The following is a 55558-nucleotide window of genomic DNA, read 5'->3' as shown; positions in this document are numbered from 1 at the left end:
CGCAACATAAGAAGGAACGCTCATAAACCGCCCGCGAGTCGGGATATTTGTCAGGGTGAGTCGGGGTATTTGTCAGCCGCTGCGCGCTCGCCCAGCACCCGGTGGCAGTGGTCGGCGAAGGCCCGCGCGCGGCGGGTGGGCGGCGCGGTGGACGGCCACGCCAGCACCACCTCCATCGGGTCGAGAGGATCCGCGATCGGCCGGCTGACCAGCGGCCGGCCCTCGTAGCTGACCTCCACGGCCGGCCGCTGGATGAGCATCGAGTAGCCGTGCCCCCTGGCCACCAGCGACCTGACCATCTCGAAGTTGACGGTGCGGTGCCGCACCCTCGGCGTCACCCCGGCGGCGGCCAGCAGCGAGGCGAAGTAGTGCTCGCTGGGCGGGAAGTTGAGCATGATCATGTCGTGGCCGGCGAGGTCGGCGAGCCGGATCTCGGTCAGCGCGGCGAGCGGGTGCGACGGCGCGAGCAGCACGTGCGGCGTGGTCGGGTAGACGGTCTCGCGGTGCACGGCGGGGCCGAGGTCCAGGTCGTAGAGCAGCGCCACCTCGCACTGCCCGTCCAGCAGCATCTCCTGGAGGTCGACCAGCGAGCCCTCCACGAAGTCCAGCTCGACGGCCGGGTGCGCGGCGCGGAAGCTGTCCAGCAGGGCCGGCATCACGAACGGCCCGATGGTCTGGAAACAGCCCACCACCAGCCGCCCGCGCAGCGCGCTGCCCAGCTCGCCGGCCCCGGCGCGCAACTCCTCGGCCAGCCGCAGCAGCGCCCGCGCCGGCCCGATCAGCTCGCGCCCCGCCGCCGTGAGGGTCAGCCCGTGCGCCCGCCGGCGCAGCACCAGCCGCACCCCGAGCTGGCGCTCCAGCTCGGACACCCCCAGCGACACCGCCGACTGCGACACGTGCAGCTCGGCACCCGCCGCGGTCATCGTGCCCGCCTCGGCCGCGGCGACGAAGTACGAAAGCTGGCGCAGGCTCAACTCCTCGATCACCGCACCATCCAAACCCCCGGCGCGTGCAACGGCAGGCCAGGTTCCGGGGTTCTCTCACACATGAACACGCACGAAACTCCGCTCGGAACCCTGACTCTGGCCGCCTCCGAGCACGGGCTCACCCGCTGCACGTTCCGCGCCGCCGGTGAGGCGGCCACCGACCCGATGCCCGAGGCCGCGCGCGGCTGGATGGACCTGGCCCGCCGCGAGCTGGACGAGTACTTCGCCGGCCGGCTCCGCGAGTTCACGGTCCCGGTGGACCTGGGCAAGGTGCCCGAGGCCCGGCGCCGGATCCTGGACGGACTGAGCGAGGTCGGCTACGGGGAGACGGTCACGTACGGCCGGCTCGCGTCCGCGCTCGGGCTGGTGGAGGACGGGCCCAGGCAGGTCGGCGCGGCGATGGCCGGCAACCCGGTGCTGATCGTGGTGCCGTGCCACCGGGTGGTGGGCGCCGGCGGCAAGCTGGTCGGCTACGCCGGCGGGCTGGACGCGAAGCGACGGCTGCTGGAGCTGGAGGCCCGCGACCGCGAGCCGACGCTGGAGCTGGCGTTCGGCTCGGCGTGACGTCCTAACCCGCTGGACGCCGTCGGCATGATCTATCCCATGCTCATCCGCCGCGAACACGCCACCGACCACCCCGCCGTGCACGCCGTGCACCTCGCCGCGTTCGCGGCCAGTCCCGGCTCGGACGGCGGTCGCGTCGAGGCCGGGCTGACCGAGCGGCTGCGCGACGGGCCGTGGTTCCTGCCCCGCCTCTCGCTGGTCGCCGTGATCGACGGCGCGGTGGTCGGCCACGTGATCGCGACTCGCGGCAGCGTCGAGCAGGCGCCCGCGCTCGGGCTCGGCCCGCTCGGCGTGCTGCCCGAGCACCAGAAGCGCGGGGTCGGCGGCGCGCTCATGCACGCCGTGATCGCCGCCGCCGAGGCCCTGGACGAGACGCTCATCGCGCTGCTCGGGCACCCCGAGTACTACCCCCGGTTCGGTTTCGTCCCGGCCGCCGAGCTCGGCGTGACCAGCCCCGACCCGGCATGGGGCGCCGCGTTCCAGGCCCGCCGGCTCTCCGAGGCCGCCCCGCGCGGCCGGTTCCGCTACGCCGAGCCGTTCGAGACCCTCGGCTGACCGAGCCGGAGCAGGCCGTTCCCGAACGACCAGGTCCGGCCGTCGACGCCCGCACCGCGCAGCCCGTCGGTGACCTCACGCCCGGCGAGCAGCGGCAGCTCCGGCACGCCGAGGCCGGCGAACCCAACGGTGCGGTCCGCGCGCCAACGCCCGGTGTCGAGCAACCTCGGGCCGACGCCCCGCCAGCCGTCCGAGCCGTCCGCGACCACCCACGCGTCCGGCGAGCCAGCCACCAGCCGCGACGCCGGCCGCAGCCAGGACGCGGCGGCGGCCGGCCAGCTCACCACGGACCCGATCTCGCCGCCGAGCCCGGTCCACGCCGCCGTGAAGGCCGCCGCCCGTGCCCGCGAGCCTGGATCACGGCCATGACCGACGTTGACCAGCCCGGCCAGCGCGGCGGTCAGTTCGAGCACGGCGGCCAGCTCGGCCCGGGACACCTCGTCGGCGAACGGATCGGTCACCTCGACCGAACACCCGCGAACGGGCCCGGGTTGCACGCGGTTGCTCCAGACGAGTGGTATCGGGCGCGCGGCGGTATCTGACGGTGGTCCCTCGGCTCCCTCACGCAGGCGGCGATGGATGAGGGGAGTGGGTGCGCGGTGAGCGAGTGGTCACAGAGCGCACCGCGGCGACGGGCCACCGCTTGGCCCGAGAGCACGCTGGAGCGGGTCGTGGCGGCCGAGAACGGCTACGGCCAGCTCGCTCCCTCGTCGGTCTACCGGTTCGTGACGGGCGTCGACGGCCGGCCGACGGTCATGCCTCCGTCCCAGCTCGACGGCCTCCGGGACCCCATGGGGCTGCTGCTTCGCCAGGGCATATTTCCCCTCACCGTGCACGACCTGCTCGCCGAGTTCGACAGGTCCGGGTCGCTGCCGTTGCAGCGTTCGTTTCTCGCCGGCGAAGCGGGCCAGATTCCATTGGAGGCGAGCGGTTCGCTGGAGCGCGACCTGCGTTTCGCGATCACCCGTGCCCAGGGCGGGAACGTCGACATTCTCATCAGCGCGAGCGCCATCGGCGATCCGGCTGCCACATTCCTGCAAGTCATGGGCTGGGACCCGACGGGCGAGCAGTTCAACTACTACATGCGTCTCGATCGTTCCTGGGTGTGGGCGGGCAACTCCTACAGCGCATTGGCGCCCGAGTCCCGGGGTCGGGGATGTTTCGACAGCCACGTCAACGGCAGCTTGGTCATGAAGGAGCTCAAGCAGCCGTGGCTGCATTGGCAGTCGATGAACGCCACGATCCAACTGGCCCCGGATGACCCGTTGCGGCGCAACCCGCTCTACCAGTCGCTGTCGGGCGCGGAGGACCTCGAACATACGGTCCGCGCGGGCGTGCGCCGGTGGACGGCGGCGCGGTTGAAGCGCGCGGTGGCGCCGGACGGACGAATCGCCGACCTGGATCGCCTGCTGCGACAGTTGTGCACGAACACCACCGTCAACCTGGCGACCAGCCCGACCGCCAGCGGTTCCGTCGCCGACAACCCGGCCGAGCCGCTCACCTTGCCGCTGGGATTCTGGCTCAACGCCGACTCCCTGCTCGACGATCTCGGGATTCCGGCCAGCTTCGCGCCTCCGAGCGCGCCGGGCCGGCTGTACCTCGACAGCCTCGCCCGCTACGAGTTCGCGCTGGTCGAAGCCGAGTTCCGTCAGCCCGGCGACACGTTCTTCGCCTTCATCGTGCCCGAAGCGGCGTTCGAGGACATCGAGGTCGTCAACCAACTGGTGCGCAGGAAGATGATCAGCGCACGGTTTGCCGCCAGCGTGCTGATGGTGGACTTCCCCAACCCCGTCTTCAGCGCCGCCCGCGCCAAGCTGTTGGACTACGTGCCGCCCGCCGCCACCCTCGACTCCGCCGGCGCGGGAGTGTCACGACAGATCGCCGAGGCGATAGTCCGGGCCGCCGACGGCCTGCCTCCCGACAGCCCCGAGGCGCGGTTCGCCGAGCACTGGGGCCTGGCGGACACCGAGTGGCGGGACGTGTTCGCCGGGCACATCCAGGACTACGTCGCCTCGGTCACCGCCCGGATCGGAACCGCCCAGGGATTCGACGACTATGTGCGACTGGCGGAGTCCCGCCGCCGGGAGTTCAGGAGCATGCGGCTCAACGAGTTCACGCTGACCATGCCGGTCACGAACATTCCACGAGATGCGCCGCTGCTCCGCATGAACCAGGACGGCACCGTCAGCGAAAAGCCGGCACTCTAGCCACGGAAAGGTGATCTCATGGTCATTCCCAATTTTGGCCCACCGGGCGGGCTGACCGACCTCGACGAAAAGGGCCTAAGACAGTGGAGCGAATTCATCTCCACCGCCGTCGACGCCGCCATCAAGGGACGCACGGACCACACCAATGACGCTCCGCGCGCCCAGTTCTACAACCTCACCAAGACCGACACGGCCGAGGACGCCATCACCCAGGAAGTCAGCTGGACAGCTTTCCCCCGTCAGGCCAAGGTCAACTCGGTCTCCGACCGCCAACGCTGGGCCAAGGCCGACTCCACCCGCGACGTCCAGGACGAGTACTGCGAGTGGAGCGTCACCCGAGGGGACGACGGCAAGATCACTCGTGTCACCTTCACGTGCGAGGGACCCGAGTACTGGGAACTGCTGGCCCAGACCCGGCCCGACACGGTGCTGGAGCTCTACCGGCGGCACGTCGACCCTGCCGTCCAGCACGGGGATCTTTTCGACGCCTCCGGCTCGTACATCCTCAAGAACAAGTGGAACAACGGCACCACCAACGGTGCGATGCACCTGATCCAGGCGTCGAACACGCTCGGCGCCGAGATCGAGCTCGCGGCCGCCGCCAGCATCGTTCGGATCATCGGCGGTCGGCCGCTGACCGGTGAGCAAGAGCTGATCAACTGCGGCCGGTACGGCGCCGCACAGCGAAACAGCGATCCGCACATCGGCGGTGTCATCAACGGCGTCGCACGGCTGAAGGCCGACATCGCGTTGAGCGACCCGGTAGGCCTGTACTTCGACGACCTGTCCACGGCCGGCTGGGAGACGCCCGACGGTTCGGATCCGAAGTCGTACTGGACCTACGTGCGCGGCATCGCCGGTCACTACGTACGCGCCGTCTACGAGGTCCCTCGGGGGCGCGGGTTCGTGGTCGGCGACGTCACGGTCGACGGCAACCCCATCGATTTCGGTGCCCAGATCGCCGACTTCATCGGCATCAAGGCGGTGGCCGTGGCCTGCCGTATCGGCCGGAGCACCGCCGTTCCCATGACCGCGTGTGTGGAGGACGTCGAAGGCCCCGCCGCCACCGTCGACGCCGGCCAGGCGAGGAGCCGGCTGGGCTGAAAGGAAGGCCGAACGCCGACCCCACGAACGTGGCGATCGGCGTTCTGGCCGTTCCGGTGGCGGTAGCGGTGGGATTTGAACCCACGGAGGCTTGCACCTCACGCGCTTTCGAGGCGCGCTCCTTCGGCCGCTCGGACACGCTACCGCCGGCAACTTTACCTCAGCTCCGGGAAGTCCTCCTCCCGGTACTCCCCCTCGGCGCCGGCCGGGCGCGGCTCGTGCTCCCGGCCCCGCAGCTCCACCCGGCGGATCTTGCCGGAGATCGTCTTGGGCAGGTCGGCGAACTCCAGGCGGCGGATCCTTTTGTACGGCGCGAGCTGCTCGCGGGCGTAGCGCAGGATGGACAGCGCGGTGTCGCGGTCGGCGGCGTGGCCGGCGGTGAGCACGACGTAGGCCTTGGGGACGGCCAGGCGGATCGGGTCGGGCGAGGGCACCACGGCCGCCTCGGCCACCGCCGGGTGCTCGATCAGCACGCTCTCCAGCTCGAACGGGCTGATCCGGTAGTCCGAGGCCTTGAACACGTCGTCCGCGCGGCCCACGTAGGTGACGTAGCCGTCGGCGTCGCGGCTGGCCACGTCCCCGGTGTGGTAGTAGCCGCCGGCCATGGCCTCGGAGTTGCGGTCGGCATCGTCGCGGTAGCCGACCATCAGCCCGAGCGGGCGGGCGGCCAGGTCTAGGCAGATCTCGCCCTCCTCGGCGGGCCGGCCGGAGGCCACGTCGATCAGCGCCACCTTGTAGCCCGGGATCGGGCGGCCCATGGAGCCGGGCTTGACCGGTTGGCCGGGCGGGTTGCCGATCTGCACGGTGGTCTCGGTCTGGCCGAAGCCGTCCCGGATGCGCACCCCCCAGGCCTTCTCGACCTGCTCGATGACCTCGGGGTTGAGCGGCTCGCCCGCGCCGACCACCTTGGCCGGCGGCGTGCGCAGGGCGGCCAGGTCGGCCTGGATGAGCATCCGCCACACGGTCGGCGGGGCGCAGAACGAGGTGACGCCGGTGCGGCCCATGACGTCGAGCAGCGCGGCGGCGTCGAACCGGGCGTAGTTGTAGATCAGCACGGTGGCGCCGGCGTTCCACGGCGCGTAGACGTTCGACCAGGCGTGCTTGGCCCAGCCCGGGGAGGAGATGTTCAGGTGGATGTCGCCGGGCTCCAGGCCGATCCAGTACATGGTGGACAGGTGCCCGACCGGGTAGGACGCCTGGGTGTGCTCGACCAGCTTGGGCTGGGCGGTCGTTCCCGAGGTGAAGTAGAGCAGCAGGGTGTCGGACGCGCGGGTTACGCCGTCCGGGGTGAACTCCGGGGACTCGTCCTCCGACCGGGCGTACGGCTCCCAGCCCTCGACCTCGTCGCCGACCGCGATCCGGGTGTACGAGCCGGGCACGGCGTCCCACTTGCCGGTCTCGGCGGCGGCCACCACGACGTGCTTGGCCTGGCCGCGCTCGATCCGGTCCCGCAGGTCGGCCTCGGCCAGCAGCGTGGTGGCCGGGATGACCACGGCCCCCAGCTTCATCGCGGCCAGGATGACCTCCCACAGCTCGACCTGGTTGCCGAGCATGAGCACCATCCGGTCGCCGCGCGCGACGCCGAGCGAGCGTAGCCAGTTGGCCACCCGGTTGGACCGGGCAGACATCTCGGCGAAGGTCCACTTCCGTTCCGAGCCGTCCTGTTCGACGATCCACAGGGCGGGCCGGTCGGCGCTCTCAGCGTCGGCGCCGAGGCGGTCGAACCACTCCAGCGCCCAGTTGAACTCCTCCAGCTCGGGCCAGCGGAAGCCCGCGTACGCGCCGTCGTAGTCCTCCCGGTGCTCCAGCAGGAACTCCCGCGCGGCCGTGAACCGGGCCAACCCCGTTGTCGACACTGTTGCTCCTCCCGTGCGCACACCGGCTGCGCAGCACCCTAACGCGGCGAGGCCGCCCGTGGTCAGGCTCGGACGGCGCGGTGGGCGTCCAGGACGGCGAGGTCGGCGGCCGCGCGCCCCGCCGTCCAGCCCGCGGAGTTCGACACGGTCACCCGCCTGGTGGTCAGGCGCGGGAACAGCTCGTCCACCAGCTCCTGGACGGCCTCCTCCTTCGCGGCCAGCACGGGCAGCAGGCGGCCGTCCCCGATCGACTCGGTGACCTCGGCCTCGGCCTGCTCCGCCGCCGATGCCAGCCGCTCGCCGATCCGCTGCGCGAACGAGACCAGGAACGACTGCCGGAACGACTTGGTGCGGGACTGGCCTCGGCGGTCGACCTGCCGCCCGGCGGCCAGCATCGCCCGGCCGGCCTGCACCAGCAGCGACGTGGTCAGCACCTCGACGATCTCCACGTCGGTCCGCTCGCCGAGCACGGTGACGAAGCCGAGCGCGGAGTCGAACACCGCCCGGCAGTGGTTCGCCGAGGCCACCGTGCCGACCAGCATCGACTTCGCGCTCAGGTACGGGTTGTCCAGCCAGATCCGCCGCCCGCCGGTCCGCACCCGCGACCCGCCGCCGGCGCCGTCGTCGCGCGCGTACAGCACGGCCCGCTCCAGGGAGTAGCGGCTCATCAGCTCCTGGGCCTTGGCGAAGAACGCATCGGCCTCGTCCGGGAAGTCGGTGGACTCCGCCTTGGCCAGCAGGGCGCGGACCTTGGCCAGCACCTTCGGGTCCACCTCCTCCGCATCACTCGCCGGCGGGGCGGACCCGTTGCTCCCGGGCGGCGGGACCAGCTCCGCCTGGGACGGCAACGCGTTCAGCAGGGTCAGCAGCTCGATCACGATCGCCAGGGTGGCCACCTGGTCGAGCCGCTCGCGGGCGGCGTACGCCTCGACGAAGCACTCCTCCGACCCCCACCAGGGCGTGGCACCGAGCTCGGCCAGCTGCGCCCGCCACCTCGGATCGGACGCCGCCTGGGCGTGGCGCGCGGACTCCTCGGTGATCGCGCCGATGACGAAGTCGGCGGCGCCGTCGTCCATCCGGCGGCGCACCACCTGCCAGACGTCCACCGGCTGCCAGCCGTTGCGCCAGGTGATCTCCAGGCCGACCATGAGCGCGGCGTTGGCCGCCAGCTCGAACGGTGCCCCGGGCGCCGAGGCCACCAGCCGGCCGGCGGCTCGGCGTCCCTGGCCGCTCCACCCGGGGAACGCCGTCGCGGCGTGAAGCACCTGGTCGACCAGTGCCGCCAGGTCGAACCGAGCCGCCCGGCGCTGCCGACGGTGCTTGTCGCGCTTGCTCATGGGGCCGAGTGTGACGGACCCGCCCGACAACTCTCAGTCCAGCCGGCGCTCGGCGAAGAACGAGCCGAGCAGCGCGGCGCACTCGTCGGCGAGCACCCCGCCGACCACCTCCGGCCGGTGCAGCACCCGCCGGTCGCGCAGCACGTCCCACAGCGAGCCGACGGCCCCGGTCCTCGGCTCCCAGGCGCCGAACACCACCCGCGACACCCTGGCCAGCCCGATCGCGCCGGCGCACATGGTGCAGGGCTCCACGGTCACCACCAGGGTGGCGCCGTCCAGCCGCCAGTGCCCGGCCTTGGCGGCGGCCGCCCGCAGCGCGAGCAGCTCGGCGTGCGCTGTCGGGTCGCCCGTCGCCTCCCTGGCGTTGCACGCGGCGGCCAGCTCGACGCCGCCCTCGTCGACCACGCAGGCGCCCACCGGCACGTCACCGCTGTCCAGCGCCCCGCGCGCGACCGTCAGCGCGCGCCGTACCAGCGCCTCGTCGGCTTCGCTGAACGCACTCAAGGGCTGGCCGGGCGCCCTCCCACGACCTGGGCCAACGCGTCGGCGAACCCGCAGCGCCGCCCGATCGCGGCCAGCTGCTCGTCCGGGTAGAGCTCCCACTCGCCGGCCAGCACCTCCAGCTCGTCGGCCGGCAGCCCGAGGTCGGCGACGATGGACATGTCGCCCTCCGGCCACGGCTCGTCGTCGGCGGCGTCCTCCAACGGCAGGTCGACGCGCAGCAGGTCGAGCACGTCGGCGGCCACGTCGTAGTCCAGGGCCGCGACCGCATCGGACAGCATCAGGTTGACCCCGCCCGGTATGGGTCGCAGCAGCACGAAGAAGCAGTCGTCCACCGCGAGCAACCCGAGCACGGCGCCGGTGGAGCGCAGCGAGCGCAACCCGGTGATCGCGGCATCCAGGTCGACCAACGCGTCGGGCTCCAACCGGACGCAGCGCCAACGCCCCTCTTCCCGGATCACCGCTACGGCGAACCCGGGCAGCGCCTGGTCCTTCGCCTCGGCCTTGGCGCCGGCTGAGTCACGGACAGACTGGACGGCCATGTCTCCACGGTAAGCCCATTTCGGCATGTGCTCCAAACCACAACGAGAACTTGACCCGTTGGTCCGATGCCGTTAATTCGACCGAACAGCCGAACGGTCTGTCCCATCGGCCGAGCGGCGGGTTCGCCCGTTCGGCTGCACCCTCGGAAACCGGTCCTGCCTGGCCGCGTCCGGGCGGCGCGGATGCCAAGATTTACGGCTATGCCGGATCACTCCGACCCCAGGCTCGCCGGGCTCACCGCGGCCGCCCACGCGGTGCAGCCGCGCACGGTCGCGCTGCGCAGGCGGCTGCACCGCAACCCCGAGCTGGGCCTGGAGTTGCCGATGACCCGGACGGCCGTGCTCGACGAGCTGGCCGACCTGCCGCTGAAGGTGCACACCGGGCGCAGCTGCAGCTCGGTGACCGCCGTCCTGGAGGGCGACAAGCCGGGGCCGACGGTGCTGCTGCGCGCGGACATGGACGCGCTGCCGCTGACCGAGCGCACCGGGCTGGCGTTCACCTCGGAGATCGACGGCGTGATGCACGCGTGCGGGCACGACACGCACGTCGCGATGCTCGCCTCGGCGGCCCGGCTGCTGGCGGACCGCCGCGAGCTGCTGGCCGGGCGGGTGCTGCTGATGTTCCAGCCCGGCGAGGAAGGCGACCACGGCGCCCGCCACATGATCGAGGAGGGCCTGCTGGAGCCGTCCGGGCCGGCCGGCACCCCGGACTCCGCGTACGCGCTGCACATCAGCGCCACCATGCCGACCGGGACCGTCCAGACCCGGCCGGGCCCGATCATGGCCTCGGCGGACGTGCTGCGGGTGACGGTGCGCGGGCGCGGCGGGCACGCCTCGGCGCCGCACGACGCGCTGGACCCGGTGCCCTCGGCGGCGGCGATGGTCGGCGCCCTGCAGACCATGCTCACCCGGCGGGTGACGGCGCTGGAGCCGGCGGTGCTCACGGTGGCCCAGATCCGGGCCGGCACCACGTCGAACGTGATCCCGGACACGGCCTACCTGGAGGCCACCCTGCGGACCCTGACCGAGCCCACCCGGACCTTCCTGCACGAGCAGGTGCGGCAGGTCTGCCAGCACACGGCGGCCGCCTACGGCTGCACGGCCAGCGTGTTCCTCGAACCCGGGTACCCGATCACCGTCAACGACGCCGCCGCCTCGGCGCGGGTGGACGAGCTGGCCGCCACCGTGCTCGGGCCGAACCGGGTGAGCCCGATGACCAGCCCGATCCTGGGTTCGGAGGACTTCTCCTACGTGCTCAACCGGGTGCCGGGAGCGCTGGCGTTCCTGGGCGGCTGCCCGCCGCACCTGGACCCCGACCACGCCGCGCCCAACCACTCCAACCGGGTGCAGTTCGACGAGGCCGCGATGGTCGACGGGGTGGCGATGTACGCGGCGCTCGCGCTGGATGCGCTGCGCTGACTAGTTCCCGAGCCGGCGACAGACCCTGCCGTGCGGCATGAAGCCCAGGTCGCCCCGCCGCTGGGCGGCCGATGCCTCGCGCGGCGAGAGCACCTGGACGATCTTGCACTGGTCACCGTTGATGATCAGCTCACCGCCGGGCACGGCGACCGGATGAACCGGCACCAGCCGTCCCTCTGCGTCCCGACATCCGATCACCTGCTCGCCACATCGGTGGCATCGCCCGTGTACCGGCATCGACGGCGCGGCTGAGCGGAGCGCCGCGGTAGCACTCATCTTCGCCCTCTCGGATCTTGGCAAGTCACCTGTCACCGCCGGCGCCCGGCCGGTCGGTACAACTCGCTGACTCAAGCTACCTAGGCGCGATCGCGAGAACCTCGCGCGTTAGTAGCTCGCCGATTACCGTGCGTCCAGGTGCGCCGAATGGTCGATTACGCACGAGTAGCGGTATCCCGAACGTGTCTGTTATTGCACTGAGACCTCCCCGTGACATCCGAGGCGGTGCGCGGGAGGCCCTGCCGGTGGGGTTAGGCTGCCCGGCCGTGACGACTCGGCCGATCTGCGTCATCGGGCTCGGACTCATCGGCGGCTCGCTGGCGCGGGCCGCCGTGACGGCCGGGCGCACGGTGTGGGCATCCACAGCTTCTGAGACCACCGCGGCGGCGGCGCGCGCGGACGGCTACGACGTCGCGGCGAGCACCGAGCAGGCGCTGGAGCGGGCCAAGGCCGAGGACGCGCTGGTGGTGCTCGCGGTGCCGCTGACCGCGGTGCCGGACGTGCTGCGCCAGGTCCGCGCGGTGGCCCCGGAGTGCCGGCTGACCGACGTGGTCAGCGTGCAGGCCGCGATGCGCGACGCGGTGCGCGCACACGCCCCGGAGGCCCGGTACGTGGGCGGGCACCCGATGGCCGGCACCGAGGAGTCCGGCTGGGCGGCCGGCTCCGCCGGGCTGTTCCAGGGCGCGAACTGGGTGGTGGCCGCCGACGACGGGCTGGACCCCGAGGTGTGGGCGGACGTGGCCGAGCTGGCCTGGGACTGCGGCGGGCGGGTTGTGCCGGCCGGCGCGGAGGACCACGACGCCGCCGTGGCCCGCATCTCCCACCTGCCGCACCTGCTGGCCGCCGTGCTCGCCACCGTCGCGGCGGAGGACGGCGGGGAGCTCGCACTGACCCTGGCCGCCGGCTCGTTCGCGGACGCCACCCGGGTGATGGACACCCGCCCCGAGCTGGTCCTGGCCATGTGCGAAGGCAACCGTTCTGGGTTGTTGCCGGCGGTGGACGACGCGCTAGGCCGCCTCGGCGCGGCCCGTGGCTCGCTGGCCTCCACCGGCGGCCTGGCCGCCACCATCAACGCCGGCCACCGAGCCCGCGAACTCTGGCACCAGGCAAAGTCCGCGCCCGAAACCACCGTCCCCCGCCACACCCCCCTCGCCGACCTCCGCGCCCTAGCCCACACCGGCCACGTCCTCACCGGCTGGACCCCGTCCTAACCCCCGCGAGTCGGGCGCCTGAGCACACCGAGTCGGGCGTCTCAGCACACCCGAGAATGTGCCGAAACACGCGACTCACTGTGCTGAGACGCCCGACTCGCGGACGGGGGGTACGGGCGGACGGGGGTACGGGCGGTGGGCTAGATGCGGGTGGCGATGCCGGGGTAGTCGAGGACTAGGGCGTCGGAGTCGACGGTGATGTCGGCTACGAACGTGCCGGCGCTGAAGTTGACTACCGAGCGGCCGTCGGCGTCCAGGGTGGAGACCGTGCGGTAGCGCTGCTCGGTCACCTCCACCTCCAGGGTGGGCAGCGACACGAACACCATCGGCAGCTCGTGGTCGAGGCTCTCCCGGTGCAGGCCGAGGCGGCGGATCGGCAGCGTGTTGTAGAGCGGGCTGTACTGCAGGTCCACGTCCAGGGCGCCGTCGAACTCCGCCCGCGAGCCGCCGGAGCCGGTGTCCAGCAGCCAGTAGCCGTCCTCGGTGTGGTTCAGCGTCAGGTTGCGCTCCCGCTCGGCCGTCGCGCTGGTCACCGACAGCCGGGCGAGCACGCCGTCCTCGTCCACGAACAACCGGTAGGAGGCGGTGAACGCCGGGGCGTCCAGCGGCGCCCTGACCATCCGGCCCAGGGCACGGATCCCACCACCACCGAGCAGCACCCGGGCGCTCTCCAGGGCTCTGCCGCCGTCGCCCTGCCAGCTCAACATCGCGGTCACCCGCGTCACGGTAGCCGGAGCGCGCCCGACCTACTCGGCAGGTCCGTTAGGGCGACTCAGCGCGACTCCGGCGGGGGCGGCTGCTGGGGCGGGGGCGGCTGTTGCTGCTGTTGTTGCTGCCCGCCGCTGAAGTCGTAGTCCTTGCCCGCCTGGGTCACCTTGTCGATCTGCTCGTCGTGACCCTGGAACTTCTTCTTGGCCGCGTCGCCGGCCTTGTCGATCGCCTTGTCGACCTTGTCGTCGTGCTTGCCGAGCAGGTCTTTCGCCTTGCTCACCAGGGACTGGAAGTCCACAGCGCCCTCCCTTGATCGTGCGGTCGGCAGCCATAGTGGTCGCGACTGCTCCACAACGCACTGCCTCAAACCGGCACGAGAGGTGAACGGCTCACACAATAGGGTGAAATCGGCTCAGGTTCGGGTGACGGTACCCGGATCTACGTCCGGCCGGAGCCCGCGCAGCACCGGATGGCGCAGCCGGTGCCCCTCGGTCCAGCCGGTGTGGCTGACCTCGACCACCAGCCTCGGTTCGCACCAGCGGGCGCCCGCCGCGTCCAACCGGGGCAGCTCCTCGGCGAACGGCGGTTGCTCCAGCGCGAGGCCCTCCAGCTGCTCGCGCAGCGCACGCTGGGTCGCGTCGCCGCCCACCCCGGAGCCGACCCTGCCGGCGAAGAGCAGCGATCCGTCGGCGTCGGGAACCCCGAGCAGCAGGCCGCCGATCCGGGACGGGTGGGTGCGCTCCGGGCGCCAGCCGCCGACCAGGCAGTCCTGGGTGCGCCGGTGCGCGACCTTGATCCAGGAACGGCTGCGCTGGCCGTCCCGGTACACCGAGTCGCGTCGCTTGGCCACCACGCCCTCAAGGCCCTGCTCGACGGTGGCGGTGAGCAGCGCGGCGCCGTCGTCGTACACCGGGGACAGCCGGACCCTGGCCAGCTCCGCCAGCTCCAGGCGCTCCAGGGTGGCCCGCCGCTCCTCCAGCGGGCGGTCCAGCAGCGACACCCCGTAGAGCCGCAGCAGGTCGAAGGCCATGTACACGGCGGGGCGGGCGGCCACCTCGGCGGCGGTGGGCACCCGGTGGAACCTGTCGGCCAGCGCGGTGAACGACGGCGCCCCGCCGGTGAGGAGCACCACCTCGCCGTCCAGCAGCGCGTCGGGGGCCACGGTGGCCAGCTCGGCCAGCTCGGGGAAGTGCGCGGTCATGTCCCGGCCGGTGCGGCTGGTCAGGCGCAGCCGGTCGGCCGTCACGTCGGCGAGCAGCCGCATGCCGTCCCACTTCACCTCGTAGCACCACTCCGGACCGATCGGAAGCGGTCCGGGGGTGGCGAGCATGGGGTCCACACCATCATGCTGTCACCAGAGACCGCTGAAGCGGCTGTCCAGGGGGAGGAGCCCGGCATGCGCGCGATGTGGAGCGGCGCCGTGTCGTTCGGCCTGGTGAGCGTTCCGGTCAAGCTGTACTCGGCAACGGCCAGCCACGACATCCGGTTCCATCAGGTACACGGGGTGGACGGGGGTCGGATCCGGTACAAGCGGTTCTGCACCGTCTGCGGCAACGAGGTCGACTACGCGGACATCGTGAAGGGGTACGAGACGGAGGACGGCCAGCTGATCACGCTGGACGAGGGCGACCTGGAGTCGCTGCCGGCCTCGGGCAGCCGCGAGATCGAGGTCGTGGAGTTCGTGCCGGCCGACCAGGTGGACCCGCTGCTGTTCGAGAAGAGCTACTACCTGGAGCCGGAGACCAAGGCGGTCAAGCCGTACGCGCTGTTGCGCGAGGCGCTGCGGCAGACCGACCGGATGGCGGTGGTCAAGGTGTCGCTGCGGCAGCGGGAGACGCTGGCGCTGCTGCGGGTGCGGGACAACGTGATCGTGCTGCAGACCATGCTCTGGCCCGACGAGGTGCGCGAGCCGGAGTTCGAGATCCTGGACGCCGAGGTGGAACTGCGCACCCAGGAGATGCAGATGGCGGCCTCGCTGGTGGACAGCCTGGGTGCGGAGTTCGACCCGACGCGGTTCTCCGACGACTACCTGACGGCCGTGGAGGAGCTGATCGAGCGCAAGCGTGCCGAGGGGGACGCGCGGCCGGCACCCGCACCGGCGGCGGCCGGTGGGGACGGCGCGGACAGCATGACCGACTTGCTCACCGCGCTGCAGCAGAGCGTGGAGGCCGCCAAGGAGGCGTCCGGCACGCCGCCGGTGCCGAGCCAGCGCGGCTCGTCCGGCAAGTCGTCGAAGTCCTCGAAGTCGAAGTCTTCCAAGAAGTCGGACTCCGAGGCGGACACCGGCAAGCCCCGCCGAGGGCGCCGCGCGGGCTGACCGAATCCGCGACTCACCCTGACAAAATCCCCGACTCGCGGGCTAGCCGAGGGCGGACTTGGGGACGGACTGGTCCTGGGCCAGCGCGTTGAAGAGGGCTTTGGCGCGGGTGGTGTCCCAGCGGACCACGGAGGTGCCGTTGACCTGGCCCAGGCCGGCTATGGGGGCGGTGGTGGTGATGCCGCCGCCTCCGGAGAGCTCGCGCATGGCGAGGGCCAGGCCGGCGAGGTGCCAGACGTGGTCTTCGGCGCCTACGGTGACCGCGCCGGGCATGGCTTGGGTCAGGCCGAACACGCGGAACGGGTTGAGCAGGGTCAGCGGGTTGACCACCTGTTTCATCAGCGCGGACAGGAACTGGCGCTGGTGCTCGATGCGGTCCAGGTCGGCGCGGGGGGTGGCTCGGCTGCGGACGTAGCCGAGTGCGGTCTGGCCGTCCAGCTTCTGGCAGCCGGCCTTGACGTTCAGGCCGGCCAGCGGGTCCTTCATGGCCTCGGGGATGCACATGTCGACACCGCCCACCGCGTCGACCACCTTGACGAAGCCTTCGAAGCCGATCTCGGCGTAGTGGTCGATGCGCAGCCCGGTGGCCTGCTCCACGGTCTGGGTGAGCAGCTTGGGGCCGCCGAAGGCGAACGCGGCGTTGAGCTTGTTCTTGCCCTTGCCGGGGATCGAGACCAGCGAGTCGCGCGGCAAGCTGATCAAAGTGGTGCCCGAGCTGCCGGTGTGCAGCAACATGATCGTGTCGGTGCGCGCGCCGGACGCGTTGCCGGTGGCCAGCGCCTGTTCCTGCTGCTCGGTGAGGTCGGCGCGGCTGTCCGAGCCCACGATCAGCCAGTTGGTGCCCTTGCTCACCGGGCGGCCGGAGTAGCCGGTCAGCGCGGCGGTGCGGGTCAGCCTGGTGTCCAGGTAGCCGCCGACGCCGATCAGCACCAGCACGAGCGCCAGCAGGAAGGTGAGCAGCCGCCGGCCCCACCGCGCTCGGCGGACCGGTCGGACCGGGCGCTGCGGCGGCGTCCGGGGCGGACCCTGCTGCCCCGGCGGGATGACGCCCCCGCGCTGCCAGCCCTGCTGCGCGGGCGGCGGGCGCCTCGGCGGGCCGGGGGGCTGCCGAGGGGCGTACGGGTACCGGGGCGGCGGAGGCGGCGGTGGACGACCCGGCGGCGGCGGAGGCCGGCCCCAAGGCCTGGGCCCGCCATCGCCACGGTTCATCGCCGACACCCCTCACACGTTGACGCGCCCTCGAAGGTAAAGACGTACGCCGTCGGCGTCAGGTTGCGATGGTGCCCAAACTGTGACTGGTACGTCAGGCGCGCGGGCCGGTCACAGCGGCGCGATCTCGCCGGCGGCCAGCGCGTCGGACACCGCGCGCGCCACCGAGCCGCGCAACGGCAGCCGGGGCAGCAGGGTGGCCTGCACGGCGTGGTAGGCGTCCGACTTGCCCGGCCAGACCGTCGCGGCCGGGCGGTTGTGGCCGTCCAGCTCGTGGTGCCAGGAGCCGCACTCGCGGTCGACCAGGTACGTCTCGGCGTAGTCCCACCAGGCCTGGTAGCGCCGCCGGTACTCCTCGTCCCCGCTCACCGCGTACAGGGTGGCCGCCGTGCACACCGCCTCGGCCAGCACCCAGTGCATCCGCTGGCGCACCACCGGCTTGCCGTCCCAGTCCACCGTGTAGACGAAACCGTCCGCGCCGTCCACCGCCCAGCCGTCCCGCACCGCCGTGTCGAACAGCCCGCGCGCGTCCTCGACCAGCCAGTCCGGTGCGCTCGCGCCGAGCGCGGCGTGCAGGTGCAGGCACAGCCGGGACCACTCCAGGCCGTGCCCGACCGTCGAGCCGTACGGGCGGAACGGGTGGTCCGGGTGGTCGATGTTGTAGTCCGGCAGCGGGTGCCAGCGTTCGTCGTAGTGCTCGGGGATGCGCCATCCGTGCGGTGCGGCGAACCCGGTGACCACCCGCTCGGTCATCCGCAGCGCGCGCCGCCGCCACAGCTCGCCACCGGCGGCGTCCCCACCGGCGTCCAGCGCGTCCGCGGCGGCCAGGAAGGCCTCCACGCCGTGCATGGTGGCGTTCACGCCCCGGTACGGCTCGGCGGTGGTGAAGCCCCGGTCCCAGGTCTCGATCACCATGCCCTCGGCCTCGGACCAGAACCGCTCGTCGACCAGTGCCAGCGCGGAGTCCAGCAGCTCGCGGGCGTGCGGCAGCCCGGCCAGCGTGCCACTCGCGGCGGCCAGCAGGACGAACGCGTGTTGGTAGAACGGCTTGTCGGTGTTGGCGGGGCCGCCCCAGGCCACCTCCGGGTACCAGCCGCCGTGCTCCTCGTCGCGCATCAGCCCGTGCAGCGCCGCCAGCCCGTGCTCGGCCAACTCCGCGCTGCCGGGGTAACCGAGCAGCTCGCCGAGCGCGTAGACGTGCGTCATCCGGCCGGTCAGCCAGAGCTCGACGGGCGCGGTGATCACCCGCTTGCCGCAGTCGTCCTGGCGCCCGAACCCGCCGAGCGGGTGCCAGGACCCCTCCGCGAACTCGAGCAGCCGCTCCGTCTCGGCGGCCAACCAGTGCGCCTGCCCCGGCCGGTCACCGGGCGCCGCACCGAGCCGCGCTCCGGGCACATCCACCTCCGATTACCGAACTGTCGAACAGTAGCGCTAGCGCCGGGCTTCCTGGGCGTCCTGGGCCGCGAGCTGGGCGAGCATCCTGTTGTACGCGGCCAGCTCCGGGTCCTCGTCGTCGTCCTCCGGCGCGGCGGCCGGCGTGGCGAGGGCGGGGGCGGCGGGCGGCTCCTCCTCGGTCGGCGTGGGCTCGGCGGCCTCGGCCTCCTCCTCGTCCAGCCGGCGGGACTCCAGGCGCATCATCCGCCACCACATCACCGCGAAGAACACCGCGAACAACGGCCACTGCAGCGCGTACGCCAGGTTCTGCATCGAACCGGTGACCTGCGAGCGCACCCACTGCCAGTCGCCCAGCCACACACAGCTCACCACCGCGACCACCATCAGCACATGCCAGGCGATCCAACGGGGGGTGAACGCGAACCGGCGCACCAGCCCAGGGTAACCCCCTCGAACAACGCTCCAGGTAGCGTGCCTCGGCGTGACGGGCGAGGCGGGCGGCTGGGTGCGCCGCTGGTTGGCACCGGCCCGGCCGTTCGAACCGCCCGAGCTGCCGCACCGGGAACGACGGCTGATGCGCGCCGAGCTGTGGGTGGTCTTCTCCATCACGCTCGCGCTGTCCGGGCTGCGCAGCGGGCTGTCGCTGGTCCAGTCGCTGCTGCGGCCCGAGCCGCTGTCCAAGCAGCACGTCGCACTCAACGCCCCGGCCGCGCTCAACCAGTACGTCGACCTCGCGCTGCAGCTGTCCTCGGTGATCCAGCTGGTCGGCTGGGGGGCGCTCGGGGTGTACCTGCTGGTCCGGGCCGGGATGACGGTCGCGGACATCGGCCTCGACCGCGAACAGCCGGGGCGGGACGCGGCGCGGGCGGTCGGGCTGGCGCTGCTGATCGGCGTGCCGGGGCTCGGGCTGTACCTGGCCAGCCGGGCGGCCGGGGTCAACCTCACGGTGCAGCCGAGCACGCTGACCGAGACCTGGTGGCGGCTGCCGGTGCTGATCGCCTCGGCGGTCGGCAACGCGTGGGCCGAGGAGGTGCTGCTCACCGGGTACCTGCTGAGCCGGCTGCGGCGGCTGGGGTGGTCGGAGAACCGCTCGGCCGCGCTGTCGGCGTTCGTGCGCGGCTGCTACCACCTCTACCAGGGGGCCGGCGGCGCGGTGGGGAACCTGGTGATGGGCGCGGTGTTCGGCCGGTTCTGGCAGCGCACCGGGCGGCTGTGGCCGCTGGTGGGCGCGCACGCCCTGCTCGACATCGTCGCGTTCGTGGGCTACGCCCTGCTCGCCGGCCGGCTGTCCTGGCTGCCCTGAGCCCCTGACCGGCCGGCGTCCACAACCGACACCTATGGTGGCCGGCTGGCCGAGATGCAGTCGATCCCGTGAGGGGCCCGGTCGGATGGGTATGTCACCGACGTATGGCGTGGTCGTCGAGGAAGAGGGGACCGCCGTGCGGCCCGCCTGGCGCGAGCTGGTCGACCAGAACCCGGGCGTCGCCCTGTCGAAGATGCCGGAGTGGGTCGACTGCGTGTGCGGTTGCGACAGGTTCACCGACGCCAGCCTGCTGTTGCGGGGTGACGACGGCCGGCGGTTCGTGCTGCCGAGGGTGGCGGCGCCGGTGCCGGGCATGTTCGCCTCGCCGCCGAACAACTGGAACCTGGGCGCGGACGCCAGCGGCTTTCTGGCCGAGGGCGGCGAGCCGGACGGCGAGGAGCTGCGGGCGCTGGTGCGCGAGGTGCACCGGCGCTCGGGGGTGCGCGCCCGGATCGTGGTGGGCCGCGATGACGCCAGGGCGTGGCGGGAGGCGGTGCCCGGCGGGGTGTACGCCGACCCGCGCACCTCGCAGGTGCTCGACCTCGACGGCGGGTTCGACAAGGTGTGGTCGGCGGCGTTCAGCGGCAAGGTCCGGTCCAACGCGCGCAAGGCCGAGCGGCGCGGGGTGAGCGTCGAGTCGGACAGCACCGGCCGGCTGATCCCCACCTTCTACGAGCTGTTCGGCAAATCTGTGGACAGGTGGGCACGCGACAGGGGCCTTCCCGCGCCGCTGATGCGGATGCGGTTCGCCCGCTCCCACCCCCGGCGGATGTTCGACACGGTCCCCCGGGTGCTGGACCAGCACTGCACGGTGTGGCTGGCCCGCCGGGACGGACAGCCGATCGCCGCGATCATGGTCCTGAGCGCGGGCGATCGGGTCACCTACTGGCGGGGCGCGATGGACAAGCGGCTCTGCCGGGGCACCGGCGCGAACGAGCTGCTGCACCGGCACGCCATCGAGGCGGCCTGCGCGCAGGGGCGGCGCAGCTACGACTTCGGGCTGTCGAACTCCGAGGACCTGCGCCGGTTCAAGGCGACCTTCGGCGCGCACGAGGAGCCGGTCACCACCTACACGTTCGAACCGATAGTGCCCACCATGGCCGCGCAGCAGCGCTGCCGCGCGCTCGCCAAGCGGGCGGTGATCGGGGCGGTGGCGCGGCTGCCCCACCGGTGACGGGCGGCACCGCGCGCAACTCGGTGGTCCTGGCCGGCTGGACGCTGGTCAGCAGGGCGACCGGCCTGCTGCGCGTGGTGGTGATCGGCGCGGTGTTCGGACCCACCTGGTTCGCCAACTGCTTCCAGGCGGCCAACACCGTGCCGGGCCTGGTGTTCTCCCTGGTGGCGGGGCCGGTGCTGGCCATGGTGGTGGTGCCCGGCCTGGTCGGGGCACTCAGCGACGGCGGGCCGGCCAGGGCGCGGGAGGTGCTCGGCCGGGTGACGGGCTGGGTGGTCGCCGTCTCGGCGGCGATCAGCGCGCTGCTGGTGGTCGCCGCACCGGTGCTGGCCTGGACGCTGACCCGAGGCATCCCCGACCCGGGCGAGCGCTCCCTGGGCTGGTGGGTGAGCATGCTGCTGGTCGTCCTGGTGGCACCGCAGATACCGCTGAACTGCGTGGCCTACCTGGGGCTGTCCGCGCAGCGCGCCAGGGACCGGTTCGCGCTGTCGGCCGCCGCGCCGGCGGTGGAGAACGTGATCCTCATCGGGGCCGTGCTGCTGGCCGGCTGGCGCTACGGCACCGGCATGGAGATCGACCGGGTGCCGCTGGGCATGCTGCTCGTGCTCGGGGTGGGCAGCACCGTCGGCGTGGGGCTGCACGCGGCGCTGCAGCTGTTCGGCGCGGCGCGGGTGGGCCTGCTCGCCCGGCCCTCGGCCCGGTGGCGGCGGGACCCGGACGCGCTGGCGGTGACCCGCCGGCTGAGCGGCGCGGTCGGCGTCGCCACGCTGCCCTCGGTGGCGCTGTACGCGCTGCTGGCCATTGCCGCCTCGGTGCCCGGCGGGGTGTTCGTGGTGCAGATGTCCACCTCGGTGTTGTTCGCGCTGTCCTACCTCAGCGCCCGGGCGGTGTCGATGGCCTCGCTGCCCCGGCTGTCCGAGGCGGCGCACCGGCGGGACATGGGGATGTTCGGCGCGATGTGGCGCCAGGCGCTGGCCTACGCGCTGACCGCCGGCCTGCCGCCGCTGGTGATGCTGGCCATCCTCGCCGGGCCGACCGCCACCGTCCTGGCCAACGGCCGGCTCGAACACTCCGCGCTGGTCGGCCCGCTCGCCGCCTGCCTGGCCGTGGTGGCCGCCGCCCAGCTGGTGACCGGCCTGAGCGACCTGGGCAACCAGGCGCTCTACGCCCGCCTGGAGGACCGGGTGCCCCGCACGGCCAGCCGGGTGACGCTGGCGGTGACGCTGCTGCTCGGCGCCGCCGCGCTGTTGGTGCCCCCCGGCGCCGCGCGGCTGGTGTGGCTGGTGGCGGCCATCCTGGTCGGCGAGCTGGTGGCCGGCGCGATGGTGCTGACCCGGATCCGCCGGATCACCCGACCGGAGCGGTTCGTGGACGGCCACGCGCTGCGCGCCACCCTGCTGGCCGCCGCCGCGATGGCCCCGGTCGGCGCCGCGACCTGGTGGCTGCAGGAGACCTACGGCCACGGCAACCGGCTGGGGATCCTCGCCGTGCTCCTCGGCGGCGGGGCGCTCGCGGTGGGGGTGTACGGCCTGGTGCTTCGACGAGCATGGGGACCCAGGAGGGCCTGACCCGTTCTAGGCTCGACGGTATGAGCGGCTTTCGGCTGATCTGCGAGATCGAGCCTCCGACCAAGCCCGACCTGCGGCACGCACGCCATCAGATCGGCGTGCTGGCCCCGGTCGCCGACGCGTTCCTCATTCCGGACAACCACATCGGGCGGGCCACCGTCTCGTCCATCGCCGTCGCGCACGAGGTGCAGGCCATGGGCGGGCGCAGCATCGCCTGCGTCAACTCGCGGGACCGCAACCTGCTCGGGTTCCGCCGCGACCTGCTCACCGCCGCCGCGTACGGCGTGGACCAGTTCCTGTTCGTGCACGGCGACGCCCCGAGCGCGGGCGGACGGACCAGTCACCTGACCGTCCAGACCATGATCGAGGCGGCCAGGGGCGCCACCGAGGACCCGATGTTCGCCGGCACCGAGCCGTTCCAGATCGGCGTCGCCGCCGGGCTGCGCCGCCCGCTGCCGGACTGGAAGCGGTCGGCGGACTTCGTGTTCGCCCAGGTCAGCTATTCGATCCCGGCGCTGCTGCGGTGGCGGGAGGCGAACCCGACGGACGCGCCGGTGTACGTCGGGGTGATGGTGCTGGCCAGCGTGGGCATGGCCAAGCGGCTGGCGTCGGCGATCCCGGACATCGACATCCCGGACGAGCTGGTGCGCAGGGTGGACGCCGACCCGGCCGCCGGGGTGGAGGCGGCCTGCGAGCAGATCCTGGCGGTTCGGGAGACCGGCGCGTTCGCCGGCGTGCACCTGGTGCCGGTCAGCCGGTTCCGCCAGGTCGCGGCCAGGCTGGAGCGCGAGCTCTAGCGAGCGGATGAACGCCGCCGGCCCTGAGCTGGCGGCGCAATCGCAATCGCGGTAGATAGATCGTTCTAGCGCTCGATAGATCGTTCTATCGGAAGCGGGGGTTCGCCACGGTGTGGAGCAGGGTGAACACGGCGTGCGCGGCGGCGTCGCCGAGCTGGTCGAGCGCCTGGTCGTTGAGGTTGTCGATGGTGTCGCAGGCCTGGTGGTAGCAGCCGTCCAGCGCCCGGCCGGCCACGCCGCCGAACTGGGCGGCCTGCTCGGGCGTCTTGGCCTCCTCGGCACCGGAGAACACCCCGCCGACCGGGACGCCGACCTCCGCGAACGGCGCGTAATCGCTGCGGCCGTCGAACCCGATGAGCTGCACCGGCTGGCGCCTGGTGCCGAAGTACTCGGTGAACAGCCTGGTCACCGCGTCCGAGCCGGGCGGCGCCTGGCCGCCCTCCTCCGGCACCGAACGCGAGTAGACCAGCCGCGCGAAGTTCGGCGAACCGAGCATGTCGAAGTTCAGGTACGCCGCGATGTCCGCCCGCTGCTCCGGGCCGAGCTGGTCGACGTAGTGCTCCGAGCCCAGCAGCCCCAGCTCCTCGGCGCCCCAGAACGCGAACCTGACCCGGTTGCGCGGGACATCGCCGAGCCGGGCCAGCTGCTCGGCCATGGCCAGCAGGGTGGCCGTGCCGGAGCCGTCGTCGTTGATCCCCGGCCCCTCCGGCACCGAGTCCAGGTGCGCGCCGACCATCACCACCCGGTCGGTCCGCCCGCTCCGGCCTTCGGCGATCACGTTCTCGGTCTGCCGGTGCTCGGACACCGTGTGGGTCACCAGGTGCACCGGTGCATCGCCGGCCCCGGCCAGCTCGGCGCCGACCTGGTAGCTCACCGACAGCACGGGGATCGCCATCCCCGGGCGCTCCAGGGTGCCGCTGATCGGGTCGGTCCGCCCCGGCTGGCCCTCGTTCATGATCACGGCGGCGGCCGCGCCGGCGGCCTGGGCGTTGCGCGCCTTCTGGCCGAACGGGCAGGTGCCGCGCTGCATCAACGCCACCGAGCCGCGGGGCATCCCGGTGAAGTCGGCCGGTGCGCAGCCGCTGGCGGCGCTCGGGGCTGGCGAGGGCGGCAGCTTCAGGCCGACGCCGTGCACCGGGGCGGTGACGTCGCCGGAGCCGGAGAACTTCATGGTGCGGACCTCGGTGACGGCCGCGTAGGCCCGGCGAAGGGTCAGCTCGGGCATTGCCGTCTCGGCGAAGTACGGCACCTCGAACCGCTGGGTGCTGACCTGGTAGCCGGCGGCGGTCATCCGCCGGCGCACGTAGTCGACGGAGGCCGCGTAGCCGGGCGTGCCCATCGCCCTGGTGCCCCGGTTGGCCGCCGCGATCCGCTGCAGCTCGTCCAGGTGCTCGCGGATCCGGGGCACGGTGAGCGCGACCCGCAGCTCGGAGCTGTCGATCGACTCCGCCGGCGCCGACGCGGCCGTGACCAGCAGCGTGGCCGCCAGGACCGTCGCGCTCAGCCCGGCCGCGACAAGGATCCGTCCGAACATCCTCTTACTTCACCACGGAAAGCCCTGAAACGAACGAACCACGCGCCCCGTGCGCCGCACCGGATTCGGGGAGCCGGGGCGCTCGGGGCGCGTGGTTCGGCGCGCGCCGAAAGATCGGCCGGTCTTACGTGGGCGTGACGGCGATGTGCTTGCCCTCGAGGTGGGTCAGGCTGTCGCCCTGGGGGACCTTGCCGAGCTGCTTGCCCAGCGCGCCCGGGTCGGTCAGCTTGGCCGCCGGGTCACCGCCCTGCACCGCATCGCCGGTCTGGTCGTCGGCGTCGGGGAGCTCCGCCGAGATCGGCACCTCGAACGGGATGTCGTTGAGGTGCCCGCTGCCGCCGATGTGGTTGCCGCTGGTCTGGCACGGGTGCTGGAACTTCCCGTTCTTGCCGGGCAGCTTCTGCTCGCCGCCGGTGCCGTGGCAGAGGTTGTCCTCGTCCTCGTTGTCACCGGGGCTGGAGGCGTGCCTGACGTGCAGGCTCGACATGTCGTACGACGCAGGCTCGAGCTTCGGAATGTCGATGCTGACCAGCTTGCTGTCCTCCAGCAGGTTGCTGTTCAGGTTCGGCTTGGGGGTCGCCGCCTTGCTGTCGGCCGAGTCCTTCGCGCCCGACACCCCGTCGATCGGAGCCGCCGACGCGGTGCCGACGAACGAGGCGCACAACACGGCCATGCCCGCCACCGCGAGCGATGCCCGAAGGACTCGCCTGGTGCTCTTGCTCATGGGGAGTGCTCTCCCTTCCGAGGAGGGTCACATGATCAACGGTCTAGGCTTTGCCCTGACAACGAGGCGTCGATGGATGCGATGTGGGCCAAGTTGTGTATTCACTTGAGTTCACCCATATCGGTGGCGTAACGGTCCGGTTGCGACGCCGAGACCGGAGGCAAAAGCGCGTGCTGTTGTTATTCGTACTAATGGGGTTGTTGGGTGCCGGCTGGATCGCCGGTTGGTACTACTCAAGCATCTTGCTCCGGCCCGTGGGCGAGATTGAATATTCCGAGCACGTGGTGACCGCCGGCCTGCCCGACGACCCCGGCGGACTGGGGCTGGAGTGGCGCACAGTATGGGTCGCGACCCCGCTCGGCGACTGCCCGGCCTGGTTCGTCCCGGCGTCCGGGCCGGCGCCCGGCAAGACCTGGGTAATAGCCGTGCACGGCCGGGGCGTCGACCGCAGGGAGTGCCTGCGGATCCTGCCCACCCTGCACCGGCTGGGCTTCCCGGTGCTGGCCATCACCTATCGCAACGACCTCGGCGCGCCGGCCAGCCCGGACGGCCACTACCACCTTGGCGACACCGAGTGGCTGGACCTGGCCTCGGCGGCGGAGTACGCGCGCCGCAACGGCGCGTCCGGGCTGGTGCTCTACGGCTGGTCGATGGGGGCGGCGATCACCTCGACGTACCTGGACCGGGCGCACGACGCCTCCCCGACATGGGCCGAGGACGTGGCGTCGGTGCGGGCGGTGGTGTGGGACAGCCCGCTGCTGGACTGGCGCGCCACGCTGCACCTGCAGGCGGCCGCGCGCCGGCTGCCCTCGCCGCTGACCCTGCTGGCCACGCTGGTCACCAAGTGGCGGATCGGGATCGACTTCGACCAGTTCGACATGGTGCGCAAGCCGCCGTCGGTGCGCCCGCCCACCCTGATGTTCCACGGCGACGCCGACACCGCCGTCCCGGTGGGTCCGGCCCGCGCGCTGACCTCCATCGCCGACGGGCTGGACTGGCCGATGCGCTACCGCGAGGTGGCCGGCGCCGAGCACACCGCGGCCTGGAACGCCGACCCTCCAGGATACGAGGCCGAGGTGGCCGAGTTCCTCTCGAAATACACCGATGGCACGATGACGGGGTGACTGACCCAGGTAACGACAAGACCGCGACCCTGCACACCTCGCTGGGCGACATCCGGGTGGTGCTGTTCCCGGACCACGCGCCGAAGACGGTGGCCAACTTCGTCGGGCTTGCCCAGGGCACCAAGGACTACTCGCGGCCGAACGCACAGGGCGGCAGCTCCGGGCCGTTCTACGACGGCTCGGTGTTCCACCGGGTGATCGCCGGATTCATGATCCAGGGCGGCGACCCGCAGGGCGACGGGCGCGGTGGCCCCGGCTACCAGTTCGAGGACGAGTTCCACCCCGACCTGCGCTTCGACCGGCCGTACCTGCTGGCCATGGCGAACGCCGGGCCGGGCACGAACGGCTCGCAGTTCTTCATCACGGTGGGCCCGACCCCGCACCTGAACCGCAAGCACACCATCTTCGGCGAGGTCGCCGACGACGAGTCCCGCGCCGTGGTGGACGCCATCGCGAGCACCCCGACCGGCCAGGCCGACCGCCCGGTGACCGACGTGGTGATCGAACGGATCGAGGTCCCCTGATCGACCCGACTCATCCGCCCTCGGGCGGTGGGTACTCCGGTCCACCGCCCGGCCAGCCGACCTGCACCCGGCACCCCGATCGGCCCACCGGCCTGCTCTGCCAGCAGTGTGAGCGGCCGTACTGCCCGGAGTGCCTGCGGGAGGCGTCGGTCGGCTTCCAGTGCGTGGACTGCCTCGCGCGCGCCGGCCAGGACCGGGCGGCGACGCGCCCGCGCGCCGGGGTGACCATCGCCGGCGCCGCGCTGGCCGAACGGCCGCTGATCGTGCCCGGCCTGATCGCGGTGAACGTCCTGGTCTTCGTGTGGACGGTGATCGAGGCCGGCAGCGTGCCGGACAACTACCTCTCGCCGCTGTTCGCGGACTGGGCGCTGCTGCCCCTGCTGGTCGCCGCCGGCGAGTGGTGGCGGATCGTCACCTCGGGGTTCCTGCACTTCGGGCTGCTGCACCTCGGGTTCAACATGCTCGCGCTGTGGGTGATCGGGCGCGACCTGGAGCTGGCGCTCGGGCGCGTCCGGTTCCTCGCCGTGTACCTGGTCGGGCTGCTCGGCGGTTCGGCGGCGGCGATGGTGTTCAGCGAGCCGAGGGGGGCGGTGGCCGGGGCGTCCGGCGCGGTGTTCGGGCTGATGGGCGGGCTCGCGGTGGTGCTGCGCCGGTTGCGGCACTCACCCGCGCCCGCCGTCACCCTGATCGTGGTGAACATCGTGATCAGCTTCGTGGTGCCCAGCATCTCGATCTCCGGGCACATCGGCGGGCTGGTCGCCGGCGGGCTCGCCACCGTCGCCATGGTCTACGCCCCGGCGCACCGCCGGAACCAGTGGCAGGCCGCGCTCACCCTCACGCTGGTGGTCCTGCTGCTGCTCGTGATGAGCCTGCGCGCCGCCGCCCTCGCTTAGTTCGCCGCGCGCAGCGTGCTCAGGATGTCGGCAACGTCGCGCGGGTCGGCGCCGAGGTCAAGCCAACCGAACACGTAGAGCCGCTGGTCGTGCACCTCGAGCTCCAACGACGGTACGTCGCGACCGAACCGCCGGGTGTGCACCAGCCGCAGCCGGCTGACCTCCGACCAGCCGTACTGCGCGCCCCGCAGCGGCCCGCGCACCCGTACCCCGGAGCGTGACGCCGCCAGCCTGGGCCGCGCCATGCTGCCGACCAGCGCGCCACCGCCCAGCACCAGCACCGCCGTCCCCGCGAGCACCCGCCCGGGCGCGTCGCCGGAACCGAGCGCGCACCAGGCCAGCGCCGAGGCGGCGGCCAGCCATCCCACCACGAGCACAGCGACCGGCGCCGACCACGCGTAGTTGTCCACAGCCGGCGAATCGGGCGTGACCGAGTTATCCACAGCAGTTGTCCCCAGTGGGGAAGACTTACACGCGTGTAGTTACGGACATGTCAGTCGATCTGAAAACCGTCAGCGCCACCTCATGGTCATCAGCAGCCCGATGATGATCAGGCCGAAGCCGACCAGGAAGTTGTAGTTGAAGCCGTTGCCCGCGCCGCCCAGCGCGACCATGAAGCCGAGCTTGTCGCCGGCCAGGTAGTTGGTCACCAGCCAGACCAGGCCGAGCACCATGAACCCGAGCATCACCCCGATGTAGGCCGGGTGCGACGGGCCGCTCGCCTTGATCATCTGCGGCGTCGGCTTTTCCTTCGGCGGCGTGTAGACGGCCTTCTTGCGGACTCTGGACTTGGGCATCTCGACCTCGGGCTGACCTCGAACAACGGGCAGGGGACGCCCCAACGGTAACGCAGCGTGCGTTCCCGCTCCGTGACGAGTCGGGTCAGGCCTCGACCAGCGCGGCCACCTCGGCGGTCAGGTCGGCGACCAGTCGCTCGGGCACCGGGTGTCCGCAGTCGGCCATCCAGTTGGCCAACATCCGGTGGCCGCCCTCGGTGAGCACCGACTCGGGGTGGAACTGCACGCCCTGGACCGGCAGCTCGCGGTGCCGCAGCCCCATGATCACGCCGGACTCGGTACGGGCGGTCACCTCGATCTCGGCGGACATCGAGTCCGGCCGGATGGTCAGCGAGTGGTACCGGGTGGCGGTGAACGGGCTCGGCAGGTCGCGCAGCACGCCGACCCCGTCGTGGAGCACCGACGAGGTCTTGCCGTGCAGCAGCTCGGGCGCGCGCTCGACCACGCCGCCCCACACCGCGCCGATGGCCTGGTGGCCCAGGCACACCCCGAGCACCGGAACGCCCCGGTCGGCGCACCGGCGGACCACGTCCATCGACGAGCCGGCCCGCTCCGGGGTGCTCGGGCCCGGGCTGACCAGCACCGCGTCCGACCCGTCCACCTCGTCCCAGTCCACCGCGTCGTTGCGCCGCACCGTCGTCTCGGCGCCCAGCTGGGCCAGGTACTGAACCAGGTTGTAGACGAAGCTGTCGTAGTTGTCGATCACGAGCACGCGCATTGGTCCAGCATGCCCTACCGAGCTAGTTCCCGATCAGCCCGCTGCCCGGGAAGTTCGGGGTGCTCGGCGTGCTGCTGCTCGGGCCGCTGTTGCTCCGGCCGCTCGGGCTGGTGCTGCCCCGGTACCGGCCGATGTTCAACGTCACGCTGCCGTCCGGGTCCAAGCCGTCGCCAGGGCGGACCGACTGCCCGATCACGGTGCCGCTCTGGCTCGGATCGTCGGTGTCCTGCTGGCTGAACCGCAGGTCACCGTCGAACCCGGACCGCTTGAGCTCCTTGCGGGCGTCGTCCTGCGTATAGCCGCGCAGGTTGGGCATCTGCGCCTGGTTGCCGCGCGAGATGTAGATGGTGACGCTGGAGTTCGGCGCCACCTGCTGGCCGGCGGCCGGGTTGGTGCGGATCACCGTGTTCCGGTCGCCGGGGCCGTCGGTCTGGCTGACGCTCACCCTGAAGCCGAGCTGTTCGAGCCGCGAGTAGGCGTCATCCTCGCGCTGGCCGGTCACGTCCGGCATGGGCACGGTGTTCTGCTTGATCCCGAGCGTGATGCTCACGGTGGACTGGCCCGGGACCGTCGTCCTGGCCTTCGGGTCCTGGGTGACCACCTTGTCCACCTGCGACGGGTCGGTGGTCCCGGTGGTCTTCGGGGTGCCGGCGGCCAGCTTGAGCCCGACCGTCTCCAGCCGCTGGCTCGCCTCGGACTGGCTCAGGCCGGTCAGGTCGGGCACGGTGGCCTGCGGCGGGCCGATGCTGACGTACAGCGTGATCGGCTTGTCCTTGGCCAGCTTCGAGCCGGCCGGCGGGTCGGTGCGGGTGGCCTGGTTGGGCAGCACGCTCCCCGACGACTCCTGGCGGATGGTGGGCTTGAACCCGGCCGCGTTCAGCGCCTGGCGGGCCACCTCCTGCTGCTGGTTGGCCACGTCCGGCACCTCTATCTGCTCGGGCGAGAGCGGCCCGCCGAACAGCCGGGTGGCCACGAACACCACCACCGCGAGCAGCGCGGCCACCCCGATCCCGACGGCCACCACCTTGGCGGTGCTGCGCTTGGGGGCGTCCTCGGTGGCCCAGCTCGGCGCGGCGGCGTGCCGGTTGGTGGACGAGGTGAGCCGGCGGGTGGCGCTGGTCAGGCTCGCGGTCGGGCCCGCGCCCGTCATCAGCGAGGTGCGTTCCTCCTCGCTCATCACCTGCGGCGCCAGCGGCCGCTGCCCGCGCAGCACCCGCACCAGGTCCGAGCGCATCTCGGCGGCGGACTGGTACCGGTTGGCCGGGTTCTTGCTCATCGCCTTGAGCACGATGGCGTCCAGCTCGGGGCCGACGTCGGCGTTGACCTCGGAGGGCTGCCGAACATCCTCCCTGACGTGCTGGTAGGCGACCGCGACCGGGGAGTCGCCGGAGAACGGCGGCTCGCCGGTGAGCAGCTCGAAGAGCACGCAGCCGGCGGCGTACACGTCCGACCGGGCGTCCACCGCCTCGCCCCTGGCCTGCTCCGGCGAGAGGTACTGGGCGGTGCCGATAACCGCGGCGGTCTGGGTCATGTTCTGGCCGTCGGCCAGCGCGCGGGCGATGCCGAAGTCCATCACCTTGACCGCACCGCCGGTCGTGATCATGACGTTGGCCGGCTTCACGTCGCGGTGGATGATGCCGTGCCGATGGCTGAAGTCCAACGCCGCGCAGACGTCGGCCATCACCTCGATGACCCGTTGCTGGGTCAGCGGGCCCTCGGACTTGACGATCTCGCGCAGGGTCTGCCCGTCCACGTACTCCATGACGATGTAGGGCAGCGCGCCGAACTCGCTCTCGGTCTCGCCGGTGTCGTAGACCGCGACGATGGCCGGGTGGTTGAGCGCGGCGGCGTTCTGCGCCTCGCGCCGGAACCTGAGCTGGAACTGGGGGTCCCGGGCCAGGTCGGCGCGCAGCACCTTGACCGCGACCTCCCTGCCGAGACGGACATCACGCCCCCGGTGCACCTCGGACATGCCGCCGTAGCCGAGCGTGTCGCCCAGCTCATAGCGTTCGGAGAGCAAACGCGGGGTGGTCATCGAAAGTCGTTCCTGGTGGTCTCGAGGGTCACTTCATCATGCCTGGTCCTCCGGCCGGCGACGATACTGGCCGGCGCATGGACAGGGCCACCTGTCGCATCCGCCGGCCGACCGGCGGGTGAACAGGTTCAATGTTGTACGCACGTGATCGTCACCGCCGTCCCTTTCGGCACCGCTCCCGACGGACTGACAGCGGTGACCGTGCAGTTGTCCGGGGCGCTCGGCAACGCACCCTGCACGGTACGTGCCTGCGGCCGCAGCCCGCCGTTCTCCAGTTCACCCTGCACATCGGTGACGGGGCGCCCGGTGTAACCAGCCGCGTCGACGAAAACGCTGTTCGGCGCCAACGCCGTGGAGGGCGAGGCGCGGTTGGTCGGCGCCGGGGCGGTCACGGTGGCCGGCGTCCTCGGCTGCGGCCGGACCGACTCCCCGTCCGAGCGCACCGCGTTGCGCACCACGAACACCCCGATGGCCACCGCCGCGATGGTGAGAAGCACGAATGTGAGGGTCAACACACTGCGCCCGCCCCGCCCGGGGGTGCGCAGCGGACGGACCCCGCCGGTCGGGCTCCTCGGCCCCGGCGGCGCCATCGCGGGCGGCCGCATGCCGGGCTGGGGCATCCCCTGCATTCCCGGGGGCGGCATCGGCGGGCGGGGCATCCCGGCCCCCGGCGACGCCATGCCGGCGGCGGGCATGCCCACCGCCGCGGTCCGTTCGGGGTCCGGCGGCTCCGGTGCGCTGGTGTCGGACGTCCCCGTTCCCGTCACGGGCAGGGCGCCGGGCGCGGGCAGGCTGCTCAGCGGCGGCACGTGGCCCGGCATCGGCGCCGGCAGCCCGCGCCGTACGGCGGCCACCGCGGCCGCGAACTCGCCGCCGTCCTCGTAACGCTGCTTCGGGTCCTTCACCAGCGCGGCCTCGATCAGCGCGCGCACGTTCTCCGGGACGTCCTCCGGCAGCGACGGCACCGGGTCGTTGATGTGCATCATGGCCACGTTCACCGGCTGGTCGTCGGCGAACGGGCGGTGCCCGGCCAGGCACTCGTAGCCGACCACCGCCAGCGAGTACACGTCGCTGGCCGAGCCGGCGGTCAGGCCCCTGGCCTGCTCGGGCGCGATGTAGTGCGCGGTGCCCATGACCATGCCCGAGCCGGTCACCGGCGCCGAGGTGGCCGCCTTGGCGATGCCGAAGTCGGTGAGCTTCACCGTGCCGTCGTCGGCGAGCAGGATGTTGCCCGGCTTCACGTCGCGGTGCACGAACCCGTGCGCGTGCGCGGCCTGCAGGCCCTTGCCGGCCTGCTCCAGGATGTCCAGGGTGAGCGCGGGGTCCAGCTTGCCCTTCGCGGCCAGCCTTGCGGACAGCGGCTCGCCCCTGACCAGCTCCATCACGATGTACGCGGTGGGCGTGCCGTCCGGGGTGACGTCCTCGCCGTAGTCGTGCACGCCGGCGATGCAGCGGTGGTTGAGGGAGGCGGCGATCCTGGCCTCGCCCCGGAACCGCTCCAGGAACTCCGGGTCGGAGCCGATCTCCGGCTTCAGCACCTTGATCGCCACGGTGCGCCCGAGCCGGTCGTCCTCGGACTCCCACACCTCGCCCATGCCGCCGACCGCGATCCGCTTGGTGAGCTGGTAGCGGTCCGCGATCTGGTCACCCACCGCGAGCGCCATCAGTGACCACCTCCCAGCGCGGCGGCGATGACCGCTCGCCCCACCGGCGCGGCCACCGAGCCGCCGGTGGCCTCCAGCGACCTGTCGCCGCCGTCCTCCACCACCACGGCCACCGCCACCCTCGGGTTCTGCGCCGGCGCGAACGCCACGTACCAGGCGTGCGGTGGGGTGTTCTTCGGGTCGTTGCCGTGCTCGGCGGTACCCGTCTTGGACGCGATCTGCACCCCGGTGATCTTGCCGCCCCCCTGGGTACGGTTCTCCGCCCCGACCATCAGGTCGGTGAGGGTGCGCGCCACCTCGGGCGGGACGGCCCGGGTCACCCGTTTCTGGTCGGTGGTGTCCAGGGTGGTCAGGTCCGGCGCCTGGATCTCCTTGACCAGGTGCGGGCTCATCCGCACGCCCCCGTTGGCGATGGTGGACGCGATCACGGCGTTCTGCAAGGGGGTCAGCCGCACATCCCGCTGGCCGATGCCGGACTGTTGCAACGCCGCGATGTCCTTGATGTCGCCCAGCGAGGACGGCACCACCGGCATCGGGATCGCGTTGTCCACCTCGCCGATGCCGAACGCCTCCGCCTGCGCCCGCAGCTTCTGCGCCCCGAGCTGGCCGGTGAGCTCGGCGAACGCGGTGTTGCAGGAGCGGGCCAGCGCGTCGCGCAGGGTGGCGGTCGGGCCGGCGCCGCACGGGGTGCCGGCGAAGTTCTCCAGCGTGGTCTGGGTGCCGCTCAGGGTGATCCGGGAGGCCGCGGTCAGCGGGCTGTCCACGGTGAACCCGTTCTGCAGCGCGGCGGCGGTGTCCACCAGCTTGAACGTCGAGCCCGGCGGGTAGGTCTCGGAGACCGCCCGGTTGAGCAGCGGCTTGCCGGCGGCGGAGGCGAACTGGGTCCACGCCTGCTTCTGCACCGAGGCGCTGTGGTCGGCCAGCGGGTTCGGGTCGTAGGACGGCGTGGACGCCATCGCCAGGATCTCGCCGGTGTCCGGCCGCATGGCGACCACCGCGCCCCGGTAGCCCTTGTTGGTCATCGCGTCGTAGGCCGCCCGTTGCACCTGCGGGTCGATGGTGAGCACCACGTTGCCGCCGCTCGGGTCGCGGCCGGTGATCAGGTCGGACAGCCGGCGGACGAACAGCCTGTCGTCCGAGCCGTTGAGCACCCCGTCCTGGGCGTGCTCGATGCCGTTCGAGGCGTAGACCACCGAGTAGAACCCGGTGACCGCCGCGTACAGCGGGCCGTTGGCGTACTGGCGCTGGTAGCGCAGCCGGTCGTTGGTTCGCACGCTGCTGGCCAGCACCTGGCCGCCGCCCGCGCTGATCTGGCCGCGCTTGCGGCCGTATTCGGCGAGCAGCACCCGCTGGTTGCGCGAGTCGTCCCGGTAGTCCGAGCCCTTGATCACCTGGACGTAGGTCAGGTTCGCCAGCAGCAGCATCACCATGACCATGACCGCCATGGCGATGCGCCGCACCGGCGTGTTCACCGGCCCTCACCCCTGATACTCACCGCTCCACCATCTCGGTGCGGGCCTCGGCCAGCGGGGCCTGGGCGGGGGGCGGCCGTCCGGTGGTCGGGGTGCGCGCGGCGTTGGAGATGCGCAGCAGCAGCGCCACGATCGCGTAGTTCGCCACCAGGGAGGACCCGCCGGAGGACAGGAACGGGATGGTCAGCCCGGTCAGCGGGATCAGCTTGGTGACCCCGCCCATCACCACGAACACCTGCAGCGCCAGCGAGAACGACAACCCGGTGGCCAGCAGCTTGCCGAAGCTGTCCCGCACCGCCAGCGCGCTGCGCAGCCCCCTGGTGACCAGCACCAGGTAGACCACCAGCACGGCGGTCAGGCCCATCAGCCCGAGCTCCTCGCCGATCGAGGAGACCATGAAGTCGCTCCACGCGAACGGCACCAGCTCGGGCCGCCCGGCGCCCAGCCCGGTACCGCCCAGCCCGCCGGTGCCCAGCCCGAACAGCGCCTGGGCGAGCTGGAAGCCGGAGCCGTCGAAGTCCGCGAACGGGTCCAGGAAGATCTGGAACCGCTCCCGCACGTGCCCGAACAGGTGGTACGCCAGCACCGCGCCGGCCGCGAAGAAGGCCAGCCCGATGATCAGCCAGGACACCCGCTCGGTGGCCACGTAGAGCAGCACCAGCAGCACGCCGAAGTAGAGCAGCGACATGCCCAGCTCGCGCTCCAGCACCAGCACGCCGACCGAGATGATCCAGGCCACCAGCAGCGGCGCCAGGTCGCGCGGGCGGGGCAGCTCCATGCCGAGGAAGCGGCGCCCCGCGGTCTGGAACAGCTCCCGCTTGGCGATCAGCAGCGCCGAGAAGAAGATCATCAACAGCACCTTGGCGAACTCGCCGGGCTGGATGGAGAAGATGCTCAGCCGCAGCCAGACCTTGGCCCCGTTGACCTCCGAGATGCTGGCCGGCAGAACCCCCGGCAGGATCGTCAGCACCAGCCCGACGAAGCCCATGGTGTAGCCGTAGCGGGCCAGCGTGCGGTGGTCCTTGACGAAGAACAGCACGGCGATGAACAGCAGCACGGCGATCGTCGTCCACGCCACCTGGCGGTAGGCGTACAGCTCCGGCACCGCGCCGCCCTGCTGCACCGCCTTGTCCAGCCTGGCCAGGTCGATCCGGTGGATCATTACCAGGCCCAGGCCGTTGAGCAGCGCGGCGCAGGGCAGGATCAACGGGTCCGCGTAGGGCACCAGCTTGCGGACCACCAGGTGCGCGATGGTGAGCAGGCCCAGGTAGGCCAGGCCGAGCCAGAGCAGCGTGGTGCTCAGCTCCTGTTCCTGGTTGGCCTCGACCAGCACCAGCGCGCTGGTGGTGAGCACGGCGGCGAAGGCGAGCAGCACCAGCTCGATGGCGCGCCCGGTCGGGACCTTCGGGGCGGGGTCGACGGGTGCGGCGGCGGCTGTGCCGGCCGGGCCGGTGGGCGGATCGCTCGGGCGTGGCGCTTCCACGGCCTAGCTCACCGAACGGCAAGTCTTGCCCGGCTCGAGGTGCACCTCAGGGAGCGGTGTGGTGTCAGGTGCCTCGGCGGAGGCGTTCGAGCCCGGCGCGGGCTGGCCCACTCCGGGCTGGCCGGGCTGGCGAGGTTGACCGGGGCCGGGCTGTCCGGGTTGTCCGCCGGGTTGTCCGGGCTGGGCACCCGGGCCGGGCTGTGCGGCCGTCCGGCCGGGCGCCCCGGGCTGTCCGCCCTGCGGCCCCGGCTGGCCGCCCTGAGCACCCGGCTGGCCGCCGGGCCCACCTGGCGGGCCGGGCGCGACCACCGGCGCGGGCGGGGGCGGCGGCTTGGGGGCCGGGCACGGCGGCAGCATCTCGTCGGCGCGCAGCCTGCGGACGGTGGCGCGGGCGCCGGCCAGGCCGTCGCCGGAGATGATCCCGTCCCGCACCGCGCTGCGCGCCGTCTCCTGCAGGTCGGTGACCTTCAGCTCCTCGCAGTCCGCGGCGCGCGGCGGGCAGGAGCCCTCCCGGATGTTCTGCAGCGGGATGCCCGCCACGTTGCCCCGCACGCCCTGGTAGATCGCCAGGTACTCGCCGTTCTGGCCGACGTAGTACTGCTGCATGACCCACAGCCGGGCCAGCACCGCCGCGCCGACCAGCACGATCAGCGTGGTCAGCACGAAGATCGCGGTACGGCCCTTGCGCCGGGGCGGCGGCGCGGGCGCCCTCGGCTCGATGCGCTGCGGGGCGACCCTGGGCAGTGTGGTGACCGCCGCCCGGGCCGCCGCGGAGTCAGGGGGGCTCTGATCGACCTCGCTGCCGTCACCGGCGGCGCCGCCCACGATGGGCGCGTCCTCGCCGAAGTCGATGTCCACCACGTCGGCCACGATGACCGTGACGTTGTCCGGCCCGCCGCCGCGCAGCGCCAGCTCGATCAGACGGTCCGAGCAGATCTTCGGGTCCCGGATCATCAGCGTCTCGGCCAGCGTCTCGTGGCTGACCACGCCGGACAACCCGTCCGAGCAGAGCAGGTACCGGTCCCCGGCGCGCGCCTCCCGGATGGTCAGCGACGGGTCGATGTCGTGCCCGGTCAGCGCGCGCAGCAGCAGCGAGCGCTGCGGGTGCGTGTGCACTTCCTCCGGGGTGATCCGGCCCTCGTCGACCAGCGACTGGACGAACGTGTCGTCCTTGGTGATCTGGCTGAACTGGCCGTCGCGCATCAGGTACGCCCGGGAGTCGCCGATGTGCACCATGCCGAGCCGGTGCCCGGCGAACAGGATGGCGGTGAGCGTGGTGCCCATGCCCTCCAGGTCGGGCTGCTCGGCGATCAGGTTGCTGATCGCGGCGTTGCCGTCCACGGTGGCGCCGTGCAGCAGGGCCAGCAGGTCGTCGCCCGGCTCGTCCTCGTCCAGCGGGACCAGCGCGGAGATGACCAGCTTGGACGCCACCTCGCCGGCCGCGTGGCCGCCCATCCCGTCGGCGAGCGCGAGCAGCCGAGGACCCGCATAGACCGAGTCCTGGTTGTTCTGACGAACCAGGCCGCGGTCGCTGCGGGCGGAGTAGCGGAGAACAAGGGTCATGAGCGCAGCTCGATCACGGTCTTACCGATACGGATCGGGACGCCCAGAGGCACCCGAGTTGGTCCGCTGACCTTAGCCCGGTCGAGATACGTGCCGTTGGTTGACCCAAGGTCCTCGACATACCACTCCTCGCCCTGTAGCGACAACTTCGCATGCCGCGTGGAGGCGTAGTCGTCGTCGAGCACCAGGGTCGAGTCGTCCGCGCGTCCCAGCATGATCGGCCTGGAGTCTAGGGACACCCTGGTACCGGCCAAAGCACCATGGGTCACGATCAACTGACGAGCCGTCCGCACCCGCCCGCCACGCACCGACGTACGACGGGCCGGCACCAGCGCACGCAGGCCCGATGCCGCGTACAGGTCGGAGCGAACGACCCGCAGCGCGACCAATACGAACAACCAGAGCAGGGCCAGGAACCCCGCCCTGGTCAGCTGCAGCACCAGTTCCGGCACCCGCGGCGCACTCCATTTCCTGACTCACCCTGCCGAGGGATCCCGGCGGACCGTCCGGAAAGGCTATCCCGCGGCCCGGTAGACCAGTGTGGAATGTCCGATCCTGATGATGTCACCGTCGCTGAGCTGCCAGGTCTGCACAGGGTTGCCGTTGACGGTGGTTCCGTTGGTGGAGCCCAGGTCGGACAGCGTCGCGGTGTGCCCGTCCCAGTTGATCTCCAGGTGGCGCCGGGACACGCCGGTGTCCGGCAGCCGGAAGTCGGACTCCTGGCCCCGGCCGATCACCGTGGTGCCACCGTGCAGCTCGAAGCTCCGGTTCGAGCCGTCATCGATGGTCAGCGTCGCGCCGCCCCCTTGGTAACCACCCTGGTCGTAGCCCTGCTGCGGGTAGCCCTGCTGGTCGTAGTAGCCCTGGTCGTACCCCTGCTGGGCATACCCCTGCTGGTCGTAGTAGCCCTGGTCGTACCCCTGCTGGGCATACCCCTGCTGGTCGTAGCCCTGCTGGTAACCCTGCTGGTCGTACCCACCCTGCTGGGGGTAACCCTGCTGGTAACCCTGCTGGTCGTAGCCACCGCCCTGCTGGGGGTAACCCTGCTGCTGCGGGTACCCCTGCTGGTCGTAGCCCTGCTGGTAGCCACCCTGGTCGTACCCGCCGCCCTGCTGCGGGTATCCCTGCTGGTCGTAGGCCTGCTGGCCGTAGCCACCCTGGTCGTAGCCCTGCTGGGCATAACCCTGCTGGTCGTACCCGCCCTGCTGGTAGCCCTGCTGGTCGTAGCCCTGCTGCGGGTAGCCCTGGTCGTAACCGGCGCGCTCCTGGCCGCGAGGCGGGTTCCCTGCCGGCTCGGCGTAGGTTTGCTGGCCATAGCCGCGCGGCGCGCGGTCGTAGCCGTACTGGCCGTTCTCCTCGGGGTGACCTGGTGGCTGGCTCATCGGTGGTTCCTTTGCGTTGCGTTGTCTCGGCGTGGCCCGTGCGACATCCGGATCCACGGTCGAGCTGGTACGGAACTGACCCGTGTGCAGCGCCTCGGAGCGCTCTAGTGAGACTACGACGTCGCCGTAGGTATCCCACCCCTGGTCGGCAACCAGCTTCAACACACTTTGGGTCAGGGACTGTGTGACGCGCTGCTCATCCCCCGCCATGCGTGCATGGTCGGTGGGGCTGAGCAACACCGCGAAGCGATTTGGGGCGAGCTGCCGACCACCGGCAAGCGGGCGTACGGAGACTTCGGCTTCGCGAACCAGCGCCTGGGAGACCTCCTCGGGCACGACGTTGCCGCCGAAGACCCGAGCGAAGGCATCTCCCACGAAGCCCTCCAACCGGCGCTCGAAGCGCGCAGCACGCCCCACCCAGTACCCCTTCTCATCTCTCTCGGCGCCGGAGCCTTCCACTGATGTTGCTCCGGCGTGTTGCCCGTACCAACGATCGTATCTGTGCTAACGACTCGGGTCAGTTCGTCGTGGGGATGGTCCGCCGGATCCCCCCTCCGGGGGGCGTGTTAGCCTTCGGATCACGCCCGGGCGAGTGGCGGAATGGCAGACGCGCACGGTTCAGGTCCGTGTGTCCGTAAGGACGTGAGGGTTCAACTCCCTCCTCGCCCACCCGTGAGTGGGGTATCTGTGCCCAGGGGAAACTTGGGCTGGGGCCTCACTCGTCTTGTTTTGTGGGGGTGCAACCCCCACGCCCCGCCCGGAGGGGCTTCGCCCCCCGGACCCCCCTCGGTGGTTGGGTGGGTGCGGTTGATCACCTTTGGTGGGGTGGCGGGTTGGGTGCGGTTGATCACATTGGGTGGGCGGTCACCTTGGTGCGGTCGGCCACCTCGGCGCGACCGGTCACCTTGGCGCGGTTGGTCACCTCGGCGCGACCGGGTCACCTCGGCGGGTCGGTCACCTGATCAGCGCCGGTGGACGAAGATCATCAGGCCGTGAGGGTTGTTATAGCGGCACCAGAACGTGCTTTGAGTGCCTGATGACCTTGTGTCCCCGAACCTGGCTCGGTAGCCGTTGAGACCACAGGTCATCCGGCGCAATCGGTGGCCTCGGGGCGTCGAGTGACCGGCGAGCGTCGTGTCGGCCGTCTCACGGTGACCGCCCTGTGCGCGACGGATGCGGTCGAAGTCAGCTCTATTACTGCTCGACGCTCGTCAAACTGCCTTCCCGGGTCACGATCTTGGCCATGGCCTCACTGGCCTCATGGACATCACACGTCACTATCGGACCTAGAGTCACAAATGAACTCGATGTAGGCACCAGCGTCACACGGCGGGCCGGGTCTCGCGGCCGTCCAACTCGGTATGGCCAGATTGGTGCGGCGGTCCCGGCTGGGTCGGTCATCTGGGCCGTGGGTGGGGCCTGGGGTTTACGTCGGGGGTCATGGACAAGGCGCGGTTGGGCGGGCAACCTGCGCGGGGTGAGCGATGAGCTGATGCGGGTTGTGAGCGAGGGAATGCCGCTGGCGGCCACCATGGGGATCGAGGTGAAGACGGTGAGCGCGGGTGAGACCGTGTTGAGCCTCGACTGGCGGGCCGAGTTGTGTACGACCGGCGGCATCTTGCACGGTGGCGTGTTGATGACGCTGGCCGACACCGCCGGGGCCGCGTGCGCGTTTGCCGGGCTGCCTGAGGGCGCGCGGACCAGCACCGTCGAGTCGAGCACCCACTTCTTCGCGGCGGTCCGGGGTGGCACGGTCACGGCGACGGCGCGTCCGTTGCACTCCGGGCGGTCCACGACCGTGGTGCAGACCGAGCTGCGGGACGACACCGGGCGCCTGGTCGGGCTGACCAACCAGACCCAGGCGGTGCTCGCCGCGCGTTGAGCTGAGGCGTCCGGGCGGCGGCGTTCGGGGATGTTTGGACGGCGGTCGGGGCGCGGCCGTTGGTCGGGCTCGGACGGGGGAGTGTGGGAGGGTCGCGTCAGCGCACCACTAGTGCGGGGCGGGCCGAATCGTCCGCGAGCACCAGCACGTCGGCGTTCGTTGGGTCGCGTTCCGCGTCGTAGCGCCGGTACGCGGGCAGGGTCCAGTGCAGGTCGGGGTCCAGGCGTCGTTGCAAGGCGGCGGTGGACAGTTGCAGGTGCACCGTCAGCTCCGCCGGGAGGCCACGGCCCAACAGCAGCGAGCCGGACAGGAGAAGCACGCCGTTCGTGGCCAGGGGCACCGGTGAGTCCCGGTATGCCCGGTCGATCCGGCTGTCCCAGAGCCGGGGCAACACCCAGCCCGAACCCGACGGGGCGGCCGGATCGAGCACCTCGCGACGCAAGCCGGCGGCGTCCAACCAGCCGTCCAGCAGCTCGTCAGGGTCGCGGCGGCCGTGCTCCAGCCGAACCGACGCGGGTCGCCAGAAATCGGACGCCGCGACCCGGATCGCCGGCCTGCCCCGCAGCCGGAGTGCCTCCGCCAGCTCCTCGGCCAGCGACTCCGGCCGACTCGGCGGGGCGCCGTCCAGGAGCACCCGGGCACGCTCGGCGAACCGGCCGACGATCCGCTCGGCCAGCTCGTCCACCAGGGCGGTGGGGCGAATCGGCCGTACCCGCACGCGCTACTGCTGGTAGTTCTCGACGGTGCGCTCCGACCGCACCTCGGCGCCGTCCGGATCCTGGCCCATCTCCCGGCGGGCGCGACGCTGGCGGAGCAGGTCCCAGCACCGGTCCAGCTCGCCGTTGAGCATCCGCATCCGGGCCTGCTCGTCCTCGGACAGCGCCTGGCCGACGTGCTCGCGCTCCAGCCGGTGCTCCTCGTCCACCAGTTCGCTGATCCGAGCGGTGATCTCGCGGTCGTTCATGTGTCGTCCTCCCGTTGGCGTCCTCAGTCTGCCCGCTCTCCCCGGGCCCGCCGGTAGGCGATGCCGCGCGGGGACAGCCGGTACCCGACCTCGAGGCTGAGCGTCAGGCCCAGGTTCTTCAACTTCCGCACATCGACCTTGAACGGATCACGTTCCCGCCCTAGTCCCTCGGCCAGGTCGCCGGCCCGGACGCCGGGGCGAGACGCGATCGCCGCCAGCGTGGCCGCCGTCCACGGGCCGTGCCGGCTCGCGGCGTCCAGCCTGGCCAGCCTCTTGTCCAGCTCGGCCACCTGCTCGTCGGTGAGCCGGTCGGCGGCGGCCAGCTCGGTTCGCGGGTCGATGCCGACGTGGTGGAACGCGACCCGGAACAGTGGTTGGTCGGGTTCTCCGCGCAGGTCGGCCGCCAGTGCGACCGCGTTCCGATAGCCGGCCCTGGACGCGTCGTCGTCGGTGATCGACTCCGGATCGACCTGGCGCACGTCGTCGATCTCGATCATTCCACCGGGCACCCGATGCCGGCGGCCGGCCACCGCGCGTGGCCCCTTCCACCGGCGGAAGGTCAGCGTGATCGAGCCATCGGCGATGCCCGGCCAGAAGGACTGTTCGAACAGCACCCGCCCGATCGTAGAACGCCGAACCCGATCGTCCCGCCGGCTCACCCCTCCGGCGACGGCACATCGGTCGTCGGACCGGATCGGGCGCACCGCTGCGCGCCGGGTTCCGCCGCGTCCCCGTACGGTCGCGGTTGTGACCTCAGCCACCGACCCCCACGCGGCCCGACCCGTTGACTACCGGCTCGACGGGCACGTCGCCACGATCACCTACAACCGCCCGGAGCGGCTCAACGCGATCGACGGCGCGATGCGACGCGGCCTGAACGAGGCGTTCGCCCGGTTCCGCGATGATCAGGATGCCTGGGTGGCGATCGTGACAGGCTCCGGCCGGGCGTTCTGCGCAGGTGCGGACTTGCGTGGCGAGGGTGAAGCGGCCGGTGAGTTCGCCGGCACATTCTGGGAGCGCCCGACGGTGAACTCCTTCGAGAGCGGCTGGGAGATCTTCAAGCCCGTGATCGCCGCGGTCAACGGCTACTGCCTCGGGTACGGGCTGACGCTGGTGACCTGGTGTGACTTCGTGATCGCCAGCGAGCGAGCCGAGTTCGGCTTCCCCGAGGTGCGGCTGGGGGTCCCGACCATCGTGGGTGCGATCAGGCTGCCCCGGAAGATCAACTGGCAGTACGCGATGGAGTTGTTGCTCACCGGCGAGCGGATCGACGCCGCCCGAGCGCACGAGATCGGGCTTGCCGGCTGGGTGGTACCGCACGACGAGCTGCTGGACGCGGCCAGATCCTTGGCCGACCGGCTGGTGCGCGGAGCCCCGCTGGCCGCGCGGGCGATCAAGGAGGTGGCGGTGCGCACCGCGGACCTGCCGATGACCGACGCCATCCGGTTCGGCGAGACGATGCGCAGGGTGGCCGCCGCCACCGAGGACGCCGCCGAGGGCCGAGCGGCCGCCGCCGAACGCCGCACTCCTCGCTGGCAAGGTCGCTGACCTCACCGGCAGGCCGCCGCGCCCCCGCAGCAGCACTCGCTTCATACGAGCGCTGCCCCGCTCGCCTGGTTCGCGCGCTGACCTCGTTCACCCCCCGCTGGCAGGGCCGCCGAGCTGGTCGCGGCCCGAGAGGTCCCCGAGGTCCGCGCCATCGCCGTCCGGCCCTCGCGCGTTCGGCTATCTCGGCCGTAGCCCGTCCACCAGCACGCGCACCGCGCGGTCCCGCACGTCAGGGTCGCCCCTGGCGTGCTCGGCAATCCCGGACAACCCCGCCAGCACCACCATCAGCTCGGGCGTGCCGATGTCCATCCGGACCGCTCCGGCCTGCTGAGCCCGACGCAGCAAGCCGTCACCGATCCGTTGTAGGTCCTCCTTGACCGACGCCGTCGCGTCGTCCACATCCACGCCCGCGGCGATGAGCGCGTCCGAGAACGCCCGCTTCTCACCCTGCTGGTCGAGCACGCTGTCGAGGAAGGCGAAGAACGCCGGCCCCGGCTGGTCGGCGGCGGCGAGCTCGTCGGCGGTGTCGACCAGCCGCCGCAACCGTGCCACGAAGACCGCCTCGAGCAGCGACACCTTGGTTGGAAAGTGCCGGAACACGGTGCCGATCCCGACGCCGGCCCGGCGGGCCACCTCCTCGGTCGATGCGGCCACTCCTTCCTCGGCGAACACCGCATCCGCCGAGGCGAGGAGCCGCTCCCTGTTGCGCCGCGCGTCAGCCCGCACGACGAAACCTATTGACAAACGGAGTGTGCACTCCGAAACTAGGGATGTCAAGTGGAGTCACCACTCCGATTCTACCCGGGAGGGACATGACTGAGAAGCCATCTCCGCGCGACGTCTTCGAGCGTCTGATCAGCGCCGTCACCGGCCGGCGGTGGGACGAACTGCCCGAGCTCTACGCGGAGGACACGGTGGTGCGGCATCCGTTCGGTCCGCCGGGCGGTTGGGTGCTGCACGGTCGGGAGGAGATACGGGAGCACTTCGCGCGCGGCGCCGCGCTACCGCTCGAGATGCGGGCCGAGGATGTGCTCGTCCACCAGACCGAGGATCCGGAGGTGATCATCGGCGAGTTCCGCTACGTCGGACGGTTCACCGACACCGATCGCCCGCTGGAGGTGTCGAACATCTTCGTCCTCCGCGTGCGCGACGGACAGATCCTGGAGTCCCGCGACTACGCCGACCACCTGGCGTTCGCGGCGGCCGGGGGTCGACTGGAGGAGGTGGTAGCGGCCTACCAGTGAGGGGTGCGACAACGCGCCCCGGTGCCGGCCAGCTCCACCTGCACCGTCACGTGCTCGAGCCCGAACCGCTCGGCGAGCAGTGCTTGCGCGCGGTTGAGCACGGCGGTGGGGTCGGCGTCCTTGGCGGCGGTCAGATGCGCGGAGGCCACCTCCATCCCGGAGGTCAGCGTCCACAGGTGTACGTCGTGCGCCTCCCGCACCCCGTCCAGCGACGTCAACGCCTCGCTGACCTGCACCGGGTCCAGATGGCGCGGCGTGCTCTGTACCAGGATGCGCAACGCCTGCAGGCCGAGCTTCAGGGTGCGCGGCAGGATGAACAGCCCGACGCCGACGGCGACCACCGGGTCCACCCACCGCCAGCCGAAAGCCAACGTGAGCGCGCCGCCGACGATCACCCCGATCGAGCCGACGGTGTCCGAGAGCACCTCCAGGTACGCTCCGCGCACGTTGAGGCTCTCCTTCGAGCCCGCTCGCAACGCCAGGAACGCCACCAGGTTGGCGATCAGCCCCGCCGACGCGGTGGCCAGCACCGGCAGCCCTGGTACGAGCGGCGGGTCGGCCAGTCGACGGACGGCCTCGACCAGCACGAACACGGCCACGCCAACCAGCAGGACCGCGTTGGCGAGCGCGGCGAGCACCTCGGCGCGGTACAGCCCGAACGTGTGCCGGGCGCTCGGGGTGCGGCGGTTCACCAGCAACACGGTGGCCAGCGCCATTCCGACACCGATCACGTCGGTGACCATGTGCGCGGCGTCGGACAGCAACGAGAGCGACCCGGTGAGCAGGCCGACGACGATCTCGAGCACGGCGAAGCCGGCGAGCACGACGAAGGACAGCGCGAGCGGGCGCAGGTAGCGGCCGGACGCACTGGTCGCGGTCAGGCCATGCCCGTGGCCATGACCGCCGCCGTGTCCCTGTCCCATCGCCATCCCTTCGCCTGCCGCCGACCCGTCCGCGCCGTGGTGTGGTGGGGCACCCTCGCCCTGCCCGGACGGACCGCCGGATGCGGTCACGGTCGCCTGGCCGACGCCGCCAACATATTGCGAGTCTTGCATATGTTCAACAGAATACCCCCGGTGCGGTGACCGACCACACCGCGCCGGACAGATAGCGTCGGCGGTATGCGAGTCGTCATAGCTGGCGGACACGGCAAGATCGCGCTTCGGCTGGAGCGGCTGTTGGCCGCTCAGGGCGATGACGTGCTCGGCCTGGTGCGCAACCCCGACCACGTATCCGACGTCGAGAGCACGGGGGCGAAAGCACAGGTCATCGACCTGGAGGCGGCCACGGTGGACGCCTTGGCACGGGCGTTGGAGGGTGCGGACGCCGTCGTGTTCGCGGCCGGTGCCGGACCGGGCAGTGGCGCCGCCCGCAAGGACACCGTGGACCGCGCCGCGGCCGTGCTGCTCGCCGACGCGGCGGTGGCGGCCGGGGTGTCGCGCTACGTGCTGGTGTCCGCCATCGGGGTGGACCGGCCACCGCCGCCCGGGCGCGACGAGGTGTACGCCGCGTACCAACGCGCCAAGAAGGCCGCCGAGGTGGAGGTGGCGCAGCGGCCGTTGACGCTGACGGTGCTCCGGCCGGGATCGCTCACCGACGAGCCGGGCACAGGCCGGGTGCGGTTGGCCCCGCCGCCGCTCGGGCGGGACTCGGTGACCCGCGATGACGTCGCCGCGACCGTTGCCGCCTTCCTCCGCGTGCCGGCGGACAAGGCGGGCGGCCTGGTGCTGGACCTGCTGGGAGGGGACTCGCCCATCGACGACGCGATCGCCAGGGAGGCGGGGACATGACCGGCTCGGACGGCTCAGGCGGCTCGGCAGCGGCGGGCGCGACCGAGTTCGACGTGATCGTGATCGGCGCCGGGCCGGTCGGCGAGAACATGGCCGACTACGCCGTGCGGGGTGGGCTGAGCGCGGCCCTGGTGGAGAACGAGCTGGTCGGCGGGGAGTGCTCGTACTGGGCGTGCATGCCGTCCAAGGCACTGCTGCGCACCCCGCACGCGGTTGCCGCGGCGCGGCGGCTGCCGGGGGTTCGAGTGGAGTTCGACCCGGCGGCGGTGCTGGCACGGCGTGACGAGTTCAGCTCGCACTGGTCGGACGACGGCCAGGTCACGTGGGCCGAGGGCGCCGGGATCACGGTCGTGCGGGGTCGGGCACGGCTGGCCGGGGTGCGCCGAGTCCTCGTGACGGACGGTGACGGGCACGAGCGCGAGCTGCGCGCACGGCACGCGGTGGCCGTATGCACCGGCAGCGTTCCGACCACGCCGCCCATCCCCGGGCTGGACGGCGTGCGGGTGTGGCACTCCCGGGAGGCCACCTCGGCCCAGCGGGTGCCCGGCCGGCTGGGCGTGCTCGGCGGCGGCGTGGTCGGCGTCGAGATGGCGCAGGCCTGGTCGGCACTGGGCGCGGAGGTCACGCTGCTGGCCAGGGACGACCGGCTGCTGCCGTCCACCGAGCCGATCGCCGGCGAGCTGGTCGCGGACGGGCTGCGCGCGGCCGGCGTGGACGTGCGGCTGAACACCGGGCTCGACGAGGTCAAATCGGCCGGCGACGGCCAGGGCATCGAGCTGCGCTACTCCAGCACCGAGAACGGCACCGGGTCGCGCCAGGTCGACGAGCTGCTGGTCGCCACCGGGCGGCGGCCGAACACGGCGGACATCGGGCTGGCCGAGCTCGGGCTGGACGAGAAGCAGCCGCTGCGGGTCGACGACTCCGGCATGGTGCTCGGCCTGGACGGCGGCTGGCTCTACGCCGCCGGCGACGTCACCGGTCGGGCACCGCTCACCCACCAGGGCAAGTACGGCGCCCGGATCGCCGCCGCCGCGATCGTGGCCAGGGCGAACGGCGAGCCCGCGCGGCCGGAGCGGTGGAGCGAGTACGCCGCCACCGCCGACCACGTGGCGGTGCCGCAGGTGGTGTTCACCGATCCCGAGGTGGCCGCCGTGGGCCTGACCGCCGAGAAAGCCACCGAGGCCGGCCACCACATCCGCACCGTCGACCTGGACATCGCGGTGGCCGGCTCCTACCTGCATGCCGACGGCTACACCGGCAAGGCGCGCGCCGTGATCGATACCGACCGGGACGTCCTGCTCGGCGTCACCTTCGTGGGCCCGGACGTGGCCGAGCTCCTGCATGCCGCCACCATCGCGGTGGCCGGCGAGGTGCCGCTGGGCCGGTTGTGGCACGCCGTGCCCGCGTTCCCGACCGTGAGCGAGGTGTGGCTGCGCCTGCTCGAAGCCTGCCGGTCCGGGTCCGGATCATGACGGCGCGTGCGCCCCGGTCATCATCGCGGCGAGGTCCTCCGGGTGCAGGAACGACGGCGGCGGCGGCGGACCCCAGCTGAACAGGCCCTTCGCGCCCTCCAGGGTCTGCGGCGTCCAGATCTGGTCGTCCAGCACGCAGTCCATGTCGGAGTAGTACTCGGAGAAGTTGCCGGCCGGGTCCTTCAGGTACCAGAAGAAGTTGGACCCGGCATGGTGCCGGCCCAGCCCCCAGACGTGCCGCTCGGGGTGGTCCTCCAGCATGGCCATCGCGCCCCGGCCGACCTCGTCCACGTCGTCCACCTGCCAAGACGTGTGGTGCAGGAACGACACCGGCGCGGCCAGCGCGAGCACGTTGTGATGGTCGGTCGAACAGCGCATGAACGCGCCCGCCCCGGCGATCCGGTCGGAGAGCCGGAAGCCGATGCCGTCGAGGAAGAACCGCTCGGTGGTGGCCACGTCGGTGGTGCCGAGCACCACGTGGCCGAGCTTGCGCGGACGGACCTGGCCCACCCGCTCGATCCCCGGCGCCCGCACGTTGATCCGCTCCAGCCGCCCGGGTCCGTTGTACGGCGTCGGCCGCACCGCGAGCTGGTCCAGCCGAGGCTCCACCGCGACCACCACCCGCGCGCCGGTCACCGGCTCGACGGCGACGACCCGGTTGACGCCCTTGGTCACCTCCACGCCGAGGCCACCGAGCCGGCGGGTGACCCGGCCGACGTCGTCGCGGTCGTCGGCGGCCACCGTCATCTCCACCAGCCGCCGCACCGGGCTGTGCACCAGCCGGAGCTGCTCTCCGCCGTCCAGGGTGTGGAAGCCCCACTCGCCGGCCTCGGTGCGAACCCCGGTCAGGCCGAACTCGATGTAGTACTCGGCGGTCTCCTCGACGTTCGGCACGCCGATGACCAGGTGCGACAGCTGGTGCAGCGCCATGTCAGGCTCCCTCGGGTACCGCATCCACGAACCGCTGCCGCAGCTCCCCGATGCCGGTGATGCGGGTGACCAGCTCCTCACCGTGCCGCAGGAAACGCTGGGGCTTGCGTCCCATGCCGACGCCGGCCGGCGTTCCGGTGAAGATCACATCGCCGGCATACAGCGGAACCAGCCCGGACAGCGCCTCGATCAGGGCCGGCACCGAGAAGATCAGGTCGCTGGTACGGGCGTGCTGCACGGTCTCGCCGTCGATGGCGCAGGACAGCTCCAGGTCGTCCGGGTCGTCGAGCTCGTCCACGGTGACCAGCCACGGCCCCATCGGGGCGAACCCCGGGTGCGACTTGGCCAGGCTGAACTGCGGCGCCGAGCCGGCCAGCTGGCCGATCCGCTCGGACAGGTCCTGCCCCACCGTCAGCCCGGCCACGAAGCCCCACGCGTCGGCGGCGGCCACCCGCTCGGCATGCCGGCCGATCACCACGACCAGCTCGACCTCCCAGTCGGTGTGCCCGCCCGGCGGCAGCGTCACCGTGCCGACCGGCCCGGCCAGCGCGGAGCGGAACTTGGTGAACACCGGGGGCAGCCCCTCGGGCGCTGCCAGCCCGGCCTCCTCGGCATGCGCGCGGTAGTTCAGGCCGATGGCGAACACCTGCGCCGGGGCCGGGGCGGGTGCGCCGAGGTCGGCAGGGTCGAACTCCACGGCGGTGACCGACGACGCGTCCAGGCCGGCTGCCCACGAACGTAACCCGTCCCAGTCCTGGTACGCGGCCTGCGGGTCGGCGCCGAACCGCCCCTCGCTGGCCTTCTCGACGTCCACCGCTCCCCGCTCGGTGAACAGGGTCAGCCGGCCGGACAGGTTCCCGATGCGCACTCGCGTACTCCTTAACTCCTGGACTCCTGGCTCAGACCAGCGGCGTGACGTCGCCCCGGATGCCGAGCAGTGACTTGCCGTAGACCTCCGCGCTGACCTCAGGGTGAGCCACCGCGTGCCGGCTCGCCACCTCGCTGTCCCGCCAGATCCGCTGCAGCGGGCTGGACTCGGCGAAGCTCGCGGCCCCGTGCGCGGACATCAGGATCCGGATCGCCTCCCTGGCGTTGCTCACCGCCACCCCGGTGTCCATCCGGGTCCTGGCCCGCGCGTCGTAGTCGGGGAACACGCCGTGGTGCGCGGCCTCGTCGATCTCGGCGGCCGCCCGGTAGGCGTGCAGGTGCGCGGAGTCGATCAGCGAGGCGGCCCTGGCCACCGCGAGCTGGACGGTGGGCGCGCTGGTCTGGGTCTCGTAGAAGGTGGCGGACATGGGCCGCTTCGGTGCCTTCTCCAGTACGAACTCCAGCGCGGCGGTGGCCAGCCCGAGCTGCGGGGCGGCCAGGACCAGCGCGGACACCGGGACGAACGCGGCGCGGTAGAGCGGCTCCTCGGTGAACGGCGTGGCCACCTCGCCGTGGATCGCCTTGACGGCCGAGAGGTAGCGGTGGGCCGGCACGAACACGTCCTCGCCGACCAGCGTGTTCGACGCGGTGCCGCGCATGCCGGTGACGAACCAGGTGTCCTCGATCCTCAGCTCGGCGGCCGGGATCAGCACCAGCCCCTGGTCGGTGTGCTCGCCGTCCGCGCCCACGATCGGCGCGCCGACCACCGCCCACTGCGCGTGCGCGGAGCCGCTGGCGTAGCTCCACCGCCCGGACACCAGGTAACCGCCGTCCACCGGGCGCGCGGTGCCGCTGGGGGTGAGCACGCCGGCCACCTTGTTGTTCGGCCGCTCGCCCCAGACGTCGGCCTGCGCCCCGGCCGGGTACAGCCCGGTGAACCAGGAGCACACGTTGAGCAGGGTGACCACCCACGAGGTGGAACCGCAGCCCTTGGCCAGCTCGCGGGATACCTCCAGCAGGGTGCGGACGTCGGTCTGCAGGCCGCCGAACCGCCGAGGCCGCATCAGCGACAGCAGCCCGGCCTCCTCGATCGCGGTGATGTTCTCCTCGGCGACCAGCCGCTCGTCGTCGGACCGGCGGGCGTTGGCGGTGAGCAACGGCAGGAGCTTCGCGGCCCGGCCGACCAGATCGGCACGCAGCTCGCGGTCGGCATCCGTGGCGCTGGGACGATCCAGGACGCTGCTCATGGCCCGTTCTCCACCACGATTTTCACCACCACCGCCCCAGCCACCACTCTCTCGGCCGTTCCTACCGGCACCTAACCTGGACTCAGTCAACATGTCAACGTCGTTTCGAAATTGCCCACGGATGACGAACGTGCTTCACTGAACCGATGACCCGCAGCGGTACGCCCACCCGCGCCGAGCGGGTCTACGGCGAGCTGCGGGCGGACATCCTCGCCGGCCGGAAGCTGCCAGGGCAACGGCTGCCGTTCGCCGAGCTCACCGAGCGGTACGGCGCGAGCATGGGTGTGGTCCGCGAGGCGCTGACCAGGCTGACCGCGGAGGGGCTTGTCGAGTCGGAGCCGCAGTACGGCTACCGGGTGCGGCGGATCTCCTCCGGCGACCTGCGCCACCTCACCGAGGCCAGGTGCGCCATCGAGACGCTGGTGCTGCGGATGGCCGTCGAGCACGGCGGCGTGGCCTGGGAGTCCGAGGTGCTGGCCGCGCACCACCGGCTGGAGCGCACCCCGACGATGTGCGCCGAGGACCCGGACCGGCTCAGCGACGACTGGGTGATCGCGCACGCCGGGTACCACAACGCGCTGCTGGACGGCTGCCCCAACCCGAGGCTGCGGGCCGTCGCCGGTTCGCTGCGCGACTCCGCGGAGCTCTACCGGCGCTGGTCGCTGCCGCTGGGCGGTGAGGACCGGGACGTCGCCGGCGAGCACCGCGCCATCCTGAACGCCGTGCTCGCGCACGACCCGGACGCGGCCACCGCCGTCTACACCCGGCACCTCCAGCACACCACGAACGTCCTGCTCGCTCATCCCGAGCTGCTGGCCCCACCCGACGACCCGCCGCCCGAGGCCACCGGCCAGGGCGTGGACGCGGCCGTCGACGCGGCCGGCCCCTGAACCGCCCACCCGCGGCGGAGGCAACGCCAGTCTGGTCGACAACGGAGTCGAACCGGGCTGGCGCTACCTCCGCGCGCCGAGCGGTCAGTCGCCCGCGCCCCGGCCGAGGCGCAGCGCGACGGTCACCCCCGCCGCGACCAGCACGATCCCGCCGACCACCCACGGCCACGCCGGGATGCCGCCGGAGTCGGACCCGGCACCGGACTCGGCCGGCGCCCCGGCCACCGGCGCCACCGCGCCCGAGCCACCCGATGCGCCCGGCGCCGAGCCGGCCGGCACCCCCTGGCCGGGGCCGGGGTTCGTGAGCGTGAAGCTGATCGACCCGCTCACCGGGTGGCCGTCGTCGGACACAATCCGGTAGCCGACCGTGTACTGACCGGCCGGACCGAGCGGCGAGACCGGGGCGGTCACCGAGTTGCCGTCCACCTTGGCCTGACCGGCCTCGAAGTGGTTGCCGTTCGGGCCGACCACTGTCACCGTGCTGAACGACTCCTGCACCGGCAGGTCGAACTTCAGCGTGACCTGGCTCGGCCCGGCCGGCAGGCTCGACCTGTCCGCCGGATCGCTGCCGACCAGCACGTTGTGCGCGAATGCGGTGCCGGTGCCCAGCAGCAGCCCGACCCCCACCATCGCCCACACCAGCAGCTGGCGTCCCGTGCGCATCAGCCGCTCCGCCCGGACCGGCGGACCCTGGCCACCGCGCCGGCGCCCAGCCCGAACCCGAGCGCGCCGAGCACCAGGCCGATGCCGCCCAGCCAGCGCGCGGTGTTGTCCGCCCCGCCGCCCGAGCCGCCCGAGCCGGCGCCGGAGTCCGAGCCGTGCCCGCCGGCCGTGGCCGAGGCGGAGCCGTGCTCGGCCGCCGCCGCGTCATGGTGACCACCACCCCCCGCGACCAGCTTCACGGTCGGGGCCGGGTGCTCCGGCTCCTCGGCACCGGGGGCCTGCGGCTGGTCCCAGTTGACCACCTTGCCGTCGTCGTAGTACTGCGCCGCCGGGAACGACAGCTGGTCGGTGTCGGACGGCAGCGGCCCCATCGACACGTCGAACTCGGCGAACTCCGTGGGCCCGATCCGGGTGCCCGGCTGCGCGGTCCAGGTGATGGTGCGGGGCGCCTCACTGATCCGCTTGCCGCCCGACTCCACCGGCGGGTTGAGCGGCGCCTTGTCGATCTGTGCGGTCCAGCCCGGGATCGGGCTGGTCCGCACCGAGGTGATCGGGTGGTCGGCCGGCAGCGTGACCACCAGCTTGACGGTGCCGGCGGTCGCGGACTCGGTCGGCACCCGGAACGCGATCTTGGCGTAGCCGCCCTTGGCCACGCTCTCGGGCTGGGCTGTGACGTGCGCGTACGCCACGCCGGCGGGGATCAGCGCCAGTGCAACGGCCGCGCCGAAGGTGGCGCCGGCGCGCGCGAGCGGGCGCCATCGTCTACGGGGTGTGCTCATGAACGAGGTTCCTGTCTGGATCGTCTGGGGGAGATAAGGGGTGAAGGGGAGATCAGCGCGCCATTGGCGGCCCGCGCCGCCGGTACAGCCGCGCCACCGCCACCCCGGGCAGTCGGACATCCAGCGGAAGATCGAGAGGCACGAGCCGGCCGGGCGGATCGGGGATCGGCAGCGCGGCCGGCGGGCGGGGCAGCGCCCTGGCGAGCACGGCGGCCACCGTGAACACGGCGGACTCCGCGCCGGCCAGCATCGCGGCGGTGATCACGGTGGCCAGCGCGTGCCCGGCGGTCATCGGCAACGGATCAACTCCCGCCGAGTGCAGGTGCGCATGCGGATGCGCGCCACCGAGCAACTGCAACAGCCCGTGCAACGCCAACTGCGCCCCGCCCACCATGACCAGGATCGCCACCGGCCCGCGCCGACGGTCGGCCAGCACGATCAGGAACGCGGCGAGCAGCAGCCCGAGCACGCACAGCAGCCCGACGTCCGGCAGGTAACCACCCGCACCCGCGTGCCCGTACAGCGACAGCAAGGTACAGACCAGCGCCGCCACCACGCCACGAATGATCCTGGCGGCACCGCGGGTCGGGACCGGCCGCGCTATGAGCCGTTCACCCCGAGCAGGTCGAGCAGCTCCGGCTCGATCCGGTCCAGCTCGGCGGCCACCGCCCGGTGCGCGGCGCGGCGGCGCTCGGTCGGCATCAGCTCGGCGGCGCGCACGGCGGCGGCCAGGTCGGCCAGCCGAGGCTCGGTGGCCGCGACGAACGCGGACCGCTGGTCGCCGAGCTCGCGCAGCGACCGGGCCAGCACGGCGATCCGGGCGTGCAGCGCGCCGCCCCGGCCGGAGTAGCTGTTCAGCTCGCCCGGCGCGACTCCGAGCCGGCGCGCCCGCCGCTCGTCCCACAGCCCGCGCGCCACCCCGGCCGCCCGCACCGCCACCGGGATCAGCACCGGCGCCAGCACCTTGCCCACGGCGACCGCCCGCTTCGCGTTGCCGGCCGTGATCAGCTGCCGGGAACCCTCGGGGGACGTACGCCGCGTCATGGCCCCAACCCTACTGAGCGATCCAGCTCACAAGTCGCCGCCCTCATCCACCAATCGAGCGACCTCCCGTTGGATCAACCCCAACCTGGCCTCCTTGACCAGTGGGATCTCCCGGCGGCGCCGGCGCACCTCGGCCAGGTCGACCTCGGCGGTGGACACGTGCTCGGACACCAGCGGCGCCTCGGCCATCACGTCGCCCCACGGGTCGATGATGTGCGAGCCACCCCAGAACCGCAGGTCGCCCTCCACCCCAACCCGGTTCACGAACACCACGTAGAGCTGGAACATCCGCCCGTAGAACCGGGTGATCCCGTGCCAGTACCCCGCCGAGTCGTACCGCCGGGGGAAGTTCGACTGCGCGCTCGCGGTCGGCACCAGCAGCACCCGCGCCCCGTCCTGGGTCGCGATGAACGCCAGCGGCGGCTGCCAGGCGTCGTTGCAGATCAGCGTGGCCATCCGGCCGTACTCGGTCTCGAACGCGCGCAGGTTCGGCCCCGGCGTGAAGTGCTTGCGTTCCTCGTAGGTTCGATACGTCGGCAGGTACAGCTTCCGGTGCAGGTGCACCAGGTCCCCGCCCAGGTAGTAACCAGAGCTGTTGTACGTATGGATGCCGTGCCCGGCCTCCACGAACCCCAACAGCACCCCGGCCCGCCCCGCCGCCTTCGACAACCGCACCAACCGGTCGTCGTCCGGCGCGATGGACAGGTCCGTGTCCACCCCACCCACGTCATACCCGGTGATGTGCAACTCCGGGAAAACGATCAGATCGGTGCCCTGGGCCACCGCCTCACCGATCACCTGCTCGGCACGCTCGACGTTGGCATCGATGTCGCCGAGCACGACATCGACCTGGGCCATGGTGATACGCACCCTAAGGTTTATAGCGGTACGCAAACGGCGCTGGTGTTCGGCATAGTGACCTTGCACACTGAGCCGCGCGGTGAGGGGGCGACATGGGGTTTGCGGAGTTCTTCGCCGGCAACTGGCCCGACGTTCTGGCCGCGACCGTTGCCCACGCGGTGCTGGTGCTCGTCGCCCTGGCCCTGGCGACGGCGATCTCCATCCCGCTGGCCGTGCTCACCTACCGCACCCAGCTGCCCCGCTCGGTGGTCCTGGCGATCGCCGGGATCTTCCTGACGATCCCGTCCTACGCGCTGTTCGGCCTGTTGATCGCCCCGCTCGGGCTGGGGAACCTGCCCGCGATCGTGGCGCTGACCATGTACGGGCTGCTGCCGATCCTGCGCAACGCGATTGTCGGCCTGCGCGGCGTGGACCCGGCGGTCGGCGAGTCGG

58 protein-coding genes, 2 tRNA genes and 1 pseudogene are annotated in these 55558 nt (G+C 72.0%); 22 read left to right on the top strand and 39 right to left on the bottom strand.

Annotation, left to right across the window (positions count from 1 at the left end; all coding sequences use genetic code 11):
• Positions 1-50 precede the first annotated feature (50 nt).
• Positions 51-986, bottom strand: a complete 936-nt coding sequence (locus tag N912_RS58325) for a LysR family transcriptional regulator (protein WP_064745547.1) — start codon at positions 984-986, stop codon at positions 51-53.
• A gap of 60 nt (positions 987-1046) precedes the next feature.
• Here N912_RS58325 and N912_RS0143265 point away from each other — a divergent pair, with 60 nt between their 5' ends.
• Both N912_RS0143265 and N912_RS0143260 read left to right on the top strand, forming a co-directional pair.
• Positions 1047-1550, top strand: coding sequence for a methylated-DNA--[protein]-cysteine S-methyltransferase (locus N912_RS0143265; protein ID WP_028927345.1), 504 nt, complete (start codon positions 1047-1049; stop codon positions 1548-1550).
• A 39-nt stretch (positions 1551-1589) separates the two neighbouring features.
• A complete protein-coding gene (locus tag N912_RS0143260; protein WP_028927344.1) occupies positions 1590-2105 on the top strand; it encodes a GNAT family N-acetyltransferase in 516 nt (171 codons plus the stop codon).
• Here the strand turns inward: N912_RS0143260 and N912_RS0143255 are convergent.
• Entirely contained in the window at positions 2075-2566 is a 492-nt protein-coding gene (locus N912_RS0143255; protein ID WP_245645882.1) for a hypothetical protein, read from the bottom strand. The genes N912_RS0143260 and N912_RS0143255 overlap by 31 nt on opposite strands.
• 210 nt (positions 2567-2776) lie before the next feature.
• Between N912_RS0143255 and N912_RS0143250 the strand changes: the two genes are divergently transcribed.
• Positions 2777-4312, top strand: a complete 1536-nt coding sequence (locus N912_RS0143250) for a hypothetical protein (protein WP_211261602.1) — start codon at positions 2777-2779, stop codon at positions 4310-4312.
• Positions 4313-4330: 18 nt separating this feature from the next.
• Positions 4331-5416, top strand: coding sequence for a hypothetical protein (locus N912_RS58320; RefSeq protein ID WP_051581604.1), 1086 nt, complete (start codon positions 4331-4333; stop codon positions 5414-5416).
• A 57-nt stretch (positions 5417-5473) separates the two neighbouring features.
• Here the strand turns inward: N912_RS58320 and N912_RS0143240 are convergent.
• The 5 genes from N912_RS0143240 to N912_RS0143220 all read right to left on the bottom strand — a co-directional run bounded on the left by N912_RS0143240 (position 5474) and on the right by N912_RS0143220 (position 9652).
• Positions 5474-5561 (bottom strand) — tRNA-Ser (locus tag N912_RS0143240).
• A gap of 10 nt (positions 5562-5571) precedes the next feature.
• Positions 5572-7272, bottom strand: a complete 1701-nt coding sequence (locus N912_RS0143235) for an AMP-binding protein (RefSeq protein WP_028927341.1) — start codon at positions 7270-7272, stop codon at positions 5572-5574.
• A 62-nt stretch (positions 7273-7334) separates the two neighbouring features.
• A complete protein-coding gene (locus N912_RS0143230) occupies positions 7335-8609 on the bottom strand; it encodes a DUF2786 domain-containing protein (protein ID WP_028927340.1) in 1275 nt (424 codons plus the stop codon).
• Between the two features lie 33 nt (positions 8610-8642).
• On the bottom strand, positions 8643-9113 hold the full coding sequence (locus N912_RS0143225; RefSeq protein ID WP_028927339.1) for a nucleoside deaminase: 471 nt from the start codon (positions 9111-9113) through the stop codon (positions 8643-8645).
• Positions 9110-9652, bottom strand: a complete 543-nt coding sequence (locus tag N912_RS0143220) for a tRNA adenosine deaminase-associated protein (protein ID WP_028927338.1) — start codon at positions 9650-9652, stop codon at positions 9110-9112. The genes N912_RS0143225 and N912_RS0143220 overlap by 4 nt, the downstream gene beginning before the upstream one ends.
• 201 nt (positions 9653-9853) lie before the next feature.
• On the opposite strand from N912_RS0143220, the gene N912_RS0143215 reads away from it, so the two are divergent.
• Positions 9854-11071: a M20 metallopeptidase family protein gene (locus N912_RS0143215; RefSeq protein WP_245645880.1), complete on the top strand. Its 1218-nt coding sequence runs from the start codon at positions 9854-9856 to the stop codon at positions 11069-11071.
• Here N912_RS0143215 and N912_RS64180 read toward each other — a convergent pair whose 3' ends face one another.
• Complete coding sequence (locus N912_RS64180; protein WP_156994365.1) at positions 11072-11236, bottom strand: hypothetical protein; 165 nt, start codon at positions 11234-11236, stop codon at positions 11072-11074. It abuts the gene before it with no gap.
• A 377-nt stretch (positions 11237-11613) separates the two neighbouring features.
• On the opposite strand from N912_RS64180, the gene N912_RS0143205 reads away from it, so the two are divergent.
• Positions 11614-12558 (top strand): prephenate dehydrogenase, encoded by a 945-nt coding sequence (locus N912_RS0143205; RefSeq protein ID WP_037069701.1) that lies wholly within the window; start codon positions 11614-11616, stop codon positions 12556-12558.
• A 140-nt stretch (positions 12559-12698) separates the two neighbouring features.
• On the opposite strand, the gene N912_RS0143200 is transcribed toward N912_RS0143205, so the two are convergent.
• From N912_RS0143200 to ligD, 3 genes are all read right to left on the bottom strand, one after another.
• On the bottom strand, positions 12699-13265 hold the full coding sequence (locus N912_RS0143200; protein WP_028927335.1) for a putative glycolipid-binding domain-containing protein: 567 nt from the start codon (positions 13263-13265) through the stop codon (positions 12699-12701).
• Between the two features lie 65 nt (positions 13266-13330).
• Positions 13331-13567 (bottom strand): antitoxin, encoded by a 237-nt coding sequence (locus N912_RS0143195; protein ID WP_028927334.1) that lies wholly within the window; start codon positions 13565-13567, stop codon positions 13331-13333.
• Between the two features lie 114 nt (positions 13568-13681).
• Positions 13682-14599, bottom strand: a complete 918-nt coding sequence (ligD, locus tag N912_RS0143190) for a non-homologous end-joining DNA ligase (protein WP_051581618.1) — start codon at positions 14597-14599, stop codon at positions 13682-13684.
• Between the two features lie 66 nt (positions 14600-14665).
• Between ligD and ku the strand changes: the two genes are divergently transcribed.
• Positions 14666-15586, top strand: coding sequence for a non-homologous end joining protein Ku (gene ku, locus N912_RS58315; protein WP_037069694.1), 921 nt, complete (start codon positions 14666-14668; stop codon positions 15584-15586).
• Positions 15587-15628: 42 nt separating this feature from the next.
• Here ku and N912_RS58310 read toward each other — a convergent pair whose 3' ends face one another.
• The 3 genes from N912_RS58310 to N912_RS0143170 all read right to left on the bottom strand — a co-directional run bounded on the left by N912_RS58310 (position 15629) and on the right by N912_RS0143170 (position 18622).
• Positions 15629-16795, bottom strand: coding sequence for an LCP family protein (locus tag N912_RS58310; RefSeq protein WP_084211837.1), 1167 nt, complete (start codon positions 16793-16795; stop codon positions 15629-15631).
• Between the two features lie 111 nt (positions 16796-16906).
• A complete protein-coding gene (locus N912_RS58305; RefSeq protein WP_245645878.1) occupies positions 16907-18196 on the bottom strand; it encodes an AGE family epimerase/isomerase in 1290 nt (429 codons plus the stop codon).
• Between the two features lie 30 nt (positions 18197-18226).
• Positions 18227-18622 carry a hypothetical protein gene (locus N912_RS0143170; RefSeq protein WP_028927332.1) on the bottom strand — a complete coding sequence of 132 codons (396 nt, stop codon included), beginning with the start codon at positions 18620-18622 and terminating at the stop codon, positions 18227-18229.
• A 49-nt stretch (positions 18623-18671) separates the two neighbouring features.
• Here N912_RS0143170 and N912_RS0143165 point away from each other — a divergent pair, with 49 nt between their 5' ends.
• The 4 genes from N912_RS0143165 to N912_RS0143150 all read left to right on the top strand — a co-directional run bounded on the left by N912_RS0143165 (position 18672) and on the right by N912_RS0143150 (position 23032).
• Positions 18672-19493 carry a CPBP family intramembrane glutamic endopeptidase gene (locus N912_RS0143165; protein ID WP_028927331.1) on the top strand — a complete coding sequence of 274 codons (822 nt, stop codon included), beginning with the start codon at positions 18672-18674 and terminating at the stop codon, positions 19491-19493.
• A gap of 91 nt (positions 19494-19584) precedes the next feature.
• A complete protein-coding gene (locus N912_RS0143160) occupies positions 19585-20667 on the top strand; it encodes a GNAT family N-acetyltransferase (RefSeq protein WP_037069691.1) in 1083 nt (360 codons plus the stop codon).
• Positions 20664-22235 (top strand): murein biosynthesis integral membrane protein MurJ, encoded by a 1572-nt coding sequence (gene murJ, locus N912_RS0143155; protein ID WP_028927329.1) that lies wholly within the window; start codon positions 20664-20666, stop codon positions 22233-22235. Before N912_RS0143160 ends, murJ begins: the two co-directional genes overlap by 4 nt.
• A 20-nt stretch (positions 22236-22255) precedes the next feature.
• On the top strand, positions 22256-23032 hold the full coding sequence (locus N912_RS0143150) for a methylenetetrahydrofolate reductase (protein WP_028927328.1): 777 nt from the start codon (positions 22256-22258) through the stop codon (positions 23030-23032).
• Positions 23033-23117: 85 nt separating this feature from the next.
• Here N912_RS0143150 and N912_RS58300 read toward each other — a convergent pair whose 3' ends face one another.
• Both N912_RS58300 and N912_RS0143140 read right to left on the bottom strand, forming a co-directional pair.
• The gene (locus N912_RS58300; RefSeq protein ID WP_064745546.1) at positions 23118-24566 is read right to left on the bottom strand and encodes a M20/M25/M40 family metallo-hydrolase; all 1449 of its coding nucleotides are present in this window, start codon (positions 24564-24566) and stop codon (positions 23118-23120) included.
• A 124-nt stretch (positions 24567-24690) separates the two neighbouring features.
• Positions 24691-25290, bottom strand: coding sequence for a hypothetical protein (locus N912_RS0143140; RefSeq protein ID WP_028927327.1), 600 nt, complete (start codon positions 25288-25290; stop codon positions 24691-24693).
• A 254-nt stretch (positions 25291-25544) separates the two neighbouring features.
• Between N912_RS0143140 and N912_RS0143135 the strand changes: the two genes are divergently transcribed.
• From N912_RS0143135 to N912_RS58295, 3 genes are read left to right on the top strand one after another with little or no spacing between them, the layout of a single operon-like run.
• Complete coding sequence (locus tag N912_RS0143135) at positions 25545-26414, top strand: alpha/beta hydrolase (protein WP_245645876.1); 870 nt, start codon at positions 25545-25547, stop codon at positions 26412-26414.
• Positions 26411-26938: a peptidylprolyl isomerase gene (locus tag N912_RS0143130; protein ID WP_028927325.1), complete on the top strand. Its 528-nt coding sequence runs from the start codon at positions 26411-26413 to the stop codon at positions 26936-26938. Before N912_RS0143135 ends, N912_RS0143130 begins: the two co-directional genes overlap by 4 nt.
• Positions 26935-27831: a rhomboid family intramembrane serine protease gene (locus tag N912_RS58295; RefSeq protein ID WP_342670904.1), complete on the top strand. Its 897-nt coding sequence runs from the start codon at positions 26935-26937 to the stop codon at positions 27829-27831. Before N912_RS0143130 ends, N912_RS58295 begins: the two co-directional genes overlap by 4 nt.
• On the opposite strand, the gene N912_RS66205 is transcribed toward N912_RS58295, so the two are convergent.
• From N912_RS66205 to N912_RS0143075, 10 genes are all read right to left on the bottom strand, one after another.
• Entirely contained in the window at positions 27828-28241 is a 414-nt protein-coding gene (locus tag N912_RS66205) for a PH domain-containing protein (protein WP_028927324.1), read from the bottom strand. The genes N912_RS58295 and N912_RS66205 overlap by 4 nt on opposite strands.
• Before the next feature lie 102 nt (positions 28242-28343).
• The gene (gene crgA / locus N912_RS0143115) at positions 28344-28628 is read right to left on the bottom strand and encodes a cell division protein CrgA (protein WP_028927323.1); all 285 of its coding nucleotides are present in this window, start codon (positions 28626-28628) and stop codon (positions 28344-28346) included.
• 85 nt (positions 28629-28713) lie between these two features.
• Positions 28714-29346 (bottom strand): aminodeoxychorismate/anthranilate synthase component II, encoded by a 633-nt coding sequence (locus N912_RS0143110; protein ID WP_028927322.1) that lies wholly within the window; start codon positions 29344-29346, stop codon positions 28714-28716.
• Between the two features lie 22 nt (positions 29347-29368).
• Positions 29369-31381: a Stk1 family PASTA domain-containing Ser/Thr kinase gene (pknB, locus tag N912_RS0143105; protein ID WP_028927321.1), complete on the bottom strand. Its 2013-nt coding sequence runs from the start codon at positions 31379-31381 to the stop codon at positions 29369-29371.
• 128 nt (positions 31382-31509) lie between these two features.
• Complete coding sequence (locus tag N912_RS0143100) at positions 31510-33045, bottom strand: serine/threonine-protein kinase (protein ID WP_028927320.1); 1536 nt, start codon at positions 33043-33045, stop codon at positions 31510-31512.
• Positions 33045-34517 (bottom strand): peptidoglycan D,D-transpeptidase FtsI family protein, encoded by a 1473-nt coding sequence (locus N912_RS0143095; protein WP_028927319.1) that lies wholly within the window; start codon positions 34515-34517, stop codon positions 33045-33047. The genes N912_RS0143100 and N912_RS0143095 overlap by 1 nt, the downstream gene beginning before the upstream one ends.
• A 19-nt stretch (positions 34518-34536) precedes the next feature.
• Positions 34537-36000, bottom strand: a complete 1464-nt coding sequence (locus N912_RS58290; RefSeq protein ID WP_051581599.1) for an FtsW/RodA/SpoVE family cell cycle protein — start codon at positions 35998-36000, stop codon at positions 34537-34539.
• Positions 36001-36003: 3 nt separating this feature from the next.
• Positions 36004-37563, bottom strand: coding sequence for a PP2C family protein-serine/threonine phosphatase (locus N912_RS0143085; protein ID WP_028927318.1), 1560 nt, complete (start codon positions 37561-37563; stop codon positions 36004-36006).
• Positions 37560-38015 (bottom strand): FHA domain-containing protein FhaB/FipA, encoded by a 456-nt coding sequence (locus tag N912_RS0143080; RefSeq protein ID WP_028927317.1) that lies wholly within the window; start codon positions 38013-38015, stop codon positions 37560-37562. The genes N912_RS0143085 and N912_RS0143080 overlap by 4 nt, the downstream gene beginning before the upstream one ends.
• A gap of 63 nt (positions 38016-38078) precedes the next feature.
• The gene (locus tag N912_RS0143075; RefSeq protein ID WP_028927316.1) at positions 38079-39362 is read right to left on the bottom strand and encodes an FHA domain-containing protein; all 1284 of its coding nucleotides are present in this window, start codon (positions 39360-39362) and stop codon (positions 38079-38081) included.
• 169 nt (positions 39363-39531) lie between these two features.
• Between N912_RS0143075 and N912_RS0143070 the strand changes: the two genes are divergently transcribed.
• Positions 39532-39614: transfer RNA gene (locus N912_RS0143070), tRNA-Leu, on the top strand.
• Between the two features lie 808 nt (positions 39615-40422).
• On the top strand, positions 40423-40827 hold the full coding sequence (locus N912_RS0143065; protein ID WP_245645872.1) for a PaaI family thioesterase: 405 nt from the start codon (positions 40423-40425) through the stop codon (positions 40825-40827).
• A 97-nt stretch (positions 40828-40924) separates the two neighbouring features.
• On the opposite strand, the gene N912_RS0143060 is transcribed toward N912_RS0143065, so the two are convergent.
• From N912_RS0143060 to N912_RS58285, 3 genes are read right to left on the bottom strand one after another with little or no spacing between them, the layout of a single operon-like run.
• Positions 40925-41545 (bottom strand): nucleoside/nucleotide kinase family protein, encoded by a 621-nt coding sequence (locus N912_RS0143060; RefSeq protein WP_028927314.1) that lies wholly within the window; start codon positions 41543-41545, stop codon positions 40925-40927.
• A gap of 3 nt (positions 41546-41548) precedes the next feature.
• The gene (locus N912_RS0143055) at positions 41549-41791 is read right to left on the bottom strand and encodes a DUF2630 family protein (RefSeq protein ID WP_028927313.1); all 243 of its coding nucleotides are present in this window, start codon (positions 41789-41791) and stop codon (positions 41549-41551) included.
• Positions 41792-41814: 23 nt separating this feature from the next.
• Positions 41815-42405, bottom strand: coding sequence for an ASCH domain-containing protein (locus N912_RS58285; RefSeq protein ID WP_037069684.1), 591 nt, complete (start codon positions 42403-42405; stop codon positions 41815-41817).
• A gap of 133 nt (positions 42406-42538) precedes the next feature.
• On the opposite strand from N912_RS58285, the gene N912_RS0143045 reads away from it, so the two are divergent.
• The gene (locus N912_RS0143045) at positions 42539-43339 is read left to right on the top strand and encodes an enoyl-CoA hydratase/isomerase family protein (protein ID WP_028927312.1); all 801 of its coding nucleotides are present in this window, start codon (positions 42539-42541) and stop codon (positions 43337-43339) included.
• A gap of 177 nt (positions 43340-43516) precedes the next feature.
• Here the strand turns inward: N912_RS0143045 and N912_RS0143040 are convergent, their stop codons facing one another.
• Positions 43517-44065 (bottom strand): TetR/AcrR family transcriptional regulator, encoded by a 549-nt coding sequence (locus N912_RS0143040; protein ID WP_245645870.1) that lies wholly within the window; start codon positions 44063-44065, stop codon positions 43517-43519.
• 86 nt (positions 44066-44151) lie between these two features.
• On the opposite strand from N912_RS0143040, the gene N912_RS0143035 reads away from it, so the two are divergent.
• Positions 44152-44583: a nuclear transport factor 2 family protein gene (locus tag N912_RS0143035; RefSeq protein WP_028927310.1), complete on the top strand. Its 432-nt coding sequence runs from the start codon at positions 44152-44154 to the stop codon at positions 44581-44583.
• Here the strand turns inward: N912_RS0143035 and N912_RS0143030 are convergent.
• On the bottom strand, positions 44574-45506 hold the full coding sequence (locus N912_RS0143030) for a cation diffusion facilitator family transporter (RefSeq protein WP_037069734.1): 933 nt from the start codon (positions 45504-45506) through the stop codon (positions 44574-44576). The two genes, N912_RS0143035 and N912_RS0143030, sit on opposite strands and share 10 nt — an antisense overlap.
• Positions 45507-45704: 198 nt before the next feature.
• On the opposite strand from N912_RS0143030, the gene N912_RS0143025 reads away from it, so the two are divergent.
• Entirely contained in the window at positions 45705-46373 is a 669-nt protein-coding gene (locus N912_RS0143025) for an SDR family oxidoreductase (RefSeq protein ID WP_028927308.1), read from the top strand.
• Complete coding sequence (locus N912_RS0143020; protein WP_051581598.1) at positions 46370-47845, top strand: dihydrolipoyl dehydrogenase family protein; 1476 nt, start codon at positions 46370-46372, stop codon at positions 47843-47845. Before N912_RS0143025 ends, N912_RS0143020 begins: the two co-directional genes overlap by 4 nt.
• Here the strand turns inward: N912_RS0143020 and N912_RS0143015 are convergent.
• Genes N912_RS0143015 through N912_RS0143005 form a run of 3 tightly spaced genes read right to left on the bottom strand, consistent with a single transcriptional unit; the run spans position 47840 to position 50889 of the window.
• On the bottom strand, positions 47840-48775 hold the full coding sequence (locus N912_RS0143015; protein WP_028927306.1) for a VOC family protein: 936 nt from the start codon (positions 48773-48775) through the stop codon (positions 47840-47842). The genes N912_RS0143020 and N912_RS0143015 overlap by 6 nt on opposite strands.
• Before the next feature lies 1 nt (position 48776).
• The gene (locus N912_RS0143010; protein ID WP_028927305.1) at positions 48777-49643 is read right to left on the bottom strand and encodes a fumarylacetoacetate hydrolase family protein; all 867 of its coding nucleotides are present in this window, start codon (positions 49641-49643) and stop codon (positions 48777-48779) included.
• 31 nt (positions 49644-49674) lie between these two features.
• Entirely contained in the window at positions 49675-50889 is a 1215-nt protein-coding gene (locus N912_RS0143005; RefSeq protein WP_028927304.1) for an acyl-CoA dehydrogenase family protein, read from the bottom strand.
• Positions 50890-51035: 146 nt separating this feature from the next.
• Between N912_RS0143005 and N912_RS58280 the strand changes: the two genes are divergently transcribed.
• Positions 51036-51779, top strand: a complete 744-nt coding sequence (locus N912_RS58280) for a GntR family transcriptional regulator (RefSeq protein WP_064745544.1) — start codon at positions 51036-51038, stop codon at positions 51777-51779.
• An 84-nt stretch (positions 51780-51863) separates the two neighbouring features.
• Here N912_RS58280 and N912_RS0142995 read toward each other — a convergent pair whose 3' ends face one another.
• The 5 genes from N912_RS0142995 to N912_RS0142975 are packed head-to-tail and all read right to left on the bottom strand — an operon-like array spanning position 51864 to position 55135.
• Positions 51864-52442, bottom strand: coding sequence for a copper resistance CopC family protein (locus N912_RS0142995; RefSeq protein WP_028927303.1), 579 nt, complete (start codon positions 52440-52442; stop codon positions 51864-51866).
• A complete protein-coding gene (locus N912_RS0142990) occupies positions 52442-53221 on the bottom strand; it encodes a YcnI family copper-binding membrane protein (RefSeq protein WP_028927302.1) in 780 nt (259 codons plus the stop codon). The genes N912_RS0142995 and N912_RS0142990 overlap by 1 nt, the downstream gene beginning before the upstream one ends.
• Before the next feature lie 52 nt (positions 53222-53273).
• Positions 53274-53777, bottom strand: a complete 504-nt coding sequence (locus N912_RS0142985; protein ID WP_028927301.1) for a hypothetical protein — start codon at positions 53775-53777, stop codon at positions 53274-53276.
• A 44-nt stretch (positions 53778-53821) separates the two neighbouring features.
• A complete protein-coding gene (locus N912_RS0142980) occupies positions 53822-54265 on the bottom strand; it encodes a DUF6474 family protein (RefSeq protein ID WP_028927300.1) in 444 nt (147 codons plus the stop codon).
• Between the two features lie 27 nt (positions 54266-54292).
• Positions 54293-55135, bottom strand: coding sequence for a nitrilase-related carbon-nitrogen hydrolase (locus N912_RS0142975; protein ID WP_028927299.1), 843 nt, complete (start codon positions 55133-55135; stop codon positions 54293-54295).
• An 83-nt stretch (positions 55136-55218) separates the two neighbouring features.
• Between N912_RS0142975 and N912_RS66655 the strand changes: the two are divergent.
• Positions 55219-55558 (top strand): annotated as a pseudogene (locus N912_RS66655) (glycine/betaine ABC transporter permease); the annotation flags it as partial.

This window comes from Actinospineispora acaciae DSM 45401 (assembly GCF_000620785.1).
Lineage (GTDB): Bacteria > Actinomycetota > Actinomycetes > Mycobacteriales > Pseudonocardiaceae > Pseudonocardia > Pseudonocardia acaciae.
This window is presented reverse-complemented; position numbering and strand designations above follow the sequence as displayed.

Coding starts and splice junctions, on each gene's coding strand:
- N912_RS0142990 (WP_028927302.1), bottom strand. CDS start 53,221: ATGAGCACACCCCGTAGACGATGGCGCCCGCTCGCGCGCGCCGGCGCC.
- N912_RS0143220 (WP_028927338.1), bottom strand. CDS start 9,652: ATGGCCGTCCAGTCTGTCCGTGACTCAGCCGGCGCCAAGGCCGAGGCG.
- N912_RS0143015 (WP_028927306.1), bottom strand. CDS start 48,775: ATGGCGCTGCACCAGCTGTCGCACCTGGTCATCGGCGTGCCGAACGTC.
- N912_RS0142980 (WP_028927300.1), bottom strand. CDS start 54,265: ATGACGCGGCGTACGTCCCCCGAGGGTTCCCGGCAGCTGATCACGGCC.
- N912_RS0143230 (WP_028927340.1), bottom strand. CDS start 8,609: ATGAGCAAGCGCGACAAGCACCGTCGGCAGCGCCGGGCGGCTCGGTTC.
- N912_RS0143140 (WP_028927327.1), bottom strand. CDS start 25,290: ATGAGCAAGAGCACCAGGCGAGTCCTTCGGGCATCGCTCGCGGTGGCG.
- N912_RS0143055 (WP_028927313.1), bottom strand. CDS start 41,791: ATGAACGACCGCGAGATCACCGCTCGGATCAGCGAACTGGTGGACGAG.
- N912_RS58300 (WP_064745546.1), bottom strand. CDS start 24,566: ATGTTCGGACGGATCCTTGTCGCGGCCGGGCTGAGCGCGACGGTCCTG.
- N912_RS58320 (WP_051581604.1), top strand. CDS start 4,331: ATGGTCATTCCCAATTTTGGCCCACCGGGCGGGCTGACCGACCTCGAC.
- N912_RS0143265 (WP_028927345.1), top strand. CDS start 1,047: ATGAACACGCACGAAACTCCGCTCGGAACCCTGACTCTGGCCGCCTCC.
- crgA (WP_028927323.1), bottom strand. CDS start 28,628: ATGCCCAAGTCCAGAGTCCGCAAGAAGGCCGTCTACACGCCGCCGAAG.
- N912_RS58280 (WP_064745544.1), top strand. CDS start 51,036: ATGACCCGCAGCGGTACGCCCACCCGCGCCGAGCGGGTCTACGGCGAG.
- N912_RS0143260 (WP_028927344.1), top strand. CDS start 1,590: ATGCTCATCCGCCGCGAACACGCCACCGACCACCCCGCCGTGCACGCC.
- N912_RS0143110 (WP_028927322.1), bottom strand. CDS start 29,346: ATGCGCGTGCTCGTGATCGACAACTACGACAGCTTCGTCTACAACCTG.
- pknB (WP_028927321.1), bottom strand. CDS start 31,381: ATGACCACCCCGCGTTTGCTCTCCGAACGCTATGAGCTGGGCGACACG.
- N912_RS0143150 (WP_028927328.1), top strand. CDS start 22,256: ATGAGCGGCTTTCGGCTGATCTGCGAGATCGAGCCTCCGACCAAGCCC.
- ligD (WP_051581618.1), bottom strand. CDS start 14,599: ATGCTCGCCACCCCCGGACCGCTTCCGATCGGTCCGGAGTGGTGCTAC.
- N912_RS0143200 (WP_028927335.1), bottom strand. CDS start 13,265: ATGTTGAGCTGGCAGGGCGACGGCGGCAGAGCCCTGGAGAGCGCCCGG.
- N912_RS0143025 (WP_028927308.1), top strand. CDS start 45,705: ATGCGAGTCGTCATAGCTGGCGGACACGGCAAGATCGCGCTTCGGCTG.
- N912_RS0143030 (WP_037069734.1), bottom strand. CDS start 45,506: ATGGGACAGGGACACGGCGGCGGTCATGGCCACGGGCATGGCCTGACC.
- N912_RS0143005 (WP_028927304.1), bottom strand. CDS start 50,889: ATGAGCAGCGTCCTGGATCGTCCCAGCGCCACGGATGCCGACCGCGAG.
- N912_RS0143160 (WP_037069691.1), top strand. CDS start 19,585: ATGTCACCGACGTATGGCGTGGTCGTCGAGGAAGAGGGGACCGCCGTG.
- N912_RS0142995 (WP_028927303.1), bottom strand. CDS start 52,442: ATGCGCACGGGACGCCAGCTGCTGGTGTGGGCGATGGTGGGGGTCGGG.
- N912_RS58310 (WP_084211837.1), bottom strand. CDS start 16,795: ATGAACCGTGGCGATGGCGGGCCCAGGCCTTGGGGCCGGCCTCCGCCG.
- N912_RS0143100 (WP_028927320.1), bottom strand. CDS start 33,045: ATGGCGCTCGCGGTGGGTGACCAGATCGCGGACCGCTACCAGCTCACC.
- N912_RS0143215 (WP_245645880.1), top strand. CDS start 9,854: ATGCCGGATCACTCCGACCCCAGGCTCGCCGGGCTCACCGCGGCCGCC.
- ku (WP_037069694.1), top strand. CDS start 14,666: ATGCGCGCGATGTGGAGCGGCGCCGTGTCGTTCGGCCTGGTGAGCGTT.
- N912_RS0143085 (WP_028927318.1), bottom strand. CDS start 37,563: ATGACCCTTGTTCTCCGCTACTCCGCCCGCAGCGACCGCGGCCTGGTT.
- N912_RS0143035 (WP_028927310.1), top strand. CDS start 44,152: ATGACTGAGAAGCCATCTCCGCGCGACGTCTTCGAGCGTCTGATCAGC.
- N912_RS0143020 (WP_051581598.1), top strand. CDS start 46,370: ATGACCGGCTCGGACGGCTCAGGCGGCTCGGCAGCGGCGGGCGCGACC.